This window comes from Thermomicrobiales bacterium (assembly GCA_041390825.1).
GTDB lineage: Bacteria > Chloroflexota > Chloroflexia > Thermomicrobiales > UBA6265 > JAMLHN01.
The window spans coordinates 1-57,671 of record JAWKPF010000024.1 but is presented as its reverse complement, the minus strand read 5'-3'; the positions used below and the strand labels follow the sequence as shown (position 1 = coordinate 57,671).

The window sequence follows — 57,671 nt, the reverse complement described above, 5'->3', positions numbered from 1 at the left end:
ACGATCTTCGCGATCGCGCTGGTCTATATCCCCATCTTTTCCCGGGTCGCGCGCGCGCCGGTGCTGGCGTTGAAACAGACCGAGTTCGTGGAGGCGGCCAATAGCATCGGGATGCGACGCTGGCGCATCCTTACGCGTCACATCCTGCCGAACGCGGTTGCGCCGATCATCGTCCAGATCAGTCTGGCCCTTTCCTGGGCGTTGCTGACCGAAGCGGGTTTGAGCTTTCTCGGTCTGGGCACGCCCCCGCCGGAACCGTCCTGGGGGCAAATGCTGAGCGAAAGCACCGGCATTGCCGAGATCGCGCCCTGGTTGCTGATCTTCCCCGGCGCGGCCATCATGCTCAGCGTGCTCGGTTTCAACCTGCTTGGCGACAGCTTGCGCGACGCGCTGGACCCCCGGCTGCGCGGATCCCGGTGATGGCAGTGCTTGAACGGTTGCACCGTCTGTCGTCGTAGTGGCGGGGCTGCGTGAACACTTGGGCGGTTCCGTTCCCGGTCTCCGAGGCGTAAGCTGAACGAGGGCCGGTAGCGCCTGCTGCATCGCACTCGAGACCGTCCCGTGTTCGTCCGCGCTGAGGAGAAGACAGGACACCATGCAAACGAGCCCGTTGGAACCCATTCCGAATTCGTCCGTCTCTCGCCGGAAGTTGCTGGGCTATGGCAGCGCGGTCCTCGCGGCCGGCGGGTTCGCCTCAGTCGGAGCGCCAATGCCTGCCAACGCCCAAACGCCCATCGCCGATCACGTCGATGGCGATTTCGCCGGTCTGGTCGATATCGGAGGACGGTCGCTCTATCTCACCTGCGCTGGCAGTGGCGGCCCGACGGTAGTGCTGGTGACCGGCTATCGCGACACGAGCGATATCTGGTCGCGCGATCAGCGAAACCTGACCGATCCCCGCACCATGGTTTTGCCGGCATTGGCGGAGTTCACCCGTGTCTGCGCGTACGACCGGCCCGGCACCGCGACTTCGGTGGGGGACGAGGACTTGATCAGCCGTAGCGATGCTGTTCCTCAACCGCGCACCGCCACCGATGCGGTGGAGGAGTTGCATGCGCTGGTGCACGCGGCTGGCATCGAGACGCCCTTCGTGCTGGCGGCGCATTCGCTCGGCGGCGCAATTGCACGACTGTACACCAGCGCGTATCCGGAGGATGTCTCCGGACTTGTGCTCATCGACGCCTACAACGAGTTCATCGAAGCGCTCATGACCCCGGAGCAATGGGCCTCGCTGGTGGCATTCAACGCCGAACTGGGCACGGACGACATCGTCCCCATTCCCGGCTACGGTGATATCGAAACCATCCCCTACGGAAGCATGAACCCGGAGTTACGCGAAACCGCCCCGTTCGGCGATATCCCGCTGGCGGTGGTGGCGCACGGGGTTCCCTTCGAGATCGACACGGTGCCGGAGGGATTCACCTCCGCTGAGGAGCTCGAAGGCTTTCTGACTGCTGCGAACGAGCAACTGGCCACACTGACCACCGATGCGCGGTATTGGGTCGGGGAGACAAGCGGGCACTATGTGCAACAGGACCAGCCTGAGCTCGTCGTCGAAGCGGTTCGGCAGGTGGTGACCGGAGTGCGCGAGCCGGACACCTGGACATCGCTGGAATCGTGCTGCGACGGATAGAGCGAGCAGCATCCCACCTGGCAGGTGAACTGGGGGCCCGGATTCGGGGCGACACTCGCTGCGGCGAGGAGATTCTTCGTTCCTCTGAATGACAGGGGGCGCGTGCTACGCTGCGCGGCAATCGGCAGTTCGGTTCAGCGCACAGGACGTTCGCAATGTCCGTAGTTCCTATTCGACGCAGCACTCCGGAAGCTGAAGGCATCCCATCTTCCGCCATTCTCGACTTCGTCGACGCGCTCGAGCAGCACGCGCATCCGCTGGACGCGGTGCACAGCTTCATACTGCTGCGGCACGGATCGGTGGTGGCCGAGGGGTGGTGGACGCCGTATCGCCCCGAAGTTCCGCACATGCTCTATTCGTTGAGCAAGAGCTTCACGTCGTCGGCTATCGGGATCGCGGTGGCAGAGGGGTTGCTGCGCGTCGACGACCCGGTGCTGAAGTTCTTTCCGGACGATGCGCCAGCGAACCCGAGCGGCAATCTGCAGGCGATGACCGTCGAGCATCTCCTCACCATGAACACGGGACATCACGAGGACACGCTGGCCGCGGTTTGGCTCGGCGCGGATGACGATTGGCCGCGCGCCTTTCTTGCCCTGCCGGTGGAGCACAAACCAGGAAGCTGGTTCGTCTACAACACTCCGGCGACGTATATGCTCTCGGCAATCATCACCCAACTCACCGGAGAATCCCTGATCGACTACCTCCGCCCACGGTTGTTCGACCCGTTGGGTATCGAGCATCCGGTCTGGGATACCGATCCGCGCGGACGCAGCCTGGGCGGATCGGGATTGCACATCACGACCGACGGTATTTCCCGTTTCGGACAGATGTACCTGCAACGTGGCGCATGGAATGGCCAGCGCATTCTGAGCGAGGTATGGATCGATGCGGCGAGCGCGGCGCACTCCGACAACAGCAACACGCAGACGAATCCCGATTGGATCGTTGGTTACGGGTATCAGTTTTGGCGTTCCCAGCCAGCCGACGTCTATCGCGGCGATGGCGCGTTTGGGCAGTTCTGCGTCATCTTCCCGGAGCAGGACGCCGTGCTGGCGATAACCAGCGGCGTGCAGAACATGCAGCGCGTGCTCGACCATGTCTGGAAGCACCTTTTGCCTGCATTCGGGGACGCTGCGCTGCCCCACGATTCAAACGTACAAGCGGCGTTGGCGACGAAGCTGGCGTCCCTCTCCTTGCCATCTGCGCAGGGCGCTACGACCTCCAGTCTCATCGAGACCATATCCGGTCGAGCTTATGCGCTCGAGGCGAATAGCTTGGGAATCGAGCGAATCGTCTGTGAGTTCGATTCCTTCGACGCCACCACCATCACCATTACCGACACCAGTGGCGACCATCGGGTCGTTAGCGGACTTGGCGAGTGGCTAGCGGGAGAATCGGAGGGCCGAATCCTCAGTCCAATGAACCCCGGATCGGGTGGGGTCGGCCTGGAACGCACAAGCGCAAGTGGAGCGTGGACGAGCGACGACACATTCGAGCTCCGCGTCTGCTACACGGGAGGCGAGGTCTGCCCGATCTTGCGGTTTCAGTTGCCGGATTGCCAGCGCTCGGTCGAGATCGATCCCAATATCTCCTGGAATGAACCCACGGTAACGACGCTTACAGGTCACGCCGAGCAGTGACCGAGATTCGGCGATATGGAGGCGCATCGGCCTGGTCTCACACCTCGTAATCTGGACCGCGAATCCCGGTAGTGCCGCAGGCAGTGGGCCGGTTTTTCCATGCAGCAGGAGCACGACCGTGATCGTCATCGACAGTCATCTCGACATTGCCATGAACGCGTTCTATCTCGACCGTGACCTGCGCAAGAGCGTGGCCGGGATTCGGGAGGACGAAGCGCACATGACCGAGAAGGGGCGCGGCAACAACACCCTTTCTTTCCCGGAAATGCGGCGCACCGAGATGGCGCTCTGCTTCTGCACGATGATCGCGCGCACGAAATCGGGTCGACACGACATGATCGACGTGCGCACCCAGGAGATTGCGTACGCGCGGGCGCAGGGAGAACTGGCGTTCTATCGGGAGATGGAGCGGCAAGGCGATATTCGCATGATCTCCGACTGGTCTCAGCTCGACGCGCACATGAAGGAATGGAACGCCGATCCAGCAAACACGCCCTCGGAATGATCCTGACGATGGAAGGGGCCGACCCGATTGTCGATCTCGACCAGCTCGGACTTTGGTGGAAGGACGGACTGCGGGCACTGAGCCTGGCGCACTACGGTCCGAGCATACGCGCACGGTACCGAAAGCCTGCGGGTTGACCGAACGGGGCAAAGCGCTGCTGGAAGAGATGAACGAGACCAACCTGCTGGATATCACCCACCTCAACGACCAATCGTTCTGGGAGGCGGTGGAGATCTTCACGGGGCCGATCTGGGCATCGCATTCCAACTGCCGCGCGTTGTTCGGCGACCGCCAGCTCACCGACCAAATGCTCCAGCACATCATCGAGCGACGGGGTCATCGGCTGCGCGCTCGACGCCTGGATGGTGGTGCCGAACTGGATTCGGGGCGAAAGCACCCCGAAATCTGCAGCATGGAAGACTACGTCGATCACATCGACCATATCTGCCAGGTTGGCCGGCAATGCGAATCTTCACGCCGCCATTGGAACCGACCTGATGGTGGTTATGGCACGGAGCAGACCCCGCGCGACCTCGACACGATTTATGAGTCTTTCTTAAGCAGCTATCCCTGGCCGGCTCCGCGCCCGCGGCTACGCCGACGACATCGAAAAGATCATGCACGGTAAACTGGCTGCGCATGCTCGAACGTGTCTGACCTCCGAAGCGTAGAGGTTGCAGTGACTACTGGTAACCAGTACTATCGACCTGGGTGCTTCGTTTTGATGAGGTTGAGTGGGATCACGCCAAGGCGGAGATGAATGTCGAAAAACATGAGTCGCATTCATCGACGCTGCCAACGTGTTTCTCGATATCGATCGGATCGAGCAGATTTCCCCTGATGGCAGGTCGCCGGAGCCACGCTGGAAAACAGTCGGCCGTTCGAGCGATTCGCTCATTGCAGTGATCTTCACAATACGTGCGGCATGAACGTGCGAATCATCACCGCTAGAAGGGCAAGCCGCCGTGAGCGAAGAGAATACGGTTCGAGTACGTCTCTATGAAGATGGGACGTTGATCGATCTTTCTACGGGCAAACCCTACGAATCTCCGCATAAGACGGACTGGGAACGGCTCCGTAACATGACGGATGAGGAGATCGAGGCCGCCGCGCTCTCCGATCCGGACAACCCGCCAATGACTGAGGAAGAGTTGTCAGATGCGACGCGTCGTGGACGCGGTGCGCGTACGCAAGGCGCTCGGCATGACGCAAGTGCAGTTCTCCTCGAGACCTTCTCGAGATCTCCGCTGGGCACGCTCCGGGATTGGGAGCAGAAGCGCTCCTTCCTTCCGCTCGCATCAGGCAGCGGCGAGCTATCTGCGGGTGATCGAGCAGAACCCGGAGGCCGTCATCGCAGCGCTCGCCGCGTATCGAACGCGCGGCAAGGACGAAGCAGAAGAAGCCGCTCAAGGCGGTTGCCGCGACACGGTAGATCGACTCTTTGCATGCCGCGGCGGGTCCTGTATGCTCACGACATGATCGACACGTTTCCACTCTTCGAATTCGACGAAGACCGCACCGCCATCATCGAGCCGCATCACGTGCTCGTGGAACGGGAGGATTTCCTGAAACACGCGGGTGATCTGCTTTTTTCACGATGTGCTGGGCGACTTGCGCACCCGGGAGACGACGGAGGTCATCGGGTTTCTGACCAGCGAAGCCGGTCCCAATCCGATGTTGCGAGTGGAGATCGATGGAACGCCCATTGTCGCGATTCAACCTGGCATCGGCGCGCCAATGGCCGCCTTTGTGCTGGAAGAGCTCATCGCGTTGGGCGCGCGCACGGTGGTCGCGTGTGGCGGCCGGAGTGCTCGATCGGGGGATCGATGTCGGGCAGTTGATGATCCTGACCAGCGCTGTGCGTGACGAGGGAACCTCGTTTCACCATGTGCCCGCCGCCCGTGAGATCGCGCAGGATGCGGAATGTGAGCACGATTGCGACAACACTGGAACGGCACGGCGTCGGCTATCGATTGGGCAAGACCTGGACTACCGACGCCATCTACCGAGACCTGGGCCAGGTCGCGCGGCGACAGGCCGCCGAAGGGTGCGCCATGGTGGAGATGGAAGCCTCGGCGCTTTTTGCGGTCGGGGCATTTCGTGGTGTGCCGGTTAAGCAGATTCTTTACGGGGAGACGATGTCAGCGGGTTGGGCGATTGGGACCCGCGCGACTGGGACAAGCACACAATCCGCGAACGCCTCTTCTGGCTCGCCGCCGAAAGCTGCGTGGCGTACCAACCAGCCTCCTCATAACCTACGCGCTGCTTCTCGCCCGACCGAACGGGGAACAGAAGACGCAGGAATGCGTCCCCGGCACGCGGTATATACTGTATTCACCGTATGCACGATGATTACGCGTGGGACGAGCATATCAGACATGATTCAGCAACAACTGCGCAAAGCCGGAAACAGCGCCGTCATCACCATTCCGAAAGAGGAAGTCGAGCGCAACGGGTGGTCTGTGGGTGACCGATTTGCGGTCCAGCTCACACCTTTGGAAGAACGACCGGTCTTGAGCCGCGAGTTGCGTGACGCGCTCGATGCAAGCTGGCGGACCACGAAGCTGCCTATCGTTATCTCGCGAAATAGCCATGATCCGCTACCTAACGGTGGCCGAGGTCAGTCGAGCTGCATCGTGCGATCCTGGACTGCATGGGCGAGCGGCTGGAACCACTGCGCGATGAAGGGCTACTCGAATCGGCGTTGATGCGCGCACAAATGGCCGCCTACTATGACAGTGCGGACCTGGTCACCCAGGCGGTGCTGATGGCCGTTGGGATCTCACAGAACCAGCCCTTCGTCGACGGCAACAAGCGGGCAGCACTTGTAACGCTTGATGTCTTCCTGCGCGTCAACGGCCTGGAGTTCCGGGGAGATTCTCGAGCTGGCAGCACGCATCGAACAGATCGCCAAGGACCGGGGAGCACCGCTCCGAAGCAACCTCGATTTCGCGCGCTGGTTGCGAGCGAGGGTTGAACCTCGCTAGGCGCCACAACGCGCGTCGAGTTCTTCGGTGAGGCGGCGGAGTATGACGTCGATCTGGTCGTCCTCCAGCCAGTGGGTATTGATCTGCAGCCGGTCGCGCAGCGCGTCGAGATGAATGGAGGGATCGCCGTCGATGAGCGCCTGGACCACTGCGCGGTGATTCCAGCGGTCGTCCACGGGGTGGACACCGATGACCGGGAAGGCCAAATCGCCTGATCGTCGTTGCGGGTGAGACGCACATCTGACCGGGCTCAAGCGCGGCCATCAACCGGTCGGCCTGCGCCATGTGACCGCGGTAGTCAGCCTCGTGGTCGTGGGCCAGGAAACGCTCAAGCGCAACCCCGAGCCCGACCATCGTTTCCTTGCCGACCTTCATGCCGCGCCCGACGGAAGCATTGGGACTGCCATTCAAGCGGGCCGCTTCGATCAGATCGGCGCCAGCAAACCGACCCGGCCGGACCGCGGATGCCCTTTCCCCTGCTGTAAATGACCAGGTCGGCCCTGCGCTCGATCCAGATGCGCAGGTGACTGACTGTGGGAGGGTGGACGCAGCATCGACGAACACCGGCACATTGCGCGCATGCGCGATCTCGACCACCTGCTCGAAGGGGAGCGCCGGGTCCGTTGTACTGTGATTGATGAAACGGGCCACCGCGGCGGTACGGTCGGTGATCGCTTGCTCCAGTTCGGCGGGATCGGTGCGCTCCCAGGTTCCGATGAGCGTCAACCGCCCGCCCCCAACGCGGTACATACGGTCGTACATGATGCGGGCGCGGTGGAAGACGATTTCGTTCGGGAAGCCATCGCTGTCCGGCAGGGCAGCGATGCGTTCGGGATTGCTCCCGGCCACGCAGGCCGCCGCGGCCAGCACCATACCGGCTGCCGATCCGCAGGTGACCACCAGCTTCCGCGCCGGTGATTTCGGCAATCCGTTTGCCAACTGCGCGGTTGAGTTCCATATCGACGAAGCGCGTGGAGGCTTCGGCCATCGCGGCCAATACCTTGGTTCATCAACGACCCGCCGGCCAACGTGGTGGGTCCGCGCCCGTTGATGATCGGTCTGGCCCCAACTGCTGGTAGATCGATTCGTGGGTCATTGTCGTCTCGGTGCCGGTTTGCGAAAGTGGTCGGCTGCGCGATCTCCCGCGCAATGGCATCCAACGCCACGTCCCGCCCGCACGGTAGGACTCCCAGGTCGGCTGGGCAAAGAGATCGGGCGGGATCCACGGACGCCGGTCCCATCGGCCAGCCGCTCTGCCACTGCAGATCGGAGATGTTCACCCGCGTGCCGACCAGGGAAGCACGAACTCGATGCTCTCGCCGGTAAAGCTGGGCGACGATCCGGCTACCGCCCGCGAAGATTGCATGCGTATGCAGATCGAGATAGGTGGCGGAATCTCTGCGCCGCCGACCAGGTGCGCCGCCCGATGATGACAAAGAGCTTGCCGGGTTGGTTCCAGGGGCTGGCGACCAGTGTAGAGAAACGGCCACTCCAGCGTGGTGTTGCCGCCCTTGTTCATGCGAATGTCGATGATGAGCCGATCGGGGTTGGTCTCGTGGAGCATGGCGAAAAACCGATCGGTGAAGGCAGCGAAGGTTTCGTCATCGCCATCGCGCATGTGTTGTTGATCTGGCAGATAGATGGCGTCCAGCTCGTGTATCGGCTCGAACCAAAGGGGTGCCGAAGATCCCGTAAATAGAGCGGTCTTGCTGGGAGTCGATCCAACGCCGTGACCCAGTGATCCGGAAACGGGAAGCTGCGGCCGAGCGGCGCGGTTGGAAACTCGTTGTCAGCCATCACGGTGATCGGCGAGACTCCCGGCATCGTCCATCAGCCGCAGCGTGGCCCGGTCCGGATGCGCGGTCAGACCGAGGGGCATGCAGAAAGGCCGTCTCTCGCAGGCGGAAGGGCAATGATTGCCTCGGCCAATGCGGATTGTCAGTGCAGATCGTGGGCACGATCTCCTGCGCCACTTCGGCCATCGATCGCCCTCGATCTCGGCCACCTGCAACCCAACCAGATGGGCATAGGCCGAAGCGGCATGCGTGATGAAAACGCCTTCCTCGAACCGGTAGAACCTCCACGGTAGCGCGGCCAACAGGTCGGCCTGTTCCAGCGCGGGAGAGACATAGGCGCCCGCTCTGCAGCGCCACCAGCAGGCGACCGAGGTTCAGCAGAATCTCGGCATCGCTCAGCTCGGCAACATGCTCGGAAGACCAACCGATCGCGCTGTCCATCTCCTCCGCGGAAACAAGCGCGAACGGATTCGCCGAACGACGCAACAGTTCTGCTCGAAGAACTCGATGTCCCCCTGCCATCCCTGCTCCTGGTGGAATCCGGGTCGGGCATCCCGAACCGATAGGCAATGCCGGGATGCGACAGCAGGGGGGCAAAATCCGGATCGGTGCGGATACCGCCAATATCCCGATAGCGCAGATCGAGCGCCAGCTGCATCAGTTCGGCCGCGCGTCGAGTTCGCCATCGCGGATCGCTGCCCGGGAGGCGAGCACCATCATCTCGCTAAACCCACCATAGCCAAGCTCGGTGGCATGGAGCGCGGCCTGCACGGTTCCCGGGTAGTCGCCAGCGGCAAAGAGCGCCTGGGCGAGCGCGCCCCACGGCTCGGGATGCACCGGATTGCTGGCCGCGGCGATCAGCTGTTCGATCGAATCGGACATCGGTGCGCCTCAGAGACGAGTCAACGCTGAAGGGAGAAGACAGGGAGGAGCACGGCTCAACACGCGGTGCGCGCTGGGTACTCACGCGACACAGTCCCCCGTCCACCGCACTGGTCTTGGGCAGGACAGCGTCGTCGCCAATCACCTTCCTCTTCACAGACATCGAAGTAGCTCGGCTCTGGAACCGATATCCAGAGACCATGGCGGATGCGGTGCCGCGGCAGGAAGCTTCTGCGCGACGCGGTCGAGCGGCATGGCGGAACGGTCTTCAAGACCGTGGGCGATGGGGTCTATGCCGTCTTCGCGGACGCGCCCAGCAGCATCCGCGCAGCGGTTGCCGGGCAACGTCTTCTGCTGTCGCAGCATTGGCCGGGTATGGTCGACGGTGACGACCTGCTGGTCCGGTTGGCGATCCATACCGGGGAGGCGGACACACACGATGGCGACTACTTCGGCCCCACCAACCGGCTGAGCCGCACACTCGCCGCCGGGCACGGAGGGCAGATTCTCTGCACGCACGAGACCGTCCCAGCCCGTGGGGACGCCTGGCCGGAGGGCAATCGAGCGGCGCGATCTTGGCGAGCGCGCCCTGCGGGATGTGTTAGGCAGCAGCCGGATTTTTCAGATCGTCGCCCGTGAGCCGCCCGAGCAGTTCCTGCCGCCGCCACGCTCGACCTCCGCACGCACAACCTTCCACGCTGGCCATCGTCGATGGTTGACGGGAAGCCGAGGCCGCTCGTCCTCCAGGCGCTGCTCCGGTCGCGCGAGCATCGGATGATATCGGTGCTGGGAACCGGAGGGGTGGGCAAGACCCGCCGCCACCGAGGTTGCGGGCGCAACTCCTGGACGAGTTCCAGGACGGGATTCGCTTGTCGATCTCTGTTGCTCCGCGCAATGATCAGGTGCTCGACGTGCAATCGCGCAGGTTGGCCGGCGCGGTCGATTCGCTGTCTCGCCGCGCAATGCGCTGCTCGACTGGTTGCACGGACGGTACTCTTCTGGTGCTCGACAACTGCGAGCAAGTGATCGAGGGCGTGGCCGAAATTCGCAGCGCCATTGTGCAATCCGCGCCAGATGTCACCATTCTCGCCACCAGCCGGGCGCCGGTACGCATCCGGGGCGAGCGCCGGATCGCGCTGGAACCGGGCTCGTTCGCCAGACGATCCGCAGACCAGCCCGGCGGTGGGCGCTGTTCGCCCAGCGTGCGCGTGACGTGCGCGCATCCTCTGCGCTCGACCATGACAACGCCGAGGCGATCGCCGACGGTTCGCCGGTCGACGGACTGCCGCTGGCGATCGAGCCGGCGGGCAGCCTGTGCGCATGTTGCTCGAGGCCCTGCAACACCGGTTGCAGGAAAGCCGCGGCGCTCCTGCGCGACGGTCCGCGCGATCTCCCGGATCGCCAGCGAACCTGGCCAACACCATCACCTGGAGCTACGACCTGCTGGAACCCGAAGATCAACGCGCGTTTCGCCGTCTGGCGGTCTTTCATGGGGGCATCGCGGTCGATGCGGCGGCGGCCGTCATCTGGAACGAGGGCATTTCCGATCCGCTCTGGGCCTTGAGCCGGTTGGACGCGCTCGTGCAGGCCAATCTCCTGCAGGTTTCGCCCGATGCCACCGGTGAGCCGCGGTTCCTGATGCTGCAAACCATTCAGGAGTTTGCTATCGACGCATTGCGGGAGCCGGGGAATGGGACGATGCTGCCCTGGCGCATGCGGCCTTCTTCTCAGATCTGGCCAGAGAAGCGCGCCCGCACCATCGCACCGCCGATTCGGCGCAGTGGCTCGACCGGCTCGATCGGGAATTCGAGAATCTGCAGGCCGCGGTCGACGAACAGGCCGCGACTCCGCTGGTCTGCGGTTGGTGATCGATCTGGCAGCAGGTTTTCTCGATCAGCGGAGGACGGTGCTCCAGGCGCGGTCATGGTTCGAGCGCGCCTACCGGCCAGAAGGATCCTATCCTCCCGGAGCTCGAGGCCGAAGCGCTCTTCTATCTGGGCAATACCTGGTTCAGCGATCCGGCAGTAGCCACGTTCTACCGCCGGGCAATCGCCATTGCCGACGAAAGCGAGAACTGCCTCTACGGGTGCGATCGGTGGCCGCGCTCAGCACGGTGGCCGCGTTGAGTGGAAACTATGTAACCGCCCGCGCCATGGCAAACGATGTGCTGGCAGCCGGGAGAGCGAAAGACGATCCCCAGATCGTCGCGCTCGGCTACGCCAGACTCGCCTACACGGCCTGCGAATCTGGCGATGAGCAAGCAGCCATCGATGCCTGCCGGGGAATGGCGCGCACATGCCGAACGCTCCAACGATGCCACTGGCGACGCCTGGGGATGGCTGATCGAAGGCGTCACACCGCCGGTTGGGAGATCGGCCATCGAGTCTGCTTATGACCATGCTCTTGCACGCTTCTCGCAAACGGGCGATGCAGAGGCCGTTGGTCTTTGTTTTCTGGAACAGGGATTGGCTCCCGCTGGACACCGCGCCGGAACAGGCACGTCCAGCTTCGAGCGCGCATTTTCCGCTCGTGACCTGTTTCGATGCCTACACCGTGCTCTCCTGCTGGAAGGAGCCGCATCGCCTGCTCGTATTCGAGGAAACTGGGATGCCGCGGCCGAATGTGCATCGGCGCTGCGCAACAACTGCGCTAGAGCAATCGGGCATAGCCAGCAGCGGTGGGAGCGCGCCGCGCTCGACCGCGCGATCGACCGGCTTCTGGTCAAGCTCGGTCCTGGCGAGTTCGTAGGCCGGGCTCGCCCGTGGCCGGGCCTGCTCTCCCGCGCTCATCGAGCAGTTCGATGCGATCGAACTCCCCCAGACCCGTGCCGTGAGTTTCGGTGACGTCCCGTGCCGGGTTCAACATCCTGCGCCCCCGCATATCCCGTACGCCAACCGTATCCCGTCCCAGGTCACGACGGTGAGCGTGGAACCGGCCCGTGCTTCGTCTGAAACCGGTGTCGCGGCGGTAGGTGTGCCGGCGTCCTCGGCGGTAGCGGTTCCGCTGGACGCACCGGTCAGATAGTACCGATCGTCCGCATCGATAAACAGGGCGCCACCGGCAGGTACATCGAATGTTCCGGCCCCGAACTTCGCGTCGGAATGGTGGCATCGGCTTGTTGATTTCGATTTGCGATCCCTCGCAGATGGTGATCTGGACGAGACCGCTATCGACACGGATGATCGACGGCTGTCGGGAAAGCACCGCAAGCGTTCCGCCGTCGAAGAGTGTTTACCTGAGTCAGGACGACATCGATCAAGTAGTCCGGCGGAGCTCGGTGATCGACTCGAAACTGCTGATGACCTGATAGTCGTCCTGTTCCCCAGGCTTTGCCTCGGGCGTCCCTTCCATCTCATCGAACGGAATCCACGGTCCGCAACCGGCATCCTGCGCAGTTGCCGGGAGGGCACTTCCCGTTGCCTGGACGCTGAGTCCCACAATAAAGAGAGCGCCACGAGAGTCAACGCAACGATCGAAACGCAACCGCCGGGTCATCGATACTCTCGCTGCCAGTGCGACATCGTCAGACAGATCGAAACGGAGTTGGTCCCGTCGCACCTGTTTGGGCCCAGTGTTCCCAGTACACACCCGGCACAACACCATGTCAACCGGCCATGTTTCGCGCCGCCACCAGAATGCCATGGCCGTCGGAACCGAAACGTCGCCCAGGGCGGCTTCCTGATCGCGGGCTAGCTCACGCTGTGGCTGAAGCGCTCGATGGCGGACATCAGCTCGTCGAGGGTTTCTTCCCCGCTGGGAGGATCGTTGCCGATGACGCAGCCGCGTATATGGTCTTCCAGCACGAGCAAGCCGGTGGCGCGCAACCCGGCGACGATGGCCGAGATCTGGGTGAGGACATCGACGCAGTACTTCGTCCCTTCCAGACCATCTTCTGCACGCCGCGCACCTGTCCCTCCAGCCGTTTCAGCCGGGCCAGGATCCGCCTTGTCCATTTCATAGGAAGGCGCGTGCTGAGGCCCTTCGTGCTGCGCGTGGGATCCATTTGTTTCGGTCTGCATGATGCTGTCGTTTCCTGACACGTGTTGGGGAGATGGCTTCCGTACCATGAGCGGCCCATATGGTCCTCGTTCGACGGAGCCAATTGCTACAATTGTGCCAAACAGAGAATCAAGCGTGTCTCTTGGGCGCGTCCCCTTTGCGCTCGACGTCAGAATCGCCCCGTCCTGGCCCACGAACACACACGGCACACTCGCAGGACAAGGATGGAATCTCAATGATCGAAACATCGATTTCTCGACGGACCGTCGTCCGCATCGCCCCTTATACCTGCTCGCGCTGGGAAACTCTCCGCATGCGCGCTTACACCTGTGCAGGAATCAGAATCCGCGCACAGATACATCCGCGGTTTCTGCTGGCATGATGGTCGAGGTGGTCGAGGACTGCACCTGGCTGGACGCCACGATCCAGCAGATTGGCCGTCCACTGGAGCCGGTGATGTTCCACACGCATTGGGGCATCTGAACTCGGGGATTTTCGACCCCCTCTGCTTCAGTATGTCGATGAGCGTGGAGGGATTCCGTTCATTACCTGGGAAGCTCGGGTGCCGATCTACGCCGGTGGCGTCGGCGTTGCTGATCAACCGACATTCTCGCTGGCGAATATCGTCTCCGCTACTCCGACACCTACATCGACAGCTGGCGACTGGTCTGGCCTGCAGGCGTCCGGCGTCCGCTGGCTCCGGTTTGGGCATGAGATGAATGGCGACCGGTATCCTCGGTCTGCTGGCGCGAATGGCAACACGCCAGAACAGTTCATCGAGTGGCAATGCGATCTGACCACGACTGGTTTGCATCGTGCATGGAGAATGTTTCGGTCCGGTCCGCCATTCGCGAGCGTCGCGGCGACGCCGAGCAGGCGAAATCGTCCCGTTGGACGACAAGGTCTTCCCGGTGACGATTATGCTCATTTATGTGGGGGCCTGGATTCAACTGGGGTGACACGCCGCAGCCTTGGGGTGTCGCCGGCTGGGATACCTTTTCCGACATCTTCTTCGAGGGCATCTATGCCGAGCTGGGGTAAGAGTTTTCTGACGCGGCCCGTCATCATTGCTGAGACCGCCTCGGCTGAATTGGGCGGCAGCAAGGCGGATTGACAACGAGCGCATACCTGAGCGAGATTCCCGAACGGTTTCCGGCCATCGAGGCAGTGGTCTGGTTCAACGTGTGCTCAAGGAGACCGACTGGCGCATCGGGATAGCTCGGTCGAATCGTTGCGGGCGTTCGTCACCGCTGCGAACAGTCCGCAGATGCAAGGCACGCTCGTGTTCGCCAGTCCATTGGTCACGAAGCGCTTCGCTCTCCGTTTCCGTAACTGCAACCCTTCGTGGCTGCCTCCCGTCCTGTAGCCGCGCAGCCCTCTGTGGCTGCAATCGAGCGATCTGGGCAACCACGGAAGGTTGCGGCTACACGATCTTGGGCAAACTGGGCTGGCGTCTGGAAGTCTCCATCCCGTCAACTCGTGCTGATGGTGCGTTATCGCCAACATGGCTCGAGGATGAACCCAGGTTGCGTGGGCGATAGGACCGAGCGAAAGGTTCCGCGCGCGATCGCCAAATCCGTTGACGAGCGTGGCTCACCAGCTCGGCGGCGCCATCGGGACAGGCGACGCCGGCAAGGCCGCGATGCCACGTTTCATCGAGGTTCTTCCGGCGGCGGTAGCTCCGCCGTCGATTCCGACAACACCACCCCGCGCAGACGAGACAGGAAAGCTGCACCTCTCCCGCTCCGACCGGCAACGCAACCTGATGTAGGTCGTGACCCGACCGGATAGAGCGCAGCATCCGAGACGATCTTGCGATACCTCGGCCCGCGGCATCGCCAGTTCTCGCGAGCGCGTAGATCAACAGCTGGGGCGCCGGTCGGGCCAACCTCCGCGAACGCCGCCATCCTCGAGCCACCACCCGGGAGCGTCTTCCACCGGCGCGCGGTTTGGCTGGCCCAGGAGATCGAGCTGCTGGTCGCCAACCAGATCGGCGCTTACCCAGAGATCGAGCGACATCACCGGCTGAAACGGTTCCGATTGCACCAGCACGAATCCTCGCGATGGCGAGTTCCTCGCCTGCAGTTCCGCCATCCCCGCGGCTTCCCATGGGTAGTTGGTTGCGATATCCCAGAAAAACCGGTGGAAGCAAAACAATAATATCGCCTCCACCTGATGTCGGGCTCGTAGATGGAAATGGCCGTGCGCACCAGTCCGGTCGAATCGGCAATGAGCTGATGTCAGACGTTCCACGGCCACCAGCGGATAGCCGAGCTCATCGAGTTCGCCAGCCGCCACCGCGAGCTGGCGATAGTGTTCTTTGTCGGCGTCCGGGCTACGCCATGCAACGCCAGTAGCGAACTCGCCAGCAAAGAGTCCCACCGCTCCCAATGCGAGCGGGCGCACGCCGTTCGGCACCCGCCCAAACGGCGCAGCTCCGGCTGCATTGCCCAACCCAACACCGCGTAGGAAACGGTGCGGTCGGCATACTCCCGGGCTCACCAGATAGCTGGCAAGCGCGGTCACACTGATCGTTCCGAAACAAAGCGACATTCCCAGTACGAGCATCGTGCGATAACGGCCGGCTCGGGCGTGGCGGCCGCGAGGAGCAATATCAGCGCCACGAGCGCTGCCGCCACTGGCCGGATTTCGGGCCAGGTCACCCACGGCGTGCGGTACTTACCCCCCAGTAGTAGGCACGCTCGCCTGGCAAACCGACGATGGAGTAGAACGAATCGCGGAACACCTTCTGCCAGGTGACATACAGAAAAACGCGGTCGTCCCCGACGAATTTGATGCTGCGCAGCACTTGCGCCGCCCATGGAACGAACAACAACGCCGCGCCACCAACCGCAATCAACTTCACTGGACGGTGCGCCAGGGAGATTCCTGCGCCAGCTGTAGGCAACCGTCAGCACCTGCGGCGCAAGCGCATAGAACGCACTGTAGTCGGTATACGCCGCCAGCGCCAGCATCGCCCCATAGACCACACTCTACCGGCGATCGCGCCCGGCAGAAACCGGATGAGCGCATACCAGGAGAGCACCACGAACAGGGCCGCGGGGGCGTACATGTGGCCCTCTACGCGAGTACCAGATATGCAACGGCGCCAGCGCCAGAATCGTGCTCGCCAGCAGCCCGGCGTAGGTCCTGACCAGCCGCCGGGTGAGGAAGAAGACCGCGACAATTGCGGCGCTGCCGGCAACCGCGCTCACCAGACGGGCGGCTTGCGCTTCTCCGGTGAGGAGTGAAACCGCCACGATGCTGCCGAAATAGAGGGGTGGGTGATTGTCGCAGGCGCCTTCGAACCCAAGCACCGTCGTCCAGGGACGGCGAATGTAGTCGACGACAGATCTCATCCAACCAGACTGAGATCGTCGAGCCGCAGCAACCGGACTGCCATTCCAAGCAGCACGATCCCGCCCAACGCCAACCAGGTCACCCAGTCTGGCAGCGGCGCCCGGGTGACGCCAATGGGCGGATCGGTAACGAGGAGTCGTTGGTTGGCCATCTCCCGCATACTCAATCGCCGGGATTCGCATGCGAGGGATCGAGCATCGTTCTCCGCCGCCCAAACAGCTCGCGCGCCGGATCGAGCCCGAACCAGCTCTTGCGCACGAATCCAGCCATCGGGATGACCTGCAGGAGACCTGAGATAAAGCAACCCGGCGTCGAACGCGCTCCAGTCCGATGTGTTCGCGATCCGATAGATCAATCCGGCGACCAGCACCAGTACCAGCGTGGTTTGCAGCAACGTCTCTTTCCAATACTGGATGCTTGTCGGTCTTGCGCGTTACCCGATAGCGGTATGCGCAATCTGGGCCGCCAAACAGCGCCCGCAACGATGCCATGGCATGATCGGCGCCAGACTGACGGCCATCTCGCGCAACCGCCAGACCGGATTCGAACGGGCGGTTGCCTTTGAGCGAGACCAGGAAGAGCTCGGCGGCAACCACCAGCGGCCAGAAGCGAATGGCCGCTTCTTGTCCCGGAGCCGGAAGGGATAGATATTGCGGAACAGCGTCACCGAGATGCAGAGCATGAAGAGAATGGTCGCGAAGCTGTGCAGATAGAAGATGGCCATCTGCATGAATTGCAGCCGCTGCCGAACGCCCAGCCCCTGAAATCGAGCCAGAACATGATGCGCATTGTGTCGAAAGCCCAGGTGCTCCCGTTGCTTGTAGACATTGGGGATGTCTTCCGGGGCGTGTTGCGCCTGAGCGCCGACGATGGGGAGATAGGCGCTCTTCCAGCCGAGCCGGAGCGCTTCGATCCTGGACATCAGGTCTCACTCGACCAGACTCCAGGTGGGGAAAAGACCGGACGATCTGAGCGCGTTGCGCCGCCAGACCAGCCCCGATCCGCACGGGAAACCGCGCTGGTCGCGTGGCGCGCGAGGAGCATCCCTTCATAGAAGATCGTTCGAGATTGTTGAACGGGTCCCCTCGGATACCTCGGCGGTCTTGCGAGTCTGGACAAAGGCCAGCGCGTCGTCGTGCAGCAAGAGCCCCACGACCTGCCGCAAGAAAAACGGCTCGACGACTTCGTCGTCGCAATCGCGCGTTTCGATGTAGCTGACGTTCGGCTCGATCTCGATCAGCCGGTCGTAGGCGGAGTTGAGATTGCCGGCCTTGGCATCGCCCCGTCGTAGCGACGACTCGCGACCCGGGGACGGTGGTAGACGATGCGGCCAATGCGATAGTGGTCCTGCAGCCGCTCGACCTCATGCTCCAGTTCTGGAGACCCCCAGATCGTCACTGACGATGACCACCAACCGATTGGCCGGCCAATCCTGGGCGAAGATCGATTCGACCGTGCGCAGCACCATCGACAACGGTTCGCCGAGGGTTGGCACCAATACCCCCCACAATCGGTTCTTCCCTTTGGCACGGGGTGCGTTTCCGGAACGGCGCGCAGCCACTCGTTGATGCACGTCACCGCGGTCAACGCCATGGTCAGGCTCAGGGCAAACGCGGGCGGGGACCGAGAGCCAGAAGTTCTCGTAGTTGAGGTGCATCAGGAGCCAGGGTCCACACCACAACATACTGGCCATCGCCAGGATACCCGCCAGCCGGATCTTCCAGGGGTTCATACGTCCCCTGGAACGGCTTCGTGTTGTGACGCACGACCGTCTGAACGAGATGCTCGCGATCCCGCAATCCGTCGCTCACCGAGGAGACGCTCGAACTGGCGGTAACCACGGGCTCATAAAGGTTCCACAGGAGCCGATACCGGTCATGACCAGCGCGCTCCAGGGATCGATCGCCTGCGAATCGACAAACCAGGAGAAGCTGCAGAAGTCGAAAAACGACATCGCGCTCGAAAAGCAACGATTCGTCGAGCACATCGTTCGGCGCTTCGATCCGGTCGGCCCCATAGAGCGCGAGCGCATAGGGCCAGCGCTCGTCTGCGAGCACCTGATCGCCTGGCTTCATGGCGCTGGACCAACGCGGCAACTGGTTCGGACGAATGGGCCACCTGCGATCGAACGCCCGCGTTTGCTGAGCGGCAAGCAACCCAAGCCCAAGCACAGCGACGCCAAGCACGATCAGCCGGGCGCGATCCCAGGAGACCTCCGCCAGCGCCAGCCCAATCCGCGGATAGAGCAACACGGTTCCGAGCGCGAGATCGAGATGGACCAGGGTAGCTCCGTCACGCGCTAAGGAGCCACGTCCCCAGCCAGCGCGGGGCCCATCAGGAACGCAGCAAATGGTCTGACGCAAACCTCGGTTCCGATACCAGGCAGCGAAACCAGCCAGCAAGGGCAGGACGCCCCACAGCACGATGACCGCCCGGACCGCATTTGCCGAGTCGTAGGCGCCGATCCCATCGGAGAGCCCGAAAACTCTTCCCGGTGACAAGACATCGACGATTTGGGTGGCAAAAATATCGAAGTACACGACCAGGGCAAGCCCCGCCAGCAGCCACATCAGGCCGATATCGATTGGGGCGCGCCGGCGACGCAACGCGGCGATCAGCATGGTGGCAGAATCAGCATCAGCACAGCGCGATAGTGCGCCAGCATCGCCACGGTCAACATCGCCGTCGCCAGCAAGAGCCATCCACGATGATCGAAGCGCGCAAGCTGCACGATGGCCCAGACCGCAATGCATGTGGCTGCCAGCGCCGGCGCTTCCATCGAGCTCAGATGCCCAGCCACCCAGAATGGGGCGCTGAGCGCAAGCGCGCCCGCCGCGAAGCAGGCAGCCCGCGCTCCAAACAACCAGTCTGTGGCAGAGCGCACCGCGAGAAACCCCACTGCCACCAATGCTGATCAAACGCGCACCAGCGGCCCCAGAACTCGCTGCATGCGCTCCCGCTGAGCACTGGCCAGAGCAGCGACCTGGGCAGGGCAGCGCAGATATCCATCGCTCCAGCCATACCCATCGAGCGTGCGCAATCCGGCGAGCGCTGCGGCGGGACTCGATGGCCGAAAGCGAATTGAACTGACGGGCGATGTGGACGGCCTTATGACGACGAAAGCAGCATGACGGTAATCCCGGCAATCGTGAGTCTCTTCCCGTTTCCCAAGCGCGTGCGACCGAGTGCAAATGCTGCGGCTTTCGACGCCATCTTCCAACTCGTCAGATCACCTCTGCCACGCACATTGGCGGTGATCGAAAAGTGGCTGGATGTTCAGCGTAGGTTCCCAGTCCGCTGGGGAGCCGATCGCCGCCGGCGATCGGTTCGAGAGCGCATGCTGGCGCAACTCCTGACCCGCCTCCGATGCTCTCTGTACTGCTGTGGCCTGCTGGATCAGATAATTGTCCGGTACGCCTGCCCGGATCACTTCATACGCGTGGCCTCGGGCAGCAGAAAGCATCTTGAATTTTGGGTCCCCTTACCAGTGGTAGCGAAGCTGAGAAATTGCTAAAAGGCCGTCCGTACACCGTGAAATGGAACGTTCGTGCCTCCCGCGGGGACCGAACGATACGGATCGAGCAACCATGCCAATAAATCCGGAATGACCGGCATGGCCGTGTGCGCGTTTTGCGTCGAGGCGTGGCGCGTGTGGTACCTTCTGGCAGACAGGAAACAATGCGCACGTGGCGCTGATTCGGGTTGGCGCGCTCCACCTGAATCGACCGGTCCCAACCGGTGTCTGCTCCGTCGATGTCAGGAAGACGGCAGCCATGAACGCACACCGACGGATGACACTTTTCGGCACGCTGGTGCTCTTGTCGCTCTTGATCGTCCCACTGCGGTCGCCTGTGACAGCACACCGACTTCCGGATCACCGGCCGCAAGCCCGGTTGCGAGTCCCATTGCAAGCCCAATCGCAAGCCCGGCCGCGTCACCGGTTGTGGCCGAGCCAACGCCAACTCAGATCCCGGACGGTCCGCCTGAAGGCACGCCGCTTCCAGCGCATATCGTTTTGACCGGGCTCTACCCAGGTCAGGGATCGGTCACCCTGGTCAAGGTGGCAGACGGGCTGGAAAGCCCGCGCGTGATTACTCCGGCGTTCGATGGCACGGGCCGGCTCTTCATTGGCGAGCGCTATGGTGAACGCGCGGATCCTGACGGCCGAGGTGAGCTGTTGCCGGAGCCGTTTATCGACATCGGCCCGATCGTGGTTTCCGTGCACCAGGACCAGGGGTTGCTCGGCATCGCATTCCATCCTGACTACGAAACCAACGGGCTCTTCTACCCGGCCTATACCGACTACAACGTGAACGCGGTCTCCGTGGTCTCGCAATACCGCGTATCGGCGGATGATCCGAACAAGGCTGACCCGGATCATGCCGTCGATATCATCAAGATCCCGCATCCGACGCCGATCCTGAACGGCGGCACGATTCATTTCGGCCCGAACGACGGCTATCTCTATATCGGCAGCGGCAACGGCGCGTTCTTCGGCGTGCACGACCTTTTCACGGCGCAGGAGATGGACCAGAGCCTCGGCAAGATTCTGCGCATCAATATCGTGAACGACGAAAACGGCACGTACTACACGATTCCGCCCGACAATCCGTACAACGCCAGCTACACCCTACCCCGCCGCGCCCGTTACCTTTGCGATGGGATTGCGCAATCCCTGGTCGTGGCAGTTCGACTATGAACCGGGGATATGTACATCACCGATGTCGGTGAGATGTCCTGGAAGAGATCAACTTCATTCCCGCATCCAGCAATGGCGGCCAGAATTTCGGTTGGCCGGATGTAAGGCCCACTGCGTCAATCTGATTGAGCACCGGCTCGTGCCTGGAGATGGGCACCTTGCCGGTCGCGGAGTATCCGCATGGGCATGGATGCGCAGTGGCAGGGGTGGGCGTCTATCGTGGCGACGACATTCCCTTCCTCGAGGGCTTCTTCCTGGCGGTCGACTATTGCACTGGCAAGATTCTGAGCCTCTCGCACGATTCCGTGGGCAAGTGGCAGTTCCAGGAATTTCGGCTGACCCTACCTGCTCTTGCTTGGCGGAGGTGTGAGCGAAGATGGGGAAGCCTATGTGCTCTCCCGGTGATTGCGGGCTTTGCCTAGGCAAAGCAGAGAACAATCCCGCACGGTTTGGAAGCGTCGAGCACGGCCAACATTCCGGGAAGGAGTCGAGGTCGTGGCCGAACGGTAGTTCAGGTCCTGAGTCCAGGGTCCAGGATCCAGGGTCCAGAGTCCAGAGTCCAGAGTCCAGAGTCCAGAGTCCAGAGTCCAGAGACGAGGGTCCGAGGCCGGAGCCCCGCGACAACTGCACCGGTCGTAGTGAAGGGCGTCTCCGCCCTCCTCGCGTCCGGGGCCCTGGGTCCGGAGGCCGGGGAGGCTTTGAGGAGCGTGCTGACAGCAACAAGGCCTCCAGTCGACCGCCTTCGTGCAACCGACCACTGGCGACTGACAACTGCCTACTGACAACCGACGACTGCCTACTGGCAACTGATAGACTGGTCAAACCGTCAGGAAGGTCCACCGGCAGAGGAGTCCCGGTGAACCGGCGTTTCTTGCGTACCAGTTGAACGCGACGTTGCTTCTGCGGCCGCTCTCATTGCCGCCCTGTTGACCAGGCGGAGCCTGACTGCGCGCCCGTCACTCACCAGACCGGTCGCCATCGTCACTACGGCGCTATCGCGTTCCTGGCCGCGCTCGCCAAATGCTGCTCGTCTGGTTCGACTATCGACAAGGAGTGGGCCCCCGCCTGTGGGATGCGGCTCCACCTCAGCCGATGGCCTGCGCAGTTGTTCGCCCTGCCGGCTACCGGGACGGCTGGTCGCCGTCTACGCCAGCGGACAGGACCCTGCTCCATCTCCATCGCGCTGAGCACTGGCCAGACGCCGACCAAACGCGCTTCTTCGCGTTCATCCTCCTTCAAGGGCGCCATGACTGGCCTGGTCATGGCGCAGTGATGCTGATCTTCCTCTTCTGGGATTTGACGCACATCGCTTCGTACTACTCGATCGCTTCGATACGCAGCGAAGCGCATCTCGGCCTTCACAGCGCTCATCGTGACCGGCATCAGCGCGGTCGTCGGTTTCCTGATCGGCGCGTTGATGCTCGATGCCGAATTGGCTCGTTTCAGCTTCCGATCCCGAGACATCGTGCCTAACGATGAATCTGACATTGCCCTGGTGTTGATCCTCATTGCCGCGCTGGCAAAAAGCGCCCAGGTTCTCTGTCTCTCTGGTTGCCGCGTACATGGCCGCGCCCACGCCCGTTTCCGGCCTAATATATCTCCATTCGGCGGCCAGGGGCGGTGGCGGCCGGCGTCTTCCTGATCGAGAGCCTGACCTGCTCATCGCGCTGCGGAGTGGATGCTCGACCCCGTCGATCGTGGTCGGCGTGGCCTCGATGTTGACCGGGGTATCCGTCACACGTGACAACATGAAGCGGACTGCTCGCCTATTCCACGATCGCGCAATACGGTTATATCGTAACCATGTTCGGGCTTGGGGGGAAAGCCGGTGTCTTGGGGCGATGTTCGCCATCATTGCGCACGGGTTGGGCAAGAGCGCGCCTCTTCCTGACTGCCGGAACAGTCACCGAAGCGACCGATGGCGCGAGCCTGGCCAAACAGGCGGCCTGCGCCGCACCATGCCGCTCCTGGCGGCTGCCAGCGGCACTCGCCGCGTCGCTGGCGGCGATCCCGCTGACCATGGGGTTCTTCAAGGACGAATATTTTCGAAGCCGCCGCGCACCATGGCCGCGCCGGCGCGCCATCGGCCGTGGCCGCGTCGATGACCTTCTGCCATCTGGCGCGGTTCTGGTGGGGATCTTCGGCGGACCGGAGATCGGAGCGCCGCGGCCGGTCTCCTTCACACTGGTGGCGCCCATTGCCGCGCTCGGCGCGCTCTCACCATCGGCGGCATCTGGCCCGAACCGTTCGCCAGGGTTGCATCCAGCCGGACAAGTCGCCCTGCAACGCGACGATGCGCTCCATCCTGCCTATCACCTGCAGTGGACCATCGAGAACGGTATGGCGATTGCCGCGCCATTGGCATCGGGTTGGTGCCTGACACGCCGCATCTGGTTCGACACAGTCGAGGTGGCCGGAGCTCTTTTGGCGCGCGCTTTGGTCCGGAACGGGTCTACCGCCGGTGTGCTGAATTCAACAATCTGTCCGACCGATTCACTGGATCGAAGTGCGCGACCTGCGCAGCCGCGTGGCCACGGTGCTGGTTCCCGGCGGCGCTGATGGTAGGACTACGCCCATCTTCACCAATGCCGACAACTCGTTTCGCATGGGCAATGTGCATCGGGACGATTGGCCCCTGATCATGATGGTGGCGGTAGCGAGCATTGCCGGCGTGGCGGCGGCATTCCCGCGTGATCACTTCTCCATGGCGCTCGCGCTTTCCGGGGTTGGGTTCGCGATCTCGGTGGTGTTTGCCCTGTTGCGGGCGCCTGATGTGGCATTGGTGGCGGTGCTGGTGGAGACCCTCTTCGGCCTCTTCGCCTTCTGGCTCTGCTCCCGCGCAACGTGGAGCATGCCGATGTCGTCCCCTCGGATGAGCCACAGGAAGCGGCGCATACTCACTCGGGTGCGCGCGATTGCGTTGGCGGCCTTCGGCGGTTGTTGGCATTCCTGGCGGCGTGGGGCGTGCTCTCCCGTCTGGCCCGGTCGACAGCATCCTGAGGAATACGTCGATCTCACCTGGAAGCTCATGGCGACGCCATCGTGACGGTCATCCCGGCCGACTTCCGCGGACCTCGACACCATGGGAGAGATCACCGTGACTGGCATTGCCTTCCCCGGCATCGCCACCTCATTCGGCGGAGGCGGTTGCGATGAACAACGGCATGGCCAGGCAGGCCGCTCGCTCGTTGCTCCTACCGACCTGGATGGCTGCTCTCTGCTATCCTGATCAAGGGCTACCCGATTCGGCGATGGTTTCAGCGCAGGGTGATTGCCGCGCTGGGCGTGATCATGGTGTATGTCACCTACGGCACCGAAACCGCGGAAACGATGCGCCTGGTGCGCCAGTGCGCGCCAAACTGCCATGATCGGGTTGTTGCTGGCGCTCGCCACGGCGTTCTTTCCCGTCCTGCGCGGGGAGCCGATTATGACCCACTACCCTGGCCCCGACAGGGATGCGATGCACATCGGCGCGTTGGAGCTGACCACACCGTTCCTCTTCGATATCGGCGTGTTCCTGCTGGTGATGGGCGTGTGCGTCGGCATCTTCGATCTGCTGGCGCATGCCACCGCCGGAGCGGCGCTCATGACGCTGATCGTCTCGTCACATCGGGTTGCTCTTCGCGGCTGGCAGCTATCTGCTGCTGCATGACTTCATCAAGGTCGTGGGCGGCACGATCCTGATCTCCCACCTCGGTGAACCTCTTCATCATGTCCTCCGCTTCAGCCGAGGCACCGAGCCGACTATCCCCGATTCCTGGGAAGCGATCAGCGATCCGGTGGTGCGCTATGGTGCTCACCGCCATCGTCATCAGCTTTGGGGTTTCGGCGCTCCTCATCAGCCTCATCTACCGCGTGTATGTGGCGCATCGCTCGGTCGACATCGAGCACACTCGACTTCGAGGAACGCCTGGTCCAGCTCGAAGAAGAACAAGTCCCGCCCGAACCCGGCATCGAGTGTCCTCCAGGACCGAGAGGTGGACGACGAAAGCACGCGGCAGGCGCAGGCAGCACGCAGTACAGAGGTGGCGAGTGAACGCGTGCCGATCCGCGGCGCCGTCATGCTGCACGCCGCGTGCCGCCTGCTGCCTGCTGACAACACCGGAGCCGTTCCATGTTGATCGGGGCTGGGGATACTCTGGATCGCGGGGTCTGCGTCGCGATTCTGACGGGCGGCGCAAGCGGTCGGCTGGCTGGCCGTAGCGGCGCTGATCGCGGCCATCGCGGCGCTGGTGGCGCTCGCCGATCAGGTGCGCGACGAGGGGCCGCAACAGATGATTGCGGGCGATTGGAATTGCCGGTGTCGGCATCGGTCTGCGGGCCGATATGCTGCGGCGTCACCTTCGCGTTGGCTCTCACTTCGGGCGTGCTGCTGGCCGCCCTGATCTTCGAAGTCTGCAATGGGGTGCGCTCGCAGTCGTTCCCGGCCCTGGTCTTGCTGCTGGGCGCCGGGCTCACCGGGGTGTTCCTGACCGCGGACGCATTCAACTTCTATGTCTTTTTCGAGATCGCCATGATCTCGTCCCCATGTCCTTACCGGCTACGGCGACGAGGGACGCCAGCTCCTTCCGGCCACGATCTTCGCAATTGTGAATCTGCTCGGCTCGGCCTTTTTCCTGATGGGCATTGCCGCGCTCTATCACCAAACGGGCCGGCCTGACATGCGGCCGCCCAGCGGGTTGCGGTGCTCGCTCCTGAGTCGGTCATTCTCAGCGCGGTGCTCATCTTCACGGCCTTCGGCATCAAGCTTCTGGCATCTTCCCCTTCCACTTCTGGCTGCCATGGTCTATACCGCGCTCCGACCGGCGGTGGCTGCCATCCTGGAGGGGCCGTGGCAAACATCGGCACGTACGGCCTGTTGCGCTGGGGCGGCGGCATGTTGCCAGACGAATTGAGACGGCCGCCCCGATGTTCTTCGCGCTGGGGGTCATCTCGATTCTCTACGGATCGCCGTAGGCGCTCTCGCGCCGGTCGGTGGCGGAAGTGGTGGCCTATTCGTCGATCGGCCAGGTTGGCTTCATCCTGGTCGCGCTTGCCATCGGCGGGCCGCTCGGTTTCAGCGCGGCGGTCCTCTTCGCTATCGTCAACGCGGTCAACAAGACATTGCTCTTCCTGACCGAGAATCTGCGCGGCTGGTTGACCGGGTTTGCCTTCGCGGTGGGGGCGTTTCAGTGTGGCCGGGGTGCCCCCGGCCGGTGGTTTCCTGGGGAAGGCCGGGCTCTTCCGGGTCGCAGCGGAGGAGGACAACCGGGTCGTCATCGCGCTGGTGGTCGCTGGCAGCGCGCTCTCGTTCGTCTACATGTTCCAGATCTACCAACGCCGCTTCTGGACGCCAGATGCCGGGGACTCCGGCCCACGCAGTGGCGAGTCCGACCCGGTGCGCGCGGTGGTGGTGGTGCTGGCGGTGATTACCTTTGCTGATCGGCATTTGGCCTGAGCCGGTTCTCTGGGTGAGCGATCAGGCGGGCCAGTTTGCGGTGGCGTCGCTATGATCCGCGCGGCGCTCATCGTCATCCTGCTGACGGCCGCTTTTGCCTGACGCTCGCCAGCTACGATCCCTGGGACATGCTGATCGGCGCGATTCTCGGTTCGATCGTGCCGGCGCTCTTACGATGCGGTGCCTGCATACCTGGCAAGTCAGGCCGCGAGCTCCTCGCTTCCCAGCCGATGATCCACTTCATTCCCCTTTGCCGGCATCACCATCTGGGAGATCCTGATCGGATCGGTGCGTGTGGCGGCCATCGTGATCGATCCGCAAACTGGAGCATCCCGGCATCGTGGCGGTGCCGATCGGCGAACGGAGCAAGCTCGGCGTCATCGTGACCGGAATCACCACCTTCCGGCGCCGGCTCCATCTTGCTCGATATCGACTGGGCCGGAACTTGATGCTGGTGCATGTGATGGACGCGAGCGACCCTGACCAGATCCGCGCCGACATGCAGGAACTCTATGACCGCTATCAACGAAAGGTCTTCCCATGATGCAAGGCATCGGCAGTCAGTCATCGGGCGCCAGTCGGCAGTCGCCAGCAGCCGACGACTGGCAACCGCCGACTGTCAAACCTGGAGGCGCGTATGCATGAGCTCGTTTTTCGCGGAGCGGCGCTGTGGATGGCGGTGCTGATCTGCGTCTGTCTGCTGACCGTGGTGCGGGCCCGCTCGTCACCGACGCGGGTGCTGGCGCTGGACATGGTGACGTTGTTGCTGATCGCCCCGTTGATCCTCTACCCTGATTCGGGAGCGGGTGGGGTACTACCCTCGATGCCGCGCTGGTGCTGCCCTCTCTTCCTGGCGACGATTGCCGCAGCCCGCTATCACAGTGAGGGGGAGATTTTCTGATGCTCTCTGGACCGGTTGGGCACCTGGGTCCATACCTGGCCGACACGCTCGTGGTCATGGGCGTGGTCATCATGACGCTGGGGGTTATCGGCATCATTCCATGCCGGACGTGTACACCAAGCTGCACGCCGCCAGCAAAGCAGTTCTTCTCGGCACCATCGGATTCACGATGGCGTCGATCGTGACCAACGACTGAGATCATCGCCCGGGTGATCCTGATCGCTGGTAGGCGCTCCGGCGATCACGACTCCCGTGGCTTCCCAGGTGATCGCCCGGGCGGCCGCGATCGAGCACGAATTGATGCGCTCGCCGGGCGCGGTGGACGAATCGATCTACGATCTCGTGTTGCGGGACGAGCTTGCATATCTCCTGATCGAACGGGAGAATCCGTCCGCGCGGTGATTCGCGACCGCAAGCACAAGAACGAGATCGGCTGGCAAGCGCGCCATCCGCACGTGCATCCGCATCCGCCAACGACGAAACAGGACGGTTCCCAGTGAGCGATCAATCGAACAACTCTCCGGCCGTGCCCGGTGGGCAAATGCCCTGAAACCGCCTGTCTCGCAACGCGCCAAGCAGACGGTGGGCACCGGCTGATCGGGTGGTTCGCTGGATCGTGCTGATCGTGCTGGTGGTGACCGCCACCGTCTTCATCATCCGCAATTTCGAGCGGGTCGAGATCGACTGGGTGTTTCCGCACCTCGTCGGTTCCGCTGTCGCTCATCATGGTCGCGTTCCTGCTGATCGGGTTGGCGATTGGCTGGCTGATCCACCGCTTTCCAGCCGCGCGCAACGCCGGCGATCACCAGCACTCGACCGGTTTCGTATTCCGCTCGACGAAAGACGGGAAGGACCCCTATGACGATTCGCGCGCGTTTCCCTGGAGTTGTAGCGGCGCTGGCGCTCGCGCTTGTCACGATCACCGGAACGCTGGCGCAGAACGCCACACCGATCGCGAGCGGATCGCCCGAGGCGTCGCCGGCGGTTCAGCGATTGCGCACGTTGCTCGGCGTCGGTTCGCCAGACGATGGTTGCGTGATCTTCATCAACGCGCTCGACGGCGACATCGCGCTCGATCTCTATATCGATGGGCTCAAAGCGGTCGACGATCTGACCTTCGGGGATGTCAGCGGCTATTTCTCGTTGCCAGCCGGCGACTACACCTTCGATCTCGTTCCGGCTGAGCAAGCGTTCGCATCCAGTCTGTTCACGCTCACCGACGAACAGATCGAGGCGGGCATCGCCTATGAGTTCGCCGCAGTCGGAACCGCCGCCGATCCCCAACTCCTCGTCTCCCCTGTCGATCTCGCGCCGCTCGCTCCCAATACGGACGTGCCTGTCGGCAACACGCGCATCCGCGCCGTCAATGGGGCGGCGGATGCGCCCTCGATCGATGCCGTCCTCATCGGCGGCGATATTGCCGAACGGGTGGGCGCGTCTGGCCTTCCAGGATGTCTCCGACTATCTGCAAAAGGTCGCCGGAACCTATCGCGTGCAACTCTCCACCAGCGAGGGCGATTTCACCACATTGCACCTGGAAGAAATCACGTTTGTCGGCGACACGGTCTACAGTCTCTATCTGATCGGCAGCGCGGCCAATGGCGAGCTGCGCCTGTTGCCGGTGGCGGTCGACCTGCACGACGGCAACTCGACAAGACGTTCCAGCCGCCGGCGCTCGTGTCCGAGATCAGCGAAGTCAGCAATCCTTCCATCTATCAGGGTGATTGCGCGCAGCTCAGCGGCCAACAGGCGTTCGAGCGGAGCGGTTCCGGCTATGCGGGAACGGGTCCAGGCACGCTGGCTCCCGGGGTGGCGGCGAAGAGCTGCTGGCGCGCTCGGCGTCACACCGGCGTTGTATGGCGAAGGCGTGCTGGACGACATGAACTCCGCGGTCTCCTGGGCGGCCGCACCGTTTCGGTGGTGGTGCACGATGCCGCCACCGGTGGTGGTGGCTTGTGGCGCTGTTGGCGGCGTGGTGGAAAAGGCCGACCACTTCTGGCAACACGACCGGTTGATCATCGGTCTGGAACCGGTCGGCGATTCGGGCGTCTCGGGCACCGCCACGTTCACAGAAGATACCGGCATCCTGAAACGACAAGATCAACGTCCGGTGTCACTGGTTGGCGCGGTGTCTCGACTTCCCTCGAGGTCGTCGAATCGGGCACGCTCGTCGCCGAGTAACGGCAGTTCGGGCGCGTAGGCAGCGTCACAACTCTGCTTCGAAGCGAGCGCGTTCAGGGTGGCCACGCCAGCGCCACTCGCCAGTTCGTCGCCGGCGCCAGGAGCGAAGGGCTGGCGAGCGCTTCTTGCAGGTACTGGCAGCGTCGGCGGCTTCGTCCACCAGATAGCCGACATATCCGTTGGCATAGCCAAACACGAGCACGGGATCGGGCGAGGATCGAACGATCCGCTCCCCAAGATGCAAACATTCGCCGGGAATGGCCACGATCCGCAGATCGCCCAACCGCCACGCCGGAATGGCGGTCGTGCGCTGAATGGCGTCCGCCCCGCCTGCGCGAGCCGTTCGAGCAGTATCGCGCCTTGCGCCCTGGTCTCCACGATGCGCCGCCGTTGCCGCGGAGTCCTGACTGTGGGCAACGACGCCCGAAGGCGCCGCGGGTAGATGCTCCAGTCCGCGCGAGGTCGCAACACTTTCTCGCCTTCTGGGCGAACGCGAACGGGATCGAGCGGACAGGCGATTTCGAGCGCCGACCTGGCGGCGTTGGCCAATCCGGCGCCAACGCGCTCCACCTCATCCTTTATCCTGGGATAGCCGCGTGGTGCCCGCGTGCTCCTGCCGCGCCGTTCGAGAACGACCGGAGCCAAGGCATCCTGGGACGGCATCGGCTCCAGCGCACGGCGGAACGCCCCGGAAAGTCCGCGGAGATGAGCCGGATTTCCGCCTTGAGGATCGTGGGATGGCAAGCGAAATGGGCCACCAGCGAGGGTGAACACCCGCGCGCGGTGCGATCGCGAGGATCGAAACATGTGGGTCGCACGGGCCGTCGGCGCGGTTTCGATTGGCCGCAAGCCCGCTCGTCTCCGCTCCGAACGGCGACTCGGCCGGCTCGGCACGCGATCGCGCAGCAAGCATGCGCCCTTGACAACCGCGCGGGCCGAATGCGCCCCGCAACGCCAAGGTTCAGAGCTATCAGGTTCGCTCGGGTGCAACCGAAATGACCCCAGCAGTCCGCTTCGTGTGTGTGCAGTCCGCCTGCTGCCAGTTCGGACCGATGCACCGGCGGCCGCCGGCAACTGCATCGACCAAGGCCGCTGTCGACCATGACCAATCGACCGCGACCAACACCAACCGGCCATCCACCTGCTTCCAACGACAATGCGCCGATGGTCCGCTCATCGATCATGCCAGCGAGACCGAACCATCACCATACCTCCATTGGCGTGCCGGCTGGCGCTGGAAGCGGAACCTGGGCCGCCCCGCACACCCACCCGCGGCTCATGCCGATCGGATCGCGGCAAGGCTGGCGGCCACATTGGCCAACCAGGCGTCGCATCGGCCTCGATCCCACCGATTGCGCAGCCAGGAACAAAGCTCCGGCCGCTGGTGGGAACAAGTAGCTCGCGCGGCTCGGCAGTGGGCCAGCCACGAGAAAATGCAAACGGATCCATCAAGATCGGGCCCGCCGAGAGAACGCCCCGGTCCAGATAGACCGGCGCAGGCGTCCTGGCGCATAGAGCTGCCGCATCACCCCCAGCGCCATACCTGCAGTTCCCTGCTGCCCGGAGGATCGAATGATTTCGACGGCGGCATCTTCGGCGTTCGCCGTGTGTCCGACCTTCCTGGTGACAACGAGATTCGCTCGCGTGAGAACCCGGCCGCATACACAATCGGCGGCAAGTCGTTGCGCTCGTCGAAATACCGGAGAACGATCTCGGTCAGCACCATCGGCTGGTCACTGATCAGCTCCACGGCAGGCAGCGGCGATGGCGCGCAAGCCGATATCGAACGCGCTGCCTTCATCGCCCAGGAGATACCCGAACCCACCCGAGATGGCCTCCTTTCCATCGACCGTCACCCCGTAGCCGATGGCGCCGCCCCACTCGCGATAGAACACCACCCAGGTTGCCCGCCAATATACAGATTGGTGACGTAGTCGGGAAAGACCGAAACCTCTGAGACAGCCGTTCGCGCACGATACGCACCGCCACCTCCTGGCGCGCGGCTGCAGTGGAGCAATCCGTGCATGACCGACGCCGACCCGCGACGATACGCGCCGGATCGATACCGGTCTTCTCCAGCACATCGTTCGCGGCCCCAAGTTGCGCGCCAGTTCTTTCCACCGCCCTCGATGAAAATGGTCGGACGGACCACCGATGCCGCCTGGCCAGCACGGTCCCATCGCGCGCGAGCAACGACTTGGTGGCGGTTTGACCACCATCGATAGCGAGCAGCAAGGCGTCGGGTTCCACCGGGTCAACCCTTGAACGGTGTCAGGCGCGGACCGTACTCGTCCTGGAACGCACCCGTTGCTCCATCACTTCGCCGGATGTCGCTATCACGATCACCGGCATGTTCAACCTGGCCAGCATCGTTTCGGCTACCTGCACCGCCTCCGATGGCATGTCAGTGCCGCCCCAAGCGCACGGTGGAGGACGCCGCGACGCGGTATCCTCATCTTCGTCCATATGAGAATACCGTCACCCACGGGCACGCGGCTATCGACCACCAGATCGGCCAGCGATCAATAGGCCGGAGGAATGGCGCGATACGGCATTGCCGTAATGTTCAGCCAAAGTCAGAACCAATCGTTGCCGCTCCACGCTCCCCACAACTATCGCCAGCTCGATCGGCGCCGGATTGATCCAGGTTGCTGACGATACCACCTCGCCAGCACGCGCATCGAACCGATCAGCTGCAACCCGGCGTACCCCTCGGTGCGCTCGACCATCCCGCCCCGCAGGGTTCGCTTCGTCGAATTGATATCGAGCATGGCGTTGAACGCCCAAAGCCCACACCGGCGCGGTAGAAGACCTCTTCCGCCATCATGCGAATCACCCGCTACCGAGAAGGCTGCCCAATCGCCGTTGGCGATCGAGTCCGCCATCGCGCGGCAGCCGCTTCGATCTACGAGGCCCCTTGATACCGACCTCATCGATCAAGCCGCGAAGTCGTTCAATGCCGTTCGTAGGCTTTGCTCGCCTGAGTGTTCCCCCTTGCCTGCGCGTGCGCGCGTGGTTCGACATTGGTCCCAAGTCAGGGTCCAGCGCCTGGTTTAGTCCGTGCACTGGACACTGGACACCTGGACGCTGAACCCCTCTCCTATCGCAACGCCGCGACGAAGCGTTCCGTAATCGCTTGCCCGGATTCAGCGATGGCCATTCGACGACGACAAACGAAGCCCGCAATCGAGCGCTCGACGTCTTCCCGCGTCCAGTAACGGCCTTCGGCGAAAATCGGAACGGAAAGCTCAGCGACCATCTGTTCGATGAGCGCGAAATCGGAGCCCCCTCCTGTTTCAGGCCGCCCAACGTAACCGCTCATCAAGTGGGTGCCAGCGGCATCGACCCCGGCTGCGACCGCGGCACGCGTCCGCGATCGTGCCCTAATCGGCCGCTAACAACCTGCGTCATGGATAGCCTCAACTGCCTTCGCAAGGGTTTCTCCACCTTCGGGCGCTCGCGCGTGGTCGATTCCCAGCGACCAGATTGGCTTTGGCCGCGATGATCGCGCGCTTTCGCCCGTTGGCGTGATGAAAAGCCCGCCATCTGCTTCAGCTTGGAGATCCCTGATGGGGATCTCGGGCCAACTACCGGCACGAATGGCGCTGATATCAGCGACCCCGTCTATTCCGCGGGCGATCCCAACCGCCACCGCCACCGCGGCCGCGTATCGCCGCCGCGAAGACCTATTGCGGCGGATTGCCTTCCCGCTGCCAGCCACTGAATACAGCCCCCGGCCGAAGCCGCTCCACATCGCCGTCATTTCGCTCTCCTGCAATGCCTTTTGTGCGAAACCAACCGTCAAAACTCGTACGACGCCGCCTTGTCGGGCACGTCAGTGAGTGCTGGTGAACCGGCAGGGAACTCCGTTGTCTGGCAGGTTGTCGGCGAAAAGGCGGAACAAACTATCTATTCCTTGCGCAGGCGGTCTTGCTCAACTGCGCGAACCCGACCGGGTCGACCAGCGAGGTTCGGACTCTTCGGCTGGCAGCCGAACGCGTGCACTTCGATGAAGTCGATCCTTCAGCGAATCGGCGATCCCCGGCCTCATGCCAAACCATTCCTCCCCAGCATTGGAAGACGAGCGGGATCTCCTTGTGCGGATCCATGGTGACCAGTTCGTCGAGACCGAGCACGTTCTTGGCCGAATGGCAGCCGCCCGTGAGTCCGGCGAAATAGAGCTTCGGAGTCGCCGTCCAGTTCCTCCTCTGATGACCAGCGCCAGAAGCGCGGGCGATCGCCGTCGTAGTAGTAGGTCAGCTTGCCCGCTTTTTCACATTGAAAGATGCCATGTCATGCGCTCCTCGTTCGGTATGATCGCGACCGGTCGTGTCGTGATGAGAGTACTTGGTCGAGGTCGAAGTAACGACGCCCGTGGCCGCCAATCGCGCCTGCGTCGCAGGCCTCAGCAACCGATTTGCCGGTCCGAAACGTTGTCGATTTACCCAGCATATTGGCGGCCTGCGGCCGCTGGCGGGCTGGGTCCCGCCACTGCGGAGAACCGGATACAAGGCCTGCAACGACGACCGCGGGGTAGGAGCCCGCCGCTGCCAGTCCATGTCCAGTTCACCCGATTTCAGATCGAAATGCTCGCGCGAATACGCCACGGCTTTCTTGATCATGCTCAGTTCGGCAATAGGCACGCATCGGCCCGCTGGCGGAAGCGCAACACCCGTTCAGAGCGAGCGCGGCCAGAACCGTGCCGGCTCATGGAGTTCAGCACCACCATGTCGAGCAAGATGTGAGTAGTGCCTTCCTCGTTGAACTTCCCGCGCACATGGAACTTCACTGCGGAGTTCACCCGACCGTGAACAATCTCGTGGATGGCGCGCTGATACCCATGGAACGCGAAAACCACCGGTTTGTCGGCGGTGAACAGATCGACGAAACGCGTCTGGTCCATGCCATGTGGATGGCTCTGCCGGAATGAAGAGACACATCAGGTCGACCACATTGACCACGCACCGTGAGTTGGGCCTTATTGCCGCAACCTGCTTCCGCGGCCGCCAGAATCTCCTGGGTCCGGCACGTCGCCCGCCGCTGCCAGCACCGCATCAGGCTCGAGATCCCCTTCGTTGCCGGCCCAATGCCAGATCGACGCCTGCATCGATGTCTGCTGCTCCGCTTCGTCAATCAGGTACTGCAAGTGCGGTTGCTTGTCGATCTGATCGATTCCGTAGTTGCGCGATTGCAGGCAATGCTCGCCGACCGAGAGGAGCGTGTTGGCGTCGGGCGGCAGGTAGATGCGTGACTTCATCTTGGAGAGCATGACATCGATCAGCCCCGGTCCTGGTGACTAAAGCCGTTGTGGTCGTTGCGCCGTGTCGAGGTGAAGCAAGATGTTGAGCGAGGAGATCGGCTCGCGCCAGGAAGCTCGGCGGCTTCCTGCAGCCATTTCGAATGCTGCACGATCATCGACGCCGCCACCATCGCAGACGATTCGTAGGTGGGGAAGAGCCCATGCCGCCCGGTGAGGGTATAGGCCTCCACTCGTCGATTGTCTGCTCCGCTCAAGTTCCATCACCTGGCCGTCGGGGCTGAGGTGATCGTCGATATCGATCGCTCGCCGCAACGGCGATTCTCCACCTGGAGCACATCGCCCAGGCGGTTCAGGTCAGCTCATCGGCGGTGAAGATGCGGAGTTCTTCTCGTCCGCGTTCAGCGTGAACATCGCGCGAGGAATGTCCCGAAGGGGCGCGTGTTTTCGTGCCAGCTTCCACGGGAGCTGCGATCGGCAGCTCGAACAGGTGCGGATCGAACCAGCATCAGTCGACCAGCAGCTTGCCGCCGATGTATGGATTCGCGCCCATGCGCCGGTCACCCGTGGGCGCCAGCTCGGCCAGATTCCGGCACGAGTTTGCCAGCGCGATCGAAGAGCTCGTCGGGTTGTAGCTGCGGAGCCACTGGGAAATCTGCAAATGCGCCGGATCCTGCTTCACGCCCGAAAGCGGCACCTGATGCGAGCGGAAGGTGCCGACAAGGGATGCCATCGACCATCGGGACCAGTCCGCGGGTGTGCACCTGGGAGGCGATAGCCATCCAGCAGGGTTACCCGCAAACCGTGCGTGCGCCTTCCGTCTGGATCGCGCGAATCGTGTCGTACCGTCGAGCGTGGCCGCGAACTGTTGGAAAACCGCGGCGGGATCGTCACCGCAAACGAACCGCACCTCACCGCGTGCCCGCCGATCAGAGCGCGGATGTCTTCGTCGGCCATGCGGCCATGACGGTGGGATTGGCGATCTTAATACCCGTTGAGATGGAGGATCGGGAGCACTGCCGATCGCGCGCCGGGTTCAGGAAAATACTACTACCATCCACCGGTCAGCGGAGCGGTTTCCGCCTCGCCATCGCCGATCACCGCCGCCACCAGCAGATCGGGATTGTCGAACGCCGCCCGAAGGCGGACTGACTCAGCACCGCCAGCTCGCCGCCCTCGCGAATCGATCGGGGTTGGCACGCTGACATGACTGGGAATTCCACCCGGTGTCGAGGTGGCGGAAGAGCTGGCGCATCCCGGCCTCGTCTTCGGAGACCGCGGGATAGATCTCGGAATAGGTCCCTTCCAGGTAGACCTGCGCCACAATGGCTGACCCCCGTGTCCGGGACCAGCCAGGTAGGCATCGTCGACATCGCGTTCCTTGATCAGACGGTTGAGCTGCACGTATAGACAGATTCAACTGACGAGGTGCCCAGTGGCCCAGCAGGCGCGGTTTGATCTGCTCGACTACCAGCGGCTCGCGCATGCAAGGTTCGCTACGAATAGATCTGCCCCACGGTCAGATAGTTGGACGCCTACCAGTAGCGCAGCATCTTGTCCAGCAGCTCAGGCGACAGCGGACCGTCCGCTTTGGAAGGAGTAGCCGCGCTTCCTCAGTGGCGACGACCGAGGAAGATCGGGATCGAGAGCATAAGTTCATGCTATTCCCTCCCCCGTTGAATGAGCGTTATCGTATCCCGCGCGATCATGCGCTCCTCGTCGGACAGGGCACCATGACATTGCAGGAGCATCGTCATACGAAATTTCCGTACCTATTTTCCTCACAGTAAAGCTCCACGTCATCCCGAGCGACGCCGAGGGATCTCTTGACCGTTCCGAGTTCGATTTGTTCTTCTCTGAATCAGTCTGGTCAACCACTCAACCGAAATCACTTTGGCAGATCCGCTCCCGAATCTCGGCCGCGTGCTCCGCCAATCTCGCCGGTAAAGACCAGCGAATCGATTCCCCCCAGCACCGCCTCAGCAACGCTCCCCAGCTGCTTGCGCGCCGGTGAACGCATAAGTTCAGCGCAATGGCGGTCTGGGCATCGTCGACTTCGTGATCGAGCAGGGTTTCATGTCGGCAGACGTTGCGACACTCCGCGCAACCGGCCTGATTGGTCACCAGATCAGCCACCTCGTCAATGCTCCAGCGGTTTCATTTACAGAAGATCGAGCATCCAGCCCAAGTCCGAGATCGCCGCGCGCGTACCCATCATCAAACCGCCGAGCGGTGAATCCCATGGTGGTGTCGACGCTCTTCCCCTTCCACCAGCGCAGCCATGCTGGCGCCATTGCCCAGATGCGCCTGCGATGGCGCGGCGGCGAGTCGTCGCCAACTGCTCCACGATCGAGGCGTAACTCAAGCCATGAAACCAGCGTAGCGGATGACGCCATCCGCTCGAACTCAGGCAACAAGGGATAGCGCTGCGCGACGGGCGGCATGGTGCAGTGAAGGCAGGTATCAAAACAGGCCGCCTGCGGCAGATCGGGAAGTGTTCAGGTGGTGGCGATGGCCGCGAGCGCTTCAGCAGGAGATGATTCGGCGCGAACAGGATCAACTGCTCGATGGCAGCCACCATTGCGTCATCGATCAACTGCGGCCAGATAGTTGGGACCGCCATGCACCAGGCGTGCCCAATGGCGACCAGCGGATCGATCTCGCCGTTGCGCCTCATCCAATCGAGCAACTACGGCGAGCGCCTCGCGCCATGATCCCTGGCTGTCTTTCGATTCGTTCGCCAGCGTATCCAGCTCCGCTGGTCACACGCAATGCGGATGCGTGCCCGATGTGCTCCACCAGCGCCGTCATGTGCCGGTCGGCCAGCTCGTCCGCGTCGAAAACCGCGGCTTTCAGGCTGGACGAACCGGTATTGACCGTCAGCACCGTACGCTCAGGCATGGCGCATCCCCGAACCTCCTGATCAGCCCCGCGATATCTCCAGGCCGCAAGGAACAGATCGAGCGACGGTCAGCCCGTCCGCGCCGTGTCGATCGTTGCCCCAGTGCGCCGTCGGGAACCCGCACCGGACGTTCGGCAAGTTCGGCGATCTGTCGTTCACGAATCTCGAACGTCGCATCGGGGCTGTCTGCCGCTCGCGCGCCCGCCGCTCGATGCGCGTTCGACGTGGCGTCATCAATTCGGTCCAGACGACGACGACGACGGGACATCCCCACGTCCGTCAATCTCCCCGTCATCGAGCGACGTCGAAGGATCCCCTCACCGCAGCAGGCCCCCCTCGTCATCCCGAGCGACGCCGAGGGATCTCCTCGCCACCAGCGATCCCCCTCGTCATCCCGAGCGACGTCGAGGATCTCCTCGCCGCAGCGGGTCGCATCGTCATCCCGAGCGACGTCGAGGATCTCGCCTGGCGAAGTCCCCTCGTCATCCCGAGCGAAGCCGAGGATCTCCTCTACGCAGCGGCGCACCCCTCGTCATCCCGAGCGCCGAGGGGGATCTCCTCGCCGCAGTGAGCCCCCTCGTCATCCCAAGCGACGTCGAGGATCCCTCACCGCTGAATTGCTCCCCGAACACCCGTCCCCGAACCGAAACCGCCTCGGCAAACCGCTCCCGTTGCGCATTGTCCAGAAGGTCGCATCCACAACCGCTGTCCGCCCACGTTCGATCGTCTCGACCGCGCGTTCCGCTCGTCGATGCGTCCGCGCGGTCCCATTCACGCGTGTAGATTCCCTGATGCCACTCGCTCGTGGCCGAATCGGTCAGCTGCAACCCGGCCAACCTCTTGCGCTTCATCGAACTGAGCACGATGCCGTTGGTCGCCCGCGCGATCGCCGCCGCCACGGTCGATTTTCCGCTGCCGCTCAAGCCCGAGACGAGCACCAGCATCGGCTGGATAGGACAGGCGAACGAGGTAGCGATATCGAGATAGCTCGCCGCTTCGAAGGCACGTGCTGATCGGTGTCGCATCGCGTCCCGAGCGCTCCAGCCGCGACTCGCCCGAACCAGCGCACGGTGCGCCGCCAGCAGAGATCGACCACCGGCCCCGGCAGATCGACTCCGGCCTCCCGGTAGCGCGCGCCAGGTCGTCGCCCACCTCGCCGCGCTCAGCCGCCGCAGATCCTGTCGAGGAAACGCAAGATCGCTGGCCACATCGGCGCACCGAATGGCGATCTCGAACTCAACACAGTCGTAGATCTGCATGGCGTCTGGTTCAGGCAAATATGCTCGCCTCGCGATCGCCGACCAGCCTCCTGTCAGGTGTCGAAGCGCGCATGCAACAACTCCCGTTGCTCGGTCATGAACCCGTGCATCGACCGTTCGAAACCAGTCCGAGTTGGGCAGCTCCCAAAATGTCAGATGCGACGCTGGCCACCTGATCGAGGTTATCGGTCGGGACGGCCCGAATGGGACAGGAATCCTGGGGACACGCAGGATGGTCGCTTGAGGCATTCGGCTCAGGCTCGAAACCTTGGCTATATCGCCCTGTCCTTCGGGCAGGGCACCCCTCCAGGATGACGAGAGTGAGGCATGAAACGGAATCAGCAACCGATCCGCCAACCGATCGGCCAGATCGTCCGGCGCCTTCCCTCCCGCAAGAGAGCGTCCAACATCCGCTCAGCATCGGCTTCCGTCACCACCGCCATTCGAGCGGCTCGCCGGGCGCATCGACCCCCGTTCTCCCGTCACCGGCTGGCCCGCAGATAGACATCGGTCGTGAGACGGCAAGTCAGCGAACCTCCGTTCTCACCCGCCTGCTGACGCGGCCGGATCGCGAAAATCAGCGAACCCAAGCTCGACCGGCCGCTTCAGTTTGACCACTCGCTCCCCGGCCAGATAGACCCAGGAGATATGCGTCTCGATCAGGCGCGCGCATCCACCAGCCGCGGCGTCATCCGGGATCGAGCAGCATCTTTGGATCGAACTGAGAAGCCGTCATAGCCGCCGGATGTCGTCCTTCCGTCGTCAGCTCCGAAAAAAGCCGCGCTGCCGACCGCGCCGTCGCTTCAGTCGCGATTCGGACTGCACAGACCGTCGCACCGGAAGCGCGGAGTTGCCGAAAACAGCAATAGTGGAACGGCGGCGAGCGCATCGCCGCCGTTCCGACCGCCTCGTGCCCGGGTAAACCCGGTCATGCACGCCCCACTTGAATGCCGGAACAACCAGACAGCCCACGCCGCCTGAATGCCCACGCTGTCGAAATGCGGAACGGCTGCATCCAGGCCAATGCCTCCGCTCCCCCAAGGATGTTCGACTCGAGTGTGCTCCGCATGCCATCGCATTCGAATCACGGAGTGCGTGCACGGTGTGTCAATTTCGTGTCAGCCACTCCGCGGCTGGGCATTCATGGAAATGGTAGACCGAACGAACTCAGCGTCAGCGGACGCAAGGCACAGCCGACCACCGCGCAGGAGCGCAACCGCAACGATTCCCCCAATCTCGAATCGTTCCCTGGACTCCGAGCTCGGACTCACGGACTCCGGCCCCTAAATCCGCGCCCGAATCGCTTCGTCGGGCTCGACGTGCCATCGCAACCTCTTCGACCCAGGAGATCTCACCCTCGGCGTCATCGGTCGCAATGCGTTCCAGTCCTTGAGGTAGGGGTTCATCCCGGGAGGAGACCAGAATCATGCACGGGCGGTATCGAACTCGTTCGAAGGCATCCCAGATCGTCAGGAACCGAGGCGCTCTTCAGCATCGTCCAGGCCCGGCGGGGTTTTGACAGGAGGCGACGACTCGCGCTGCAACCGCTGCAACCGTTCCGAGCACGGTCTTGTCCCGCTCGTGCAACGCCGACGGCGATCACCGCCTTTCAGACGGCCGCTCTCGGTAAGGAAGAGGTGCGAGGACCAGCGCCGGCGTGCCCAGCAGCTCGTCGATCAGATCCTGATAGTCATCGAGCATCGGAGAGCACTTCGCTGAGCGAGGTGTGATCACCTCCGAGCAGCGCCACGGCCTGGTGACCTCCCAGGAGCACACCATAGGGATCGCGGAAGGCAAAATAGGTCTGCCCGCCACCAGGCTCTCGTAGTTCCGCATCAGCGCCTGGCCGCGCAGTTGGCGAACGTTTCGCCGTCGCTGGATCGACCGTCCAGCGTGCGCTCGACCCGCGCCCCGCGACCCACCCGGTGCAACGCGATCAGCAACGCGCCGACTACGCAAAGCAGGCATCATCCGCCGCCATTCGTCGTCACCACGGTCTCGGATCGTAATCGGCGGGCAGCAAGCGGTAGGCGCCCATCTCGTCCGGCTTGGTGCGCGCCACGACCTCTGAAGCCAGCGGGTCGTTGTAGAACTTCTCCTTTCGGGAGGTCGGTCACATTGATGGCCATGTAATTGACCGACTCTGAGCTGTTCTTTGATTCTTCGACAGGAAGCGACAATCAGCCTCTTCTTGAATACTTCTATCTCCCGCGATGGCGGCGTTGACGATTGCTTGGCCGCGGCTTGCTTCGGGCAATCCATGGCTGGAGCAATGTGATCGCCGATCTTGGGAATCGAATGATCGACCCGGCTGATCGTGCCGAATCGCGGCAATGAGCGACCCCTCGTCATAGTCGGCCAGGTGAACCCGGCGGCCGCTATAGGGCAAGCGCAGATCCGGTTTGGGCTCGACGGTATTCAGCCAGTCGAACAGCGTGCCGATGACGGATCGGGGAGCAGAGACAGTGAGCGCAGTGCGCGGCTCGTCCCACTGCCGGCAAAGGAGGAAGTGCGGTTGGTCACGATCTGCGTGGCCGGAGCCTTGGTGATGGCGATTTCACTTCGGATGAGTATGCCAGCGGGTTCCAGCGTAAACCGGTACGCCATCGAACTCGTCTCCCTCATCTTGCCCGAATATAAATCGGCGGCCGCATCGCTTGTCTGCCAGGCACCGATTGTACCGTACCCATATGGATCGGATTCGTCATTCAGCAACATCAGGAGAAACCTGAGAGGCGATTCTGTGAGGAATTTCACGAATCTGGATATCGCCCTTGTTCGCCGATGTTGTCGCATGCTGCGATGCTTACCTCATCATGTCGGGTCGAACGTAGCGAATTGACGTTGCAGTCATTCGGCGTATCTACGCCGATTCGATGATGAGACGTATCGACAAACGCTGACAGGCTGGCAATTGCCCAGGGGCGATTGCAGTTGGCGTCGACCGTCGTAGGGCCCGCAGGATCAGGCGATCCGCAATTTCGTCCGGCCCGTTGTCCTACGAAGAGGGAAGGAACCGAATAGATGGCTCACCGCGCCGAGGCGCGGCGTCGCATGTTCTGCTTCTGCCCGTCGTGCAATCGTTGCCGTTGCAGCAGGATCGACCCTGCTGCTCTCCTCCCGCGCTTCCAGCGCTCGCCCGTGAACTCCCCGTCATTACCGCCCCAAGTCCATCCTCGGACGCCTCCACCAAGTCCGTCTATCTGGTCCCCACGCGCATGATTCCCGTCGGAGGAGCAGACGGCGGAACCGTCATTGGTTTTGCCCCGGCCGCGGTCGACCCAGACGCTGCGTATGGTGAAATCCTGGCCGCTCCGGCCGTCGGACCCACCATCGTGAGCATCGCGATGTCGTATCTCGGCTATCCCTATGTCGCAGCCGGCGCCGGTCCGGGCAGGTTCGACTGCTCAGGATTCACGCGATACGTCGTCGGTTTGGCGACCGCCTCCAGATCACCGCGCGGAGTGGCTGCCCTATTCGGCGGGATACTTCGTCGACGCCTTAGACCAATAACGCCGGGCGACATCATCTTCTTCCCAAGAACACGTATCTACGCGGCATCGCACGCCGCGATCTACATCGGCGACGGCATGATCATCCACGCCGAGAACTACGAATCCGGCGTGACGATAATCGCTCAGCATCTACTCCTCCTATTACGCTCCTCGCTACTGGGGCGCCGTCCGGATCGGTAGCTCTTGCGAACGTCGTGCCTCTCCAGCCCCAGGGCACGGACATCTTCTTGCATCCTGAGATTCCGGTGGGTTGGTCTATTCCGATTTCAGGTATCGCTCAATGTGCCCATCTGCTCTTCCCATCCTTCGGTGTTGTCGAGCAGGAACAGTTCGCGAATCTCCGGCGGGAGCGCAGCGGCGAAGCCGGATTCGATGCCAGTCGACCGGGTGCCATCACCCTCGTCCATTAGTGTAAATTCAGTCAACGTGGTCGGCACATCGTCGATCAGGATCTTCGTCCCAATCGCCCCCCTCATGGGTCCAGAGATAGACTTCTGCCGGTCCATTGGTTCCACGACTTCCACCCGCCCACGATGAACGCCGTACGGGGGACCCAAAATCGAAGTGGATCAGCGCGGTTTCAGCTCGACCTCAATCCCCTGGAACCAGGCCAGGCTCCTCCGGCAGTAAGTCGCACCCAAACGCGGCGCGGGGATTCGGCAGTACGATGCTGCGCTCGATGTCGTCGTCAGTCATGTGGCTTCTCGTATAAAGATTCAGATTCGGAGCGCCAGGAACTGCGCCAGCATGACCAGCCGGCGATCCCAACAGGCTTCGACCGCGGCGACCCAATCGGTCGCCTGCAACAACTCAAGGCAAGTCACGATCCGCTCCCGGCCACGACGCTCGGTTTCTACCAATCCCGCGTCGTGCAGGGTGTCGAGATGCTTGGTCACCGCCTGACGCGTGATCAGGAAAATATCGATGGCTGGTGATCGTGACCGGTCCCAGCACGAAACTGCTCGATCATCTTCCGGCGTTCTGATCCAGCAGCTTCGCGCTCGGCTCCGGATCCCGGGTCGGTGCGGAAACCGGCACGATCATCAGCGAGCCTCCTCCGCCACGAGAAAGTCGAAACAGGTGGGTGGTCTCTTCGATCCACCCCTCGGTGTTGTCACGCAGCGCGCGCTCACGGTCGGCTTCCGGCAGGTTGGAGAAGCCCGATTCACGCACGGTCAGGCGCGTACCCTCTGGTGTCTCCTCCAGGAAGAACTCGACCAGCGTGCTCGGCGTCTGATCGAATGGAATCGAGGATCGGGATCCGCGATAGACGCAGCGAAACATGAACCGCGCCGGGGCTCGGTGACCTCGACCTTCTTGCGTTAAGATCCATCTGCTCCCAGGTGAACAGAATCGGCGCTCCCGGTTCGAGCGTCAGCGCGGCGTCCTGGCAGAACCATTGCGCGATCTGATCGGGATTGGTAATCGCATCCCAGACGCGCTGGCGCGCAGCCGTGTGGCAACTGGCGCTCGACAGCATCCTGAATGGTCACGGTCATGGTGTCTGGTCCTTGTGGTGAACGACGAGCAATATGTTTCTGCGAGGTTTGCGTATCCATCGTACCAGCGACCTCTCGATATTGCAACTTTTAGGTTGCGCTTCCCGGAGTGTAGAGATGCTGTGGACACTCGGCGTATGATCAGTTCAGCGTATCCATGAACGGCGCCAGGACGGTGTATGAATGCAAACTGATCATCCATTTTGACGAAGATCTCATGCGTGAGCTCATCGAGCGAGCGCGCGATGTCGGAACGTCCACAAATGAATTGGCTGCCGCGTTCGTTCGCGAGGGGCTCGGAAAACCCTCGGCCGCTTCCAGTGCTCACTCAAATGACTCCCACCGTAATCATGGTGATCTGGGTCCTGCACGGCTTCCGAGTGGATTGCCCCAGGTCTATCTCGAGTCTGGCACTGAAGTCACGCTCGAAACGCTTACCGGACTTCTGAACGCTGTCGAGGCCGATGACAACCTGGGCTCTCCGCTCGCGATCGACGAACCAACTCGCGCAGAGATCATCGCGTATGCGCGTGAGCACGACATACCCATCGGGTTGCTCACAGCGCGATTGCTGCAGCAATCACTGCTGTACCGAAAAGAATGGCCGTCTTGGCACGGTATCCCGCAAATTCCACCGACACATTCTGAGCCGGTCACGTTTGAGTTCGTTAAGCAACTCCAGGAAGAGCTCGATCTCGAGGATTTCCTGGATTGACTGTCTACCTCCTGGTCGTCAACATCCTCATTCCGCTTGTCCATCCGACCCACGAGTTCGCCCTCGCGGCCAAGACATGGTTCGATGGCGTTTGCGACGAAGGTTGGTCGACATGTCCGCAAACCGAGAGTGGTCTCATTCGGATTTTGAGCAATCCGAACTATCCCACCCCGAGCAACGACCCGGTGTATTACGCCGGGTTGCTTCGCGAGCTGGTTCGACTGGGGAATCATCACTTCTGGCCAGATGACATTACACTGCGGAATGTGTTGACAACCGATATCCAGGTACGTTCCTCGGAGCTCGCAGATCTCTACCTGCTCGCGCTTGCTATCGAGCACGGTGGAGCGTTCGCAACCTTCGATCAGGGTGTCCGCGCGAGTCTCATTCCCGGCGGAACCGATGCGCTCGAATTGATCGTCCCCTGAACCCATCGTCCGCGCCACCGTGCCATGATTCGCATATGCGTGGACGCTTCGAACGATTCAAGGCATTGCTCGGCCGCTATCTGCGGCCGGAAGACAGTCTGCTGGAAGTGCTGGGTGGGGTGATCGTGGTGTTGGCCACGGTCAATGCCCTGACGGTCACGCGCAACCGGGCCGGGGTCGATCAGCTCATGGAGGCGTCGTTCTCCGTCGCCATCGCCTGGGGATTGGTCGATGCCGCGCTCGGGCTCTTCGGCACGGTCTACCACCGCAAGTATCAGGAGCGCACCATCCGCGCGGTGCAGGAAACCGACGAAGCCGGTGGTCTTGCGATCATCGCAGGCGCGTTCGATGACGAACTGCTGGAGCTGGCCGATCCGGAAACGCGCGACGCGTTCTATCAGCATCTGGCGACGCAGGCCCGCGCCGAACAGCCGAAGCGGCCCGCCCTGGGACGCGATGACTGGATCGCCGCGGCGCTCACGCTCGGGCTCATGTTCTCGGCCACCCTGCCGCTCTCGCTCCCGCTCTACTTTCTGAGCGATCCCGACCTCGCCGTCCTTGCGATGAACGTGATGGGCTTCGTCTTCCTGTTCATCATCGGCTGGCTCTGGGCGGAGTACACCACGCTGAGCCGGGTCAAGCTGGGTCTGGCGCTCGGGAGCATCGCGCTGGCGTTGTCCGCGGTCGCCAACATGTTCGACTGAGCCCGGGGGTTACTTCACCCATCCGATCCGATGGGCGACCGCCCAAACCAGCCAGCCAAGCAATCCCATCAGGAAGAGCGAGACGAGATACCCCTGATACCCGTTGCGGAAGGGGGAAACGTTGAGGCTGATCCCGAACACCGCCGGGATCAGCGCCACCAACGCCAGCATGATGGACAGCACAGTCAGGCGCTTGACCAGATTATTGAGCGCGTCCGATTTGAGCGACTCGTAGGTGTCGAGCAGGTTGGATACCAGCGTGGACGACTGATCGATCGTGTCGATGGCGCTTTGCAGGTCGACCGAGACATCGCGGAACGCATCGGTCAGATCGTCACTCTCCGTATCCGAATCGGGAGCGTGCATACTGGAGATCAGATCCTCTTCCGGGGACATGACCTGACGCAACTCTCCGAGCTGTTTGGTGAGCTGGTAGACATCGTCCACCCCCTCGGCTTCCTGCCGCTCGAGAATGCGGTCCCGCAACTGAGAAACCTGCTCCTGGATCTGCGCGATCGCAGCGTCGTACCGATCGACAAGCGCATCGAGCACCGAATAGGTCAAGGTGCTGACGGTGAACCCGTAGGTGCTCATGCTGTCCTCGATCTGCTGCGACGCCAGCGGAATCACGTTCGACCCTGCCGGGTGCGCCGTGACGAGGAAACGCTCACCGATCAGATGCACCAGCTCGAACGTCTGCACATCGCGGCTGGAGGCATCGATCGCAACATCGAAAATGACAACCAGCCGGCACCGGAGAAAGCGCACCGCCCGCGGTCCGCGATGCGGTCGGGTCAGGTGCTGCAATACACGCGGGTTGAGCCCAAACGTCGTGCCGAGGAGATCGAGCTCGGCCTGCTGCGGCGGCTGCACGAAATCGACCCAGAGTATTTCGTTCTTGTTGCCAATGTGGGCGGCAAGATCGTTCAGCCCCAGCGTGCGATCGACCGCTCCCGTTGCGTCGATCGAAATGACGGTTGGCACCAGGCAACTCCCGCGCGCTCCTCGATACGGCAGGGGAGATGGTACCGCGCGCGCCGGGGGATTTCGCGATCAATCGTCGTCGGAGTCCTTGTTGTCGACGATGATCTCGTCTTCGGGCTTGGCTTCCACCAGAAACTTGGCCGCTTCCCCACGCCCCAGCCTTGCTTGTCCCGCATGACGGAAGCTGTAGCGCACCAACATCAACACAGCCCCGCCAACCACCACCGGCGCGATGAAGAAGACGATTTCCGGTCCGGTGATGGTCGCGATCACCCCCAACAGGAAGACCGACGCCAGATTGAAGGCGTTCTGCTGCACCTGCTGCAGACCGAACATCCCGCCCTGTTCCACCACCGGGACGTGCCGGTTGATATAGACCTGCACCGACTGGCTGGCAGCCGTGGAACCGAAGTTGGCTGGAATCACGATGACCCCTGCCGCCAGCACCAGATCGCTGAACTCCACACCAAAGAGCTCGAAGATGCGCAGCGGGCTGAATCGGGCAAAGAATGGCGCAACGACATCGATTGCGCCGAGCAGAAAAGCGCCAATGATCATGAAAGTCAGTGAGATGAACGTCAGCCGGCGCTCGCCAAACCGGTGGATCAGGCGTGGTCCGCCCACCGCTCCGATGAGATAGCCAATTCCGGCTGGAGCGAAGATATAGATGCTGTTGGCCGGATCCTCGTGCAGCACTTCGCGCACATAGACCGGCAGCAGCGAATTGATCCCCTCGAACAGGGCCGCGCAAAGCACGCCGACCAGGAGCATCGATGCCACTGGCCGATGCGCCATGATCCATTCGGCGTTGTACCCCAGCGACAGCGCGCGTGGTTTCCAGTTGACCGCGGACACCGATGCGCGCAGACTGCGGCTTTCTTCTTTCTCCTTCCTGGGCAGCTTGTAGATGCGGATGGCGCCAATGAGAAAGAGCAGCCCGCCGGTGACCAGAACTGCGTTGATACCGAGGTACTTGATCAGCAACGGAGCAATGAACGACGAACCGATGGCAGAACCGATCGAGCCGAGCACGTTCACCAGCGCTCCCGTCGTAGCCACCTCGGCTGGCGACGAAACGACTGCCACGATCGATTTCAAACCCGGTGAAATCACCTGGGTCAACGCGCTGGTCAGAAAGATCAGCACCAGCATCGGCAGAATTTCGGTGCCGAAAATGACAGGAAGCACCAGACAGAGGAGCGCCTGGACAACAAACCCAACCGCCAGGATACGCCGCTTGGGGGCCGTATCGGCCAGGGTGCCCCCCTGGAGTCCAAACAGCAGGGCCGCCAGATATGAGGCCGAGCTGGCGGTCGAGATCTCGAGCTGGCTGGCGCCGGCAGCGGCCAGGAAGACCATGATGCCGTAGGACAGCGTCGAACCCGCCATCTTCGAGGCGAAGCGAGCCGCCGCGAGAATTTTTACCTCCGGGTGCTTGATGACGTCCCGGTAGGAAAGGGGCGATCCAGCAGATGTCGGCTTCGCGGCAGCGTCGGTCATAGCGCTCTCTGGCTTCTCGATCAGGTCGGACACGTTCTTGCAGCATACCGCAGCGAATCGGCAGTTGAATTCAGCCGAAAGAGGTATTCGAATTTGAACGCATGTCTGCTATTGTGAAGATATCGTCAAATCGATGCGATCTCATCGCCCACGCAGAAGGTTGAACGTCCGACATGTGTTGTCTCTTCTCGGTGCTCGTCTTTCTGGGGCCGCGATTCGGCTTGATCTTCTGGTATCTCTACCAGCCGGAGCGGTTCGACCGCATCTTCGATGGATGGGTAGCGCCGGTCCTGGGCTGGATTTTCCTTCCGTGGACTACGCTCATGTGGGTTTCTGTTGGGCTTGGCGGAGTCAACGGCATCGACTGGCTCTGGATCGGTCTTGGTGTCCTTGCTGACATCGCCACCTACGCGGGCGGCGGCTGGCGCAACAAGGACCAGATCAACGACTACTCCAGCAAGTACGTGCCGCGCTAGGTAGCCACACAACCCCAGACAAACAGAATGAGCCAGGGCAATGGTGCCCCGGCTCATTCTCGTTGCGTTCGCTTTCCGGAAATCTGGGCGTGTATGCCAGACGCAAGCGTTTCGCTTCATGACCTTTTCGGTGGTCAAGTAGAATGGTCGGAGTTGGAGGCGAACCCTGCGCTCGTGGATCTTCTCGAGGGCAAAGCGTCCAATGGCATGTCTTGACATTCGAGAGGAGTCAACTATGGCGGATAGCCTTCTTGGGCAATTGAGCGAACTCGCTACCCCACAGGTGCTCGATCAGATCAGCAAGATGACTGGGGTGGACACCAATCTCCTTAGCCAGGGGTTGGGGGCAACTGGTGCTACCGCGCTGGGGAGCATGGCAAGTTCTGCCGGAAGTGCGGACGGGTTGAGCTCTCTCTTCGACATGGTATCGAAGGTTCCCGATGCTGCGGCCAGTAGCGATTCGGGAAGCGGCATGCTGGGCTCGCTCCTCGGTGGCGGTGGTGGAGACACCAATCCACTGATCGGCAACCTGATGAATTCTGTGCTCGGTGGCAGCGGCGCGGCCTCGGCATCGAGCATCACCGATTCGATCATGGGCGGCGGCATCAACGCCATCAGCGGCACCCTGTCCAAGGCGCTTGGCTTCAATGTCGCCCCGATGTTGACCATGGTTGCCCCGGCGCTCGTTGGCATGGTGACCAAGGCGGTCCAGGGCGGCAATATGGACGCCAACGGACTGAAAGACATGCTCACGTCACAGGTCGATGCCTTCTCCAACGATCCGGCCAACGCCGAGACCGCGAAGCTGGTGAACGCGGCGCTCGATGCTGGTAAGCAGGGAACCGCCATCCGCGATGCCTACACCGACGCCGGATGGAGCGCCATCAAGGGCGCCCCGCTGGCCGCGATGGCGATGGTGGCGGCAGCCTCCCCCTCCAAGGGCGGCAGCGCGGCAGCCGAATTCTCGGCAGCGGCGGGCGCGATCTCCCGAGCAGCCGCTGCGGCGGATCCGGTCTCGCTTCTGAGCATGGCGTTCAGCGGCGGACCCAGTCAGGAAGAAATCGATGCGGTCACTGGCCGGGCAGCGTCGGCAAATCCGCTCGAGCTCATCAAAGCCGGGATCGATCAGGTGGCGCAAGGAAACGCGAAGGAAGTCGGCGCCTACAAGGCAATGATCCTCGACACCGCCCAGGCGACGGCCGAGGCCAGCAAAGAGGGCGGCTTCCTCGGCATTGGCGGCACCCAGGTCAGCCCCGAAGAGCAGGCCGTGCTCGACCAGCTCAAGGCCGCGCTCGCCTAAGACCGGCCTTTCCTCAGAAAATCGCTCGGCCCAGGCTGGCAACCAGCCTGGGCCGTTGCGTTGTCACTCCTGCGGATTGCCGGATTCTGCCTCGTCACGTGACCCGACCGGATGAATCTCCTCCGGGGAAGCGTCTTCGGTCAGGAAGTGAATGCTCGTTCCGAGGCCGGGAAGCTGCCCGGTCGCATGCCGGTAGCTGTACGCGATCAGCGCCAGCCCGACCAGACCGACCACGATCGGGGCAAAGAAAAAGATGTATTGCGGCCCGGTGAGCGCCGCAAGGCCACCGAGCAGCATGATGACGATGAGATTGAGCGCGTTCTCCTGCACTTGCTGCAGACCGAAAATGCCTCCCTGCTGGTTCTCCGGTACCGTCCGATTGATGTAGACCTGCACCGCCTGCAGGCACATGGTCGATCCAAGATTGGCGGGAAACGAAATGACCCCGGCGGCCAGCACCGCGTCGCTCATGTCGGTGAGATCGAAGTAGTTCGTCAATTGGAACGGGTTCAGGAACGAAAGCGGTTTCGCGACGGCATCGATGAACGCGAGCAAGATGATGCTGGTGGCCATCAGAACGAGCGAGACGACGGCAACCCTCCGCTCTCCGTATACGCGGATCAGCCGTGGGGAGATCGCGGCCCCCACGAAGAAGCCGACACCCGAGAGAAAAAAGATATAGACGCTGTTGGCCGGGTCGGAATCCAACACATCGCGGACAAAGAGCGGAACCAGGGCGGTGACACCGTGCAGCAACGATGCCGAGAGCGCCGCCACCAGCAGCATCGACGCCACCGGGCGATTGGCCATGATCCAGTTGGCGTTGTAGCGTAGCGAGAGCGCGCGCGGTTTCCAATCGAGCGAGCGCAGCCCCTTGGTCGCCTCGGATTTCCCCAGCGCCTCGGCGGAAGGCAAGCGGTAGATACGCACCGCGCTGAGCAGATAGAAGATCCCCGCGGCGATCAGGATGGCGTCGATGCCCGACTGCTTGATGAGCACCGGGGCGATCAGCGTCGACCCGATGGACGAGCCGATCGACCCCACGATATTGACCAGCGCGCTCGTGGTGGCCAGCTCCGCCGGGGTGGCCACGATGGCCACGATCGACTTCATCCCTGGACCGACGACCTGGTTGATTGCGCTGGAAACGAAGATCACAAAGAGCAAATCGCCGTTGCTGGTTCCCAGCAGAAAGGGCGTCAGAAAGCAGACCCCTGCCAGCACCGCGAACCCAAAGAGCAGAATCTGGCGTTTCGGCCGGGAGTCGGCCAGCATGCCGCCCTGCAGGCCAAAGAGCAACGCCGCCAGAAACGCCGCCGCCTTCGCGAACGAGATTTCGAGCTGGGAGGCTCCCGCTGCCGCCAGAAAGACCATGATGCCGTAGCTCATGATCTGGCCACCCGCGCGCGAGAGGAAGCGCGAGAGGGCAACAATGCGCACCGGCTGGTGACCCAGCACCGACCGGTAGGACGGAGCGGAGGCGGCTACGGACGCTGGTTGTGCCGACGCGCTTTCCGCCACGACAACGATCCCTCGGCGCACGGAACTCACGCACGCGTTTGGGACTGTAGCGCAGTCCGAGGGCCGGAAAATAGCCCAAACGAGAAATTACACCGAAAGGAGTAGTCCCGAAGACGAGCGCGATTGGTCGGGTGACTACGTTCCGGAGGATGGCGTTTTCGCGGGTTTCTTCCTTCGACGCCGAGGCCAGGCGTTCCTGATTTTCTGCGGAGGGATATCTTCGGTAAAGAATTCGATACTTTCCGAGAACTCGGGAAATTCACCGGTGGTGTGCCGGTAGCTATACCGCACCAGTCCCAGCACAGCCCCCACGACGATGATGGGCGCCACCAGGAAGATGTACTGCGGACCGGTCACGGTTGCCGCGAAACCGAGCAGGATGACCGTGATCAGATTGAGCGCATTCTCTTGCACCTGCTGCAAACCGAAGACGCCGCCCTGGGTACGCACCGGCACATTGCGGTTCACGTAGACCTGCACTGCCTGGCTGGCAGCCGTGGAGCCAAGGTTCGCCGGGATAGCCGCCACTCCCGCCGCCATCACGGCATCGCTCAACTGCACCCCGGTGATTTCGGTCACCAGCCGCAACGGGCTAATGGCGGCCAGCGGGCCCGCCACCAGACCAATCGAACCGAGCAGGAACATGCCGACTGCCATCAATACCAGCGACCAGACGGCCACCCGACGCTCACCGAACCAGCGGATAAAGAAGGGTGACCCGAACGCGCCGATCAGGTAGCCCACCCCGGAGGGCGCCATGATGTAGATGCTGTTGGTCGGGTCTTGATGGAGCACTTCCCGCACATAGACGGGAACCAGCGTATTGATCCCCTGATAGAGCGCTCCCGCCAAACCGCCCACCAACAGCATGGAAGCAATTGGCCGGTTGGCCATGATCCATTCGGCGTTATAGGTCAGCGAAAGCGCGCGTGGCCGCCAGTCCACATCACGCAGCGATTTGGAATGCTCCTTTTTGCCGCGTCGTTCTGATGCCGGCAGGTGATAGATGCGCACCGCGCTCAGCACGAAGAGCACACCGGAGGCAACCATGATTGCCTCGATGCCGGAGGTCTTGATCAGTACCGGCGCGATGAAGGCCGAACCCACCGCCGAACCGATCGATCCGGTGATATTGATCAGCGCGCTGGTGGTGGCGACCTCGGCGGGAGTAGCCACGATGGCCACGATCGACTTCATCCCCGGGGTGACGACCTGGGTGATGGCGCTGGTGACGAAGACGACGAAGAGCAGATCGCCGACATCGGTGCCGATGGTGAACGGGACGACGAAACAGAGCACCGCCTGGACGGCGAAGCCGAACGCCAGAATCTGGCGTTTGGGGCGCGAGTCGGCCAGCAAGCCCCCTTGCAGGCCAAAGAGCAGCGCCGCCAGGAAGGACGCCGAATTGGCCAGAGAGATCTCGAGCTGGCTGGCGCCCGCCGCGGCCAGGAAGACCATGATGCCGTAGCTGAGCGTCTGGCCCCCCATGCGGGAGAGAAAACGGGAGAGCGCGACGATCTGCACCGAGGCGTGATGCAGCACAGACCAATACGACGGCGGCTCCGTCGGTTTGCGCGTGGTTGGCTTGGGTTGGTCGATAGCGCCGTCTGTCATGGGTATTGCGTTCCATGACGATTGTCGTGTGTTCGGGCTCCGAATGCGATGACGATCCGTCGCGACCTGCCAGGAGCGAACGGTTGCTGCGCGCTCCGCCAGGCACAAACCTTCCGGAGGCCAGGAAGCATCGAACCTGAGGACGCGCTACACGAGAACCTTTCGTTACCGAAACGCCGAACACGAATTTTCGTCAACAGACTGTTGCAGGCTGATATTATCTTCGGAAACAACCCAAGGCGCCTGAACCCGACCGGCCGGAATGTCGTCCGGACCGGAGCGCGCTACCCCATTTCGCGAAAGGAGCAGAGGATGAATAGTCGCACCCGAGCGCTCGCATCGCTTGCCATTGCATTGATGGCGGCGTTCCTTTCGATCGCCCCCGCCGTGGCGCAAGACGCCACCCCGGTGGCGGAAGAAGCCCCTGTCGCGGCCGTGGCCGAGGAATTGCGCCCATGGGTCGTTTCCGACCCGTTCACCCCTGCGCCCGACGAATGCACCGTGGACGCGGTCGACGTCTCTTCCCTTGCGGTCTCGCTGGCGACTCCGATTCCCGTGGTGGCGCCCGACCTCACCAGCGCCGGAATCTACGCGCTCGAGGTTACCGGTCTGGCCGACGCCGCCACCATCGACGGTGTGCTCGATACGCTCACCCTTTTCTGGGCCTGCACCAATGCTGGCAATCGCCCGGCGGTGGCTGCGCTCATGACTCCAGCGGCGGTTTCAGAGTTCTATGGCATCGATCTCTCGCTCACCGGCGACGCGCTGGATGAGGAAGTGGCCAACCGGCTCGTCAACTCCGGTGACCGGGAAGAAGGCGCCGAAGCCAGCATCGACGGTGTGCTCACCATCGCCTATCTGGGCGACGGCCGCACCGGCGCGCTGGTGCTCAACACCGATCCGTTCGTGAACAACGGGTTACCGGTGCTCGACCTCTTCGTCTTTGCCAATGTGAACGGCGTCTATCAGGTCGATTCGGTGATCTTCGATCCCTTCGATCTCACGCCGGGGTACGGGTTCGAGATCGGGCAGTAGGCATCAACGGGCAATAGGCAACAGGCAACAGGCAACAGGCAAAAGGCAATAGGCACTAAGCAACAGGCAATAGGCAACGGCAGGGCGATGACCTACGGAATGCCGATCTTGCCATGAACGGCTCCTTTCTATGCAGTCGTTGGAAGTCAGTCGTCAGTCGCCAGTTGGCGGTCGCTCGCTAGTGCGCGGAACGCGCGAGCAGGCATGACATGACAGGCCACGACTGCGTACTGCCATCCCCGCGTCCACCAGGTGCAGCCCCCCACCCAACGACTAACGACTGACAACTGACAACTGACAACTGACGACTGCATGCTGCCTGCCGCGTGCAAAAACCGTACTATCCCGATGCTGGAATTCGAGAGGGGTTGAGGAGAAACATCGATGCTCGAACAGGTGAGCCGGTTGTCGAACGCGGAGAGCCGCAGCATCAGTCCGGAGAATCCGACGGGCGCGCGCGGCGCGGGGGGTATGTCCACCGACGGCCTGGCGGCGGCTTCGGCGCGTGAGCTGGGCCAGGGGTGGAAGGTTTCGCCATATATCGCCATCGGCGGAAATCAGACAGTGACACTGGCGGAGATCGAGGGGCCTGGCGCCATCACGCATATCTGGTTGACCGTGCATCCGACCCACTGGCGACGGCTGGTGCTGCGTATGTATTGGGACGGCGAGGAAACGCCATCGGTGGAAACGCCGCTGGGCGATTTCTTCTGCTCCGGCTGGTGTGTGCGCTGCAACGTGAGCTCGATTCCGGTGGCGGTCAATCCGGCGGGCGGATTCAATAGCTATTGGCCGATGCCCTTCCGCAAATCGGCGCGTATTACCGTGGAAAATCTCTCGCCCGACGAGGTGGGATCGTTCTATTTCTCGATCGACTACGAGCTGAAACCGATCGACGACGACGAGGCCTATTTCCACGCGCAATGGCGGCGGAACAATCCGCTTCCCTATGGCGAAGTGCATACCCTGCTCGACGGAGTGCGCGGCCGGGGCCACTACGTCGGCACCTACATTGCCTGGGGTGTGAACAACAACGGCTGGTGGGGCGAAGGGGAGATCAAGTTCTATCTCGATGGCGACCGCGACTGGCCGACCATCTGCGGAACCGGCACCGAGGACTATTTCGGCGGCGCGTGGAACTTCGAGCACCCGCTGGGGGAGTATGGGTCGTTTTCGACGCCGTTCCTGGGTCTGCCGCAGGTGATCAAGCCGGACGGGCTCTACCAGAGCCAGCAACGGTTTGGCATGTATCGCTGGCACATCCCCGACCCGATCCACTTCAAGGAAGAGCTGCGCGTCACCATTCAGGCGCTCGGCTGGCGCTCGACCCTGGAAGGCAAACGCCGCTACCTCCCCTTGCAGGACGACATCGCCTCCACCGCCTTCTGGTACCAGGCCGATCCGCACGCGTCGTTCCCGGTGTTGCCTACATTGAATGACCTAGAGGTCGTCTAGCCGAAGAGCCGCGCCCTCAGGTAATCGGTCGTAGCGCAGGGACTCTGTGCCCTGCGGATCGGGCGCAGCCCGATAACCCGCGTTACCAATCGCTTATGCGAGGTATGCGCGAACGGAGAACATGAACGTTTCGTGCCTTTGCTGAGGCTTGGCTGTGGGCACGGTGGGTTATCGCGCATCCGCGCGATCGCAGGGCACAGGTCCCTGCGCTACGACGGATCGGGTAGTAGGGATGGATTCGTGCTCTACAGGGTGGTGATCGTGAGGTCTCCGCAGCCAAGAAACGACGTGATCCGTTCGAAATCCGTTCGAATCGAGGATTCAGCGATGGTTTCTCCAGGAAACGGCATGATCGTAACGTCGAGGTTCTTGCCAGCGTAACGGGACTCCCAGCGGGCAACCGCACGGCCACCGCGCAGGATGATTGGCCAGCCATCGCCGGACGCTTTGTTGGCCGATGTCTCGGTGGTCGAATAGGCATGCGGTAGATGCGCCTCGTCGGCAATGCGCGCTCGGCCATCCGGCGCGTACCCCATGGCCCATGCATCCCATTTGGGCAACAGCCGGATCTCCTCTGGATCGATCGCGTCGGTTGACCAAAACGCGTCCTCCAGATCGGCAGGAAGGAGACAATCGGGCGCGACCTCGACGAGCTCTAGCCCATCGAGAGACTCCCGCACGCGCGTCTGGGATGCAGGTATCCACCATGCCAGGTCTTGCCGGCGCGCTGGACCGAAACCGCGCAGGTACCGCTCGGCCAGCTGGGAGGTGGCGAACTCCCGATCGAGTGGCGTGATCGTATGGCCGAGCCATGCTTCGGTTGCCACATAGGCGAGCTGATCGGCGCGCACGCTGTTTGCAATCCGGAGCACCAGCAGCTCGCGCGCCATGGTGCGCACGACCTGGAGCTCTGCCGGACCCAGACCCAGGGTTTTCTTGATGGAGCGAGCGTCGACCGGCTGGCGCAACCGGTCGAGTAGTTCGGGTTTCAGCGCCTGGTAGGCAGCGAGATCGAGCCCTACGGCACGGAGCTGCGGCACAAAACGCTCTGGATTCTCCCGAGTTGCCCCGAACACGATCCCGGCCAGCTCGACCGGAATGAGATGCGTCGAGCCGTGCATGTTCGGAAAGCGCACAGCGCCTCCCTGCTTGTCGAGAGTCAGCGCGTGCTCCGGCGACAACGTGGGCACCCGCGCCAGCAACGAGAGCGCGCCACTGGGATTGGTGCTGTACACCCCAACGAGCCGCTCGAGCACGGCCATGGGGTCTGCCAGCGAATGGTCGAGCCCCTGCCGCCGATAGGACCAGGCGCGCAACCGGGCTGTGAAATCGAGTGCTGTCACGTAGCGCCCTCATGCCGACCGCGAACGAGCGACCGAACCCAACGATATCCCATTGCGTTGGATCGTCGGGAACGATACCGTTCCGAACAACACATCGAACTGAACCCAGGTAACCAAAGGACGCTTCATGCCCAAGGGACTCAC

General features: G+C 62.6%; 62 protein-coding genes and 2 pseudogenes (1 of these 64 running past the window's edge). 35 read left to right on the top strand and 29 right to left on the bottom strand.

Annotated features, from left to right (window positions below):
• From R2855_13645 to R2855_13610, 8 genes are all read left to right on the top strand, one after another.
• Positions 1 to 420, top strand: partial view of an ABC transporter permease gene (locus R2855_13645; GenBank protein MEZ4532046.1) — the final stretch only. Its footprint begins 468 nt before the window's first position; 420 of the gene's 888 nt are visible here — the last part of the coding sequence; the start codon falls outside the window, past its left edge; the stop codon is at positions 418 to 420.
• Between the two features lie 190 nt (positions 421 to 610).
• On the top strand, positions 611 to 1,633 hold the full coding sequence (locus R2855_13640; GenBank protein ID MEZ4532045.1) for an alpha/beta hydrolase: 1,023 nt from the start codon (positions 611 to 613) through the stop codon (positions 1,631 to 1,633).
• Positions 1,634 to 1,788: 155 nt separating this feature from the next.
• Positions 1,789 to 3,273 carry a serine hydrolase gene (locus R2855_13635; protein ID MEZ4532044.1) on the top strand — a complete coding sequence of 495 codons (1,485 nt, stop codon included), beginning with the start codon at positions 1,789 to 1,791 and terminating at the stop codon, positions 3,271 to 3,273.
• A gap of 118 nt (positions 3,274 to 3,391) precedes the next feature.
• Positions 3,392 to 3,778 (top strand): hypothetical protein, encoded by a 387-nt coding sequence (locus R2855_13630; GenBank protein MEZ4532043.1) that lies wholly within the window; start codon positions 3,392 to 3,394, stop codon positions 3,776 to 3,778.
• Between the two features lie 133 nt (positions 3,779 to 3,911).
• The gene (locus tag R2855_13625; protein MEZ4532042.1) at positions 3,912 to 4,406 is read left to right on the top strand and encodes a membrane dipeptidase; all 495 of its coding nucleotides are present in this window, start codon (positions 3,912 to 3,914) and stop codon (positions 4,404 to 4,406) included.
• 530 nt (positions 4,407 to 4,936) lie between these two features.
• Positions 4,937 to 5,257 (top strand): hypothetical protein, encoded by a 321-nt coding sequence (locus tag R2855_13620; GenBank protein MEZ4532041.1) that lies wholly within the window; start codon positions 4,937 to 4,939, stop codon positions 5,255 to 5,257.
• A gap of 99 nt (positions 5,258 to 5,356) precedes the next feature.
• Complete coding sequence (locus tag R2855_13615; GenBank protein ID MEZ4532040.1) at positions 5,357 to 5,644, top strand: hypothetical protein; 288 nt, start codon at positions 5,357 to 5,359, stop codon at positions 5,642 to 5,644.
• Between the two features lie 763 nt (positions 5,645 to 6,407).
• Positions 6,408 to 6,755, top strand: coding sequence for a Fic family protein (locus tag R2855_13610; GenBank protein ID MEZ4532039.1), 348 nt, complete (start codon positions 6,408 to 6,410; stop codon positions 6,753 to 6,755).
• 6 nt (positions 6,756 to 6,761) lie between these two features.
• Here the strand turns inward: R2855_13610 and R2855_13605 are convergent, their stop codons facing one another.
• Complete coding sequence (locus R2855_13605; protein ID MEZ4532038.1) at positions 6,762 to 6,971, bottom strand: hypothetical protein; 210 nt, start codon at positions 6,969 to 6,971, stop codon at positions 6,762 to 6,764.
• A 373-nt stretch (positions 6,972 to 7,344) separates the two neighbouring features.
• On the opposite strand from R2855_13605, the gene R2855_13600 reads away from it, so the two are divergent.
• Complete coding sequence (locus tag R2855_13600) at positions 7,345 to 7,683, top strand: hypothetical protein (GenBank protein ID MEZ4532037.1); 339 nt, start codon at positions 7,345 to 7,347, stop codon at positions 7,681 to 7,683.
• Between the two features lie 358 nt (positions 7,684 to 8,041).
• Here R2855_13600 and R2855_13595 read toward each other — a convergent pair whose 3' ends face one another.
• Positions 8,042 to 8,383, bottom strand: a complete 342-nt coding sequence (locus R2855_13595) for a hypothetical protein (GenBank protein ID MEZ4532036.1) — start codon at positions 8,381 to 8,383, stop codon at positions 8,042 to 8,044.
• An 835-nt stretch (positions 8,384 to 9,218) separates the two neighbouring features.
• The gene (locus R2855_13590; GenBank protein MEZ4532035.1) at positions 9,219 to 9,443 is read right to left on the bottom strand and encodes a hypothetical protein; all 225 of its coding nucleotides are present in this window, start codon (positions 9,441 to 9,443) and stop codon (positions 9,219 to 9,221) included.
• Between the two features lie 207 nt (positions 9,444 to 9,650).
• On the opposite strand from R2855_13590, the gene R2855_13585 reads away from it, so the two are divergent.
• The 3 genes from R2855_13585 (at position 9,651) to R2855_13575 (ending at position 11,838) form a co-directional block, all read left to right on the top strand.
• On the top strand, positions 9,651 to 10,082 hold the full coding sequence (locus R2855_13585; protein ID MEZ4532034.1) for an adenylate/guanylate cyclase domain-containing protein: 432 nt from the start codon (positions 9,651 to 9,653) through the stop codon (positions 10,080 to 10,082).
• 681 nt (positions 10,083 to 10,763) lie between these two features.
• A complete protein-coding gene (locus R2855_13580; GenBank protein ID MEZ4532033.1) occupies positions 10,764 to 11,471 on the top strand; it encodes a hypothetical protein in 708 nt (235 codons plus the stop codon).
• Between the two features lie 67 nt (positions 11,472 to 11,538).
• Positions 11,539 to 11,838, top strand: a complete 300-nt coding sequence (locus tag R2855_13575) for a hypothetical protein (GenBank protein MEZ4532032.1) — start codon at positions 11,539 to 11,541, stop codon at positions 11,836 to 11,838.
• 860 nt (positions 11,839 to 12,698) lie between these two features.
• On the opposite strand, the gene R2855_13570 is transcribed toward R2855_13575, so the two are convergent.
• From R2855_13570 to R2855_13560, 3 genes and pseudogenes are all read right to left on the bottom strand, one after another.
• The gene (locus R2855_13570) at positions 12,699 to 12,881 is read right to left on the bottom strand and encodes a hypothetical protein (protein ID MEZ4532031.1); all 183 of its coding nucleotides are present in this window, start codon (positions 12,879 to 12,881) and stop codon (positions 12,699 to 12,701) included.
• 251 nt (positions 12,882 to 13,132) lie between these two features.
• A complete protein-coding gene (locus R2855_13565; protein ID MEZ4532030.1) occupies positions 13,133 to 13,396 on the bottom strand; it encodes a metal-sensitive transcriptional regulator in 264 nt (87 codons plus the stop codon).
• A pseudogene (locus tag R2855_13560) lies at positions 13,355 to 13,446 on the bottom strand (hypothetical protein). Before R2855_13560 ends, R2855_13565 begins: the two are co-directional and overlap by 42 nt.
• Before the next feature lie 1,575 nt (positions 13,447 to 15,021).
• On the opposite strand from R2855_13560, the gene R2855_13555 reads away from it, so the two are divergent.
• Positions 15,022 to 15,213 (top strand): hypothetical protein, encoded by a 192-nt coding sequence (locus R2855_13555; GenBank protein MEZ4532029.1) that lies wholly within the window; start codon positions 15,022 to 15,024, stop codon positions 15,211 to 15,213.
• An 89-nt stretch (positions 15,214 to 15,302) separates the two neighbouring features.
• Here the strand turns inward: R2855_13555 and R2855_13550 are convergent, their stop codons facing one another.
• The 5 genes from R2855_13550 to R2855_13530 all read right to left on the bottom strand — a co-directional run bounded on the left by R2855_13550 (position 15,303) and on the right by R2855_13530 (position 17,724).
• Entirely contained in the window at positions 15,303 to 15,995 is a 693-nt protein-coding gene (locus R2855_13550; protein ID MEZ4532028.1) for a hypothetical protein, read from the bottom strand.
• A gap of 106 nt (positions 15,996 to 16,101) precedes the next feature.
• Entirely contained in the window at positions 16,102 to 16,350 is a 249-nt protein-coding gene (locus R2855_13545) for a hypothetical protein (GenBank protein MEZ4532027.1), read from the bottom strand.
• Between the two features lie 85 nt (positions 16,351 to 16,435).
• Entirely contained in the window at positions 16,436 to 16,801 is a 366-nt protein-coding gene (locus R2855_13540) for a glycosyltransferase family 39 protein (GenBank protein ID MEZ4532026.1), read from the bottom strand.
• Entirely contained in the window at positions 16,798 to 17,196 is a 399-nt protein-coding gene (locus R2855_13535; GenBank protein ID MEZ4532025.1) for a hypothetical protein, read from the bottom strand. The genes R2855_13540 and R2855_13535 overlap by 4 nt, the downstream gene beginning before the upstream one ends.
• 39 nt (positions 17,197 to 17,235) lie before the next feature.
• Positions 17,236 to 17,724: a hypothetical protein gene (locus R2855_13530; GenBank protein MEZ4532024.1), complete on the bottom strand. Its 489-nt coding sequence runs from the start codon at positions 17,722 to 17,724 to the stop codon at positions 17,236 to 17,238.
• A gap of 213 nt (positions 17,725 to 17,937) precedes the next feature.
• On the opposite strand from R2855_13530, the gene R2855_13525 reads away from it, so the two are divergent.
• Positions 17,938 to 18,093: a hypothetical protein gene (locus R2855_13525; protein MEZ4532023.1), complete on the top strand. Its 156-nt coding sequence runs from the start codon at positions 17,938 to 17,940 to the stop codon at positions 18,091 to 18,093.
• Between the two features lie 72 nt (positions 18,094 to 18,165).
• Here the strand turns inward: R2855_13525 and R2855_13520 are convergent, their stop codons facing one another.
• From R2855_13520 to R2855_13510, 3 genes are all read right to left on the bottom strand, one after another.
• A complete protein-coding gene (locus R2855_13520) occupies positions 18,166 to 18,312 on the bottom strand; it encodes a hypothetical protein (GenBank protein MEZ4532022.1) in 147 nt (48 codons plus the stop codon).
• Positions 18,313 to 18,403: 91 nt separating this feature from the next.
• On the bottom strand, positions 18,404 to 19,423 hold the full coding sequence (locus R2855_13515) for a hypothetical protein (GenBank protein ID MEZ4532021.1): 1,020 nt from the start codon (positions 19,421 to 19,423) through the stop codon (positions 18,404 to 18,406).
• A complete protein-coding gene (locus R2855_13510) occupies positions 19,417 to 19,686 on the bottom strand; it encodes a glycosyltransferase family 39 protein (protein ID MEZ4532020.1) in 270 nt (89 codons plus the stop codon). Before R2855_13510 ends, R2855_13515 begins: the two co-directional genes overlap by 7 nt.
• 1,059 nt (positions 19,687 to 20,745) lie before the next feature.
• Between R2855_13510 and R2855_13505 the strand changes: the two genes are divergently transcribed.
• The 12 genes from R2855_13505 to R2855_13450 all read left to right on the top strand — a co-directional run bounded on the left by R2855_13505 (position 20,746) and on the right by R2855_13450 (position 30,020).
• Positions 20,746 to 21,501: a PQQ-dependent sugar dehydrogenase gene (locus R2855_13505; GenBank protein ID MEZ4532019.1), complete on the top strand. Its 756-nt coding sequence runs from the start codon at positions 20,746 to 20,748 to the stop codon at positions 21,499 to 21,501.
• 158 nt (positions 21,502 to 21,659) lie between these two features.
• Positions 21,660 to 21,923, top strand: coding sequence for a hypothetical protein (locus R2855_13500; protein MEZ4532018.1), 264 nt, complete (start codon positions 21,660 to 21,662; stop codon positions 21,921 to 21,923).
• 1,336 nt (positions 21,924 to 23,259) lie between these two features.
• Positions 23,260 to 24,060 carry a proton-conducting transporter membrane subunit gene (locus tag R2855_13495; GenBank protein ID MEZ4532017.1) on the top strand — a complete coding sequence of 267 codons (801 nt, stop codon included), beginning with the start codon at positions 23,260 to 23,262 and terminating at the stop codon, positions 24,058 to 24,060.
• Positions 24,008 to 24,547, top strand: a complete 540-nt coding sequence (locus tag R2855_13490) for a hydrogenase subunit MbhD domain-containing protein (GenBank protein ID MEZ4532016.1) — start codon at positions 24,008 to 24,010, stop codon at positions 24,545 to 24,547. Before R2855_13495 ends, R2855_13490 begins: the two co-directional genes overlap by 53 nt.
• Before the next feature lie 252 nt (positions 24,548 to 24,799).
• A complete protein-coding gene (locus R2855_13485) occupies positions 24,800 to 25,153 on the top strand; it encodes an MnhB domain-containing protein (GenBank protein MEZ4532015.1) in 354 nt (117 codons plus the stop codon).
• Between the two features lie 648 nt (positions 25,154 to 25,801).
• The gene (locus R2855_13480; protein ID MEZ4532014.1) at positions 25,802 to 26,161 is read left to right on the top strand and encodes a hypothetical protein; all 360 of its coding nucleotides are present in this window, start codon (positions 25,802 to 25,804) and stop codon (positions 26,159 to 26,161) included.
• A 513-nt stretch (positions 26,162 to 26,674) separates the two neighbouring features.
• On the top strand, positions 26,675 to 26,938 hold the full coding sequence (locus tag R2855_13475) for a hypothetical protein (GenBank protein ID MEZ4532013.1): 264 nt from the start codon (positions 26,675 to 26,677) through the stop codon (positions 26,936 to 26,938).
• A 340-nt stretch (positions 26,939 to 27,278) separates the two neighbouring features.
• Complete coding sequence (locus R2855_13470) at positions 27,279 to 27,482, top strand: hypothetical protein (GenBank protein ID MEZ4532012.1); 204 nt, start codon at positions 27,279 to 27,281, stop codon at positions 27,480 to 27,482.
• Between the two features lie 93 nt (positions 27,483 to 27,575).
• Complete coding sequence (locus R2855_13465; GenBank protein MEZ4532011.1) at positions 27,576 to 27,839, top strand: hypothetical protein; 264 nt, start codon at positions 27,576 to 27,578, stop codon at positions 27,837 to 27,839.
• Positions 27,840 to 28,091: 252 nt separating this feature from the next.
• Positions 28,092 to 28,241, top strand: coding sequence for a hypothetical protein (locus tag R2855_13460; protein ID MEZ4532010.1), 150 nt, complete (start codon positions 28,092 to 28,094; stop codon positions 28,239 to 28,241).
• 199 nt (positions 28,242 to 28,440) lie between these two features.
• Positions 28,441 to 28,701, top strand: a complete 261-nt coding sequence (locus R2855_13455) for a hypothetical protein (GenBank protein MEZ4532009.1) — start codon at positions 28,441 to 28,443, stop codon at positions 28,699 to 28,701.
• On the top strand, positions 28,698 to 30,020 hold the full coding sequence (locus R2855_13450; protein ID MEZ4532008.1) for a DUF4397 domain-containing protein: 1,323 nt from the start codon (positions 28,698 to 28,700) through the stop codon (positions 30,018 to 30,020). The genes R2855_13455 and R2855_13450 overlap by 4 nt, the downstream gene beginning before the upstream one ends.
• Positions 30,021 to 30,045: 25 nt before the next feature.
• On the opposite strand, the gene R2855_13445 is transcribed toward R2855_13450, so the two are convergent.
• The 5 genes and pseudogenes from R2855_13445 to R2855_13425 form a co-directional block, all read right to left on the bottom strand.
• Entirely contained in the window at positions 30,046 to 30,303 is a 258-nt protein-coding gene (locus R2855_13445; GenBank protein ID MEZ4532007.1) for a hypothetical protein, read from the bottom strand.
• Positions 30,304 to 31,753: 1,450 nt separating this feature from the next.
• The gene (locus tag R2855_13440; GenBank protein ID MEZ4532006.1) at positions 31,754 to 31,918 is read right to left on the bottom strand and encodes a hypothetical protein; all 165 of its coding nucleotides are present in this window, start codon (positions 31,916 to 31,918) and stop codon (positions 31,754 to 31,756) included.
• A gap of 714 nt (positions 31,919 to 32,632) precedes the next feature.
• A complete protein-coding gene (locus R2855_13435) occupies positions 32,633 to 32,905 on the bottom strand; it encodes a hypothetical protein (protein MEZ4532005.1) in 273 nt (90 codons plus the stop codon).
• Between the two features lie 1,739 nt (positions 32,906 to 34,644).
• Positions 34,645 to 35,450 (bottom strand): annotated as a pseudogene (locus R2855_13430) (hypothetical protein).
• Between the two features lie 335 nt (positions 35,451 to 35,785).
• Entirely contained in the window at positions 35,786 to 36,187 is a 402-nt protein-coding gene (locus tag R2855_13425; GenBank protein ID MEZ4532004.1) for a hypothetical protein, read from the bottom strand.
• Positions 36,188 to 36,195: 8 nt separating this feature from the next.
• On the opposite strand from R2855_13425, the gene R2855_13420 reads away from it, so the two are divergent.
• On the top strand, positions 36,196 to 36,429 hold the full coding sequence (locus R2855_13420; protein ID MEZ4532003.1) for a hypothetical protein: 234 nt from the start codon (positions 36,196 to 36,198) through the stop codon (positions 36,427 to 36,429).
• A gap of 1,521 nt (positions 36,430 to 37,950) precedes the next feature.
• Here the strand turns inward: R2855_13420 and R2855_13415 are convergent.
• Together R2855_13415 and R2855_13410 are read right to left on the bottom strand one after the other, a co-directional pair.
• Positions 37,951 to 38,178: a hypothetical protein gene (locus tag R2855_13415; GenBank protein ID MEZ4532002.1), complete on the bottom strand. Its 228-nt coding sequence runs from the start codon at positions 38,176 to 38,178 to the stop codon at positions 37,951 to 37,953.
• Between the two features lie 483 nt (positions 38,179 to 38,661).
• Positions 38,662 to 39,204, bottom strand: coding sequence for an AAA family ATPase (locus R2855_13410; protein ID MEZ4532001.1), 543 nt, complete (start codon positions 39,202 to 39,204; stop codon positions 38,662 to 38,664).
• A 3,323-nt stretch (positions 39,205 to 42,527) separates the two neighbouring features.
• Between R2855_13410 and R2855_13405 the strand changes: the two genes are divergently transcribed.
• The gene (locus R2855_13405) at positions 42,528 to 43,133 is read left to right on the top strand and encodes a C40 family peptidase (GenBank protein MEZ4532000.1); all 606 of its coding nucleotides are present in this window, start codon (positions 42,528 to 42,530) and stop codon (positions 43,131 to 43,133) included.
• Positions 43,134 to 43,219: 86 nt separating this feature from the next.
• On the opposite strand, the gene R2855_13400 is transcribed toward R2855_13405, so the two are convergent.
• From R2855_13400 to R2855_13390, 3 genes are all read right to left on the bottom strand, one after another.
• On the bottom strand, positions 43,220 to 43,429 hold the full coding sequence (locus R2855_13400) for a hypothetical protein (protein MEZ4531999.1): 210 nt from the start codon (positions 43,427 to 43,429) through the stop codon (positions 43,220 to 43,222).
• 240 nt (positions 43,430 to 43,669) lie between these two features.
• Positions 43,670 to 43,849, bottom strand: coding sequence for a hypothetical protein (locus tag R2855_13395; protein MEZ4531998.1), 180 nt, complete (start codon positions 43,847 to 43,849; stop codon positions 43,670 to 43,672).
• A gap of 70 nt (positions 43,850 to 43,919) precedes the next feature.
• Positions 43,920 to 44,237, bottom strand: a complete 318-nt coding sequence (locus R2855_13390; protein MEZ4531997.1) for a hypothetical protein — start codon at positions 44,235 to 44,237, stop codon at positions 43,920 to 43,922.
• Between the two features lie 432 nt (positions 44,238 to 44,669).
• On the opposite strand from R2855_13390, the gene R2855_13385 reads away from it, so the two are divergent.
• The 3 genes from R2855_13385 to R2855_13375 are packed head-to-tail and all read left to right on the top strand — an operon-like array spanning position 44,670 to position 46,299.
• Positions 44,670 to 45,167 (top strand): hypothetical protein, encoded by a 498-nt coding sequence (locus R2855_13385; GenBank protein MEZ4531996.1) that lies wholly within the window; start codon positions 44,670 to 44,672, stop codon positions 45,165 to 45,167.
• Positions 45,164 to 45,595: a hypothetical protein gene (locus R2855_13380; protein ID MEZ4531995.1), complete on the top strand. Its 432-nt coding sequence runs from the start codon at positions 45,164 to 45,166 to the stop codon at positions 45,593 to 45,595. The genes R2855_13385 and R2855_13380 overlap by 4 nt, the downstream gene beginning before the upstream one ends.
• A gap of 35 nt (positions 45,596 to 45,630) precedes the next feature.
• The gene (locus tag R2855_13375; GenBank protein ID MEZ4531994.1) at positions 45,631 to 46,299 is read left to right on the top strand and encodes a hypothetical protein; all 669 of its coding nucleotides are present in this window, start codon (positions 45,631 to 45,633) and stop codon (positions 46,297 to 46,299) included.
• 9 nt (positions 46,300 to 46,308) lie between these two features.
• Here R2855_13375 and R2855_13370 read toward each other — a convergent pair whose 3' ends face one another.
• Together R2855_13370 and R2855_13365 are read right to left on the bottom strand one after the other, a co-directional pair.
• A complete protein-coding gene (locus R2855_13370; GenBank protein MEZ4531993.1) occupies positions 46,309 to 47,283 on the bottom strand; it encodes a CorA family divalent cation transporter in 975 nt (324 codons plus the stop codon).
• A gap of 69 nt (positions 47,284 to 47,352) precedes the next feature.
• Entirely contained in the window at positions 47,353 to 48,816 is a 1,464-nt protein-coding gene (locus R2855_13365; GenBank protein MEZ4531992.1) for an MFS transporter, read from the bottom strand.
• A 140-nt stretch (positions 48,817 to 48,956) separates the two neighbouring features.
• Here R2855_13365 and R2855_13360 point away from each other — a divergent pair, with 140 nt between their 5' ends.
• Together R2855_13360 and R2855_13355 are read left to right on the top strand one after the other, a co-directional pair.
• Complete coding sequence (locus R2855_13360) at positions 48,957 to 49,259, top strand: hypothetical protein (protein ID MEZ4531991.1); 303 nt, start codon at positions 48,957 to 48,959, stop codon at positions 49,257 to 49,259.
• Positions 49,260 to 49,494: 235 nt separating this feature from the next.
• Positions 49,495 to 50,559, top strand: coding sequence for a DUF937 domain-containing protein (locus tag R2855_13355; protein MEZ4531990.1), 1,065 nt, complete (start codon positions 49,495 to 49,497; stop codon positions 50,557 to 50,559).
• A gap of 63 nt (positions 50,560 to 50,622) precedes the next feature.
• On the opposite strand, the gene R2855_13350 is transcribed toward R2855_13355, so the two are convergent.
• Together R2855_13350 and R2855_13345 are read right to left on the bottom strand one after the other, a co-directional pair.
• Positions 50,623 to 52,080, bottom strand: a complete 1,458-nt coding sequence (locus R2855_13350; GenBank protein ID MEZ4531989.1) for an MFS transporter — start codon at positions 52,078 to 52,080, stop codon at positions 50,623 to 50,625.
• Positions 52,081 to 52,215: 135 nt separating this feature from the next.
• Complete coding sequence (locus R2855_13345; protein ID MEZ4531988.1) at positions 52,216 to 53,694, bottom strand: MFS transporter; 1,479 nt, start codon at positions 53,692 to 53,694, stop codon at positions 52,216 to 52,218.
• Positions 53,695 to 54,006: 312 nt separating this feature from the next.
• On the opposite strand from R2855_13345, the gene R2855_13340 reads away from it, so the two are divergent.
• Together R2855_13340 and R2855_13335 are read left to right on the top strand one after the other, a co-directional pair.
• Positions 54,007 to 54,729: a hypothetical protein gene (locus tag R2855_13340; protein MEZ4531987.1), complete on the top strand. Its 723-nt coding sequence runs from the start codon at positions 54,007 to 54,009 to the stop codon at positions 54,727 to 54,729.
• A gap of 384 nt (positions 54,730 to 55,113) precedes the next feature.
• On the top strand, positions 55,114 to 56,184 hold the full coding sequence (locus tag R2855_13335) for a glycoside hydrolase family 172 protein (GenBank protein MEZ4531986.1): 1,071 nt from the start codon (positions 55,114 to 55,116) through the stop codon (positions 56,182 to 56,184).
• A 245-nt stretch (positions 56,185 to 56,429) separates the two neighbouring features.
• Here R2855_13335 and R2855_13330 read toward each other — a convergent pair whose 3' ends face one another.
• On the bottom strand, positions 56,430 to 57,527 hold the full coding sequence (locus R2855_13330; protein ID MEZ4531985.1) for a crosslink repair DNA glycosylase YcaQ family protein: 1,098 nt from the start codon (positions 57,525 to 57,527) through the stop codon (positions 56,430 to 56,432).
• Between the last annotated feature and the right edge of the window lie 144 nt (positions 57,528 to 57,671).

Bases quoted from the DNA above. Each gene is read 5' to 3' on its own strand.
- R2855_13515 (MEZ4532021.1), bottom strand. From the start codon at position 19,423: ATGCTGATCGCCGCGTTGCGTCGCCGGCGCGCCCCAATCGATATCGGC.
- R2855_13635 (MEZ4532044.1), top strand. From the start codon at position 1,789: ATGTCCGTAGTTCCTATTCGACGCAGCACTCCGGAAGCTGAAGGCATC.
- R2855_13390 (MEZ4531997.1), bottom strand. From the start codon at position 44,237: ATGTTTCGCTGCGTCTATCGCGGATCCCGATCCTCGATTCCATTCGAT.
- R2855_13580 (MEZ4532033.1), top strand. From the start codon at position 10,764: ATGTTGCTCGAGGCCCTGCAACACCGGTTGCAGGAAAGCCGCGGCGCT.
- R2855_13360 (MEZ4531991.1), top strand. From the start codon at position 48,957: ATGTGTTGTCTCTTCTCGGTGCTCGTCTTTCTGGGGCCGCGATTCGGC.
- R2855_13435 (MEZ4532005.1), bottom strand. From the start codon at position 32,905: ATGGCGGACTCGATCGCCAACGGCGATTGGGCAGCCTTCTCGGTAGCG.
- R2855_13355 (MEZ4531990.1), top strand. From the start codon at position 49,495: ATGGCGGATAGCCTTCTTGGGCAATTGAGCGAACTCGCTACCCCACAG.
- R2855_13340 (MEZ4531987.1), top strand. From the start codon at position 54,007: ATGAATAGTCGCACCCGAGCGCTCGCATCGCTTGCCATTGCATTGATG.
- R2855_13335 (MEZ4531986.1), top strand. From the start codon at position 55,114: ATGCTCGAACAGGTGAGCCGGTTGTCGAACGCGGAGAGCCGCAGCATC.
- R2855_13585 (MEZ4532034.1), top strand. From the start codon at position 9,651: ATGCGGTGCCGCGGCAGGAAGCTTCTGCGCGACGCGGTCGAGCGGCAT.
- R2855_13485 (MEZ4532015.1), top strand. From the start codon at position 24,800: ATGTCACCTACGGCACCGAAACCGCGGAAACGATGCGCCTGGTGCGCC.
- R2855_13415 (MEZ4532002.1), bottom strand. From the start codon at position 38,178: ATGCCTGAGCGTACGGTGCTGACGGTCAATACCGGTTCGTCCAGCCTG.
- R2855_13450 (MEZ4532008.1), top strand. From the start codon at position 28,698: ATGACGATTCGCGCGCGTTTCCCTGGAGTTGTAGCGGCGCTGGCGCTC.
- R2855_13530 (MEZ4532024.1), bottom strand. From the start codon at position 17,724: ATGTCCAGGATCGAAGCGCTCCGGCTCGGCTGGAAGAGCGCCTATCTC.
- R2855_13345 (MEZ4531988.1), bottom strand. From the start codon at position 53,694: ATGACAGACGGCGCTATCGACCAACCCAAGCCAACCACGCGCAAACCG.
- R2855_13550 (MEZ4532028.1), bottom strand. From the start codon at position 15,995: ATGTCGCTTTGTTTCGGAACGATCAGTGTGACCGCGCTTGCCAGCTAT.
- R2855_13375 (MEZ4531994.1), top strand. From the start codon at position 45,631: ATGCGTGGACGCTTCGAACGATTCAAGGCATTGCTCGGCCGCTATCTG.
- R2855_13385 (MEZ4531996.1), top strand. From the start codon at position 44,670: ATGCGTGAGCTCATCGAGCGAGCGCGCGATGTCGGAACGTCCACAAAT.
- R2855_13620 (MEZ4532041.1), top strand. From the start codon at position 4,937: ATGCGACGCGTCGTGGACGCGGTGCGCGTACGCAAGGCGCTCGGCATG.
- R2855_13400 (MEZ4531999.1), bottom strand. From the start codon at position 43,429: ATGAGGGGGGCGATTGGGACGAAGATCCTGATCGACGATGTGCCGACC.
- R2855_13600 (MEZ4532037.1), top strand. From the start codon at position 7,345: ATGCGCGATCTCGACCACCTGCTCGAAGGGGAGCGCCGGGTCCGTTGT.
- R2855_13565 (MEZ4532030.1), bottom strand. From the start codon at position 13,396: ATGGACAAGGCGGATCCTGGCCCGGCTGAAACGGCTGGAGGGACAGGT.
- R2855_13465 (MEZ4532011.1), top strand. From the start codon at position 27,576: ATGCATGAGCTCGTTTTTCGCGGAGCGGCGCTGTGGATGGCGGTGCTG.
- R2855_13595 (MEZ4532036.1), bottom strand. From the start codon at position 8,383: ATGCGCGATGGCGATGACGAAACCTTCGCTGCCTTCACCGATCGGTTT.
- R2855_13590 (MEZ4532035.1), bottom strand. From the start codon at position 9,443: ATGTCCGATTCGATCGAACAGCTGATCGCCGCGGCCAGCAATCCGGTG.
- R2855_13410 (MEZ4532001.1), bottom strand. From the start codon at position 39,204: ATGCGACACCGATCAGCACGTGCCTTCGAAGCGGCGAGCTATCTCGAT.
- R2855_13540 (MEZ4532026.1), bottom strand. From the start codon at position 16,801: ATGAGATCTGTCGTCGACTACATTCGCCGTCCCTGGACGACGGTGCTT.